This window comes from Halobacillus sp. GSS1, from assembly GCF_017307035.1.
GTDB lineage: Bacteria > Bacillota > Bacilli > Bacillales > Halobacillaceae > Halobacillus > Halobacillus litoralis.
Genome location: NZ_JAFLHE010000001.1, coordinates 516,869 through 571,779, shown reverse-complemented (window position 1 = coordinate 571,779; position 54,911 = coordinate 516,869). Strand labels below are relative to the sequence as shown.

Below are 54,911 nucleotides of genomic sequence, written 5' to 3'. Positions count from 1 at the left end.
ATAAAAAGAAACCAGCTTCCTTTTGGGGGAGCTGGTTTTTTGATATGGGCAACGTTTGGAGGCATAGTGACTTAACGGGAATCCAAAGTGCCCTAAAGCACCACGAAAGTGCCCTAACGACACCCCAAAGTGACTTAACGATCAAGAAGCGGATTTTTCCCTGTACCGAGCTGTCTTCTTTTTCGACTCATTCACTATGATGACTGATAAAAGGACGAGTACGACGCCGGCATATTGGTAGACCGTCATCACTTCCGAGTAAACGAAGTAACCGACGAGCGTCGCGACGACCGGTTCGATAGTGGCGACGATGGAAGCGCGGCTCGATTCCACATGCTGTAGCCCTTTCGTGTAAAGAAGAAAGGGCATAACCGTCGAGATGAGTCCAAGTCCGAGGATCAACAGCCAGACCCGCACATCAGTCAGGACATCTGCATCGTTCCATAGACGGCTGAAAGGAACGACAGCGATCGTTGCAAAGACGAACGTGTAAAAGGTAACCGTCAAGGAAGGGTACTTTTTCAAAATGACCTTGCCGAAGATGCTGTAAAGCGCGTAAAACAAGCCGGAACCCAGTCCGAACAGGAAGCCGGCCAGCGACAAGGAAGCCTCCAATTCCGGAAGCAACCCGATGACGAATGTACAACCGATAAACGTGGTGACAAGAGCCATCAGTTTTCTTCCTGTCCAAGCTTCTTTGAAGAACATCCTCGAGAAGGTGGTCACGAAAACAGGCGCTGTATAGAGGAGCACGAAAGCGATCGACATCGAAGTGGCTTCAATCGCGCTGAACAGACACCAGTTGAACAAAGCGATGCTGATGACCCCGGTGCCGAAGAAGTAGCAGGAATCTGCGGGCCTTATTTTCAAAAGTGCTTGATTCGAAACGAGGATATAACTGAACAGCATCACCATTGCAGAGGTCACCCGGAGAGCGACGACCTGGATGGGGGAGAGGCCATACTCGTACAATTCGTTCACAAACAGGCCAATGATCCCCCATAGGGATGCGCCGAGAAATATGAGGATAAACGCGCGGTTTCTTGTCACCTGGATCCCTCCTTCATCCTTGAATGTCCGTCTATTATACAAAAATTTAGAAAGGTTTGAATATAGCTGTTGCAAAAAAATAGAAATTCTTGTTTGATAGAGGATAAGGATGAAATCGAAACACAAGGGGATGGGACAATGAATCCAGTAATGAGAGAAGTCAACACACACATCGAAACCGAACGGCTGATTCTGAAAATGCCGGAGCCAGGAGATGGGACAGCAGTCAATGCGGCGATCCAGAGGTCTGTGAATGAACTGAAACCCTGGCTCGGATTCGTCCAGGAGACACCGACGGTCGAAGATACGGAATTAAACGCAAGAGAAGCGCATGCGAAGTTTTTGCTGCGACAGAACCTGAGGTATCTCGTTTTTCTAAAAGAGGAAAAAACCTTCGTCGGTTCGACAGGTTTTCATCGAATGGACTGGGATGTGCCGAAGTTTGAACTGGGCTACTGGATGGATACCGCTCATAGTGGAAAAGGCTACATGCGGGAAGCGGTGGAAGCTTTGACGACCTATGCGTTGCATGACCTGGGTGGAGCGCGGGTGGAAATCCGCTGTGAATCGGAAAACAAAAGAAGCCGCGCCATTCCGGAGTCTCTTGGTTTTGAACTGGAAGGAATCCTCCGCAACGACGATCTTTCTGTCGATGGAAAACGTTTAACCGATACGTGTATCTATGCCAAAGTCCGTGAAAAAGGGGAGTGATCCCATGTATGACATAACGATCATTGGTGCCGGCGTCAGCGGGGTGTTTCTTGCTCACACGTTAGCCGAGGAACATCCGGATGTGAACATCCATGTGATCGATAAAGGAAAACCTCTGGTTGAACGGACGTGTGGATTGCAGCAGGAGAGCTGTATCTGTGATGGCCCTTGCGATCGCTACATAGGATTTGCCGGGTTGGGAAAATCCGAAGGGAAATTCAATTATACGAACGACTTTGGAGGACAACTGGGAAAGAAGATCGGGGAAGAGGCAACGCTCTCGCTCATGGAAGAAGTCGATGAGCTTTTATGTTCTTATGGTGGCGACCTTGTGGAAAAATACAGTACGAAAAATGAGAAACTCTCCAAAAAAGCCGCCCAGCACTCCTTACGGGTTTTCTCAACAGAAGTCCGCCACCTGGGGACGCAGCTCGCCCGGGGGGTTTTTCAAAGCATGTATGAGGTCATGTCTGAACGGTTGACGTTTACCTTCGAAGCGGATGTGACGGCGGTTACAAAAGAAAACGGCCGATTTTCCATTGATACAAACCATGGGCGGTTTCAAAGCAGGAAAGTAGTGTTCGCGACAGGCATGAGCGGGGGAGAATGGCTGAAATCCAAGACCCGGGATTTAGGGCTGAAAGCAGGAGAGACTCGGTTGGATCTCGGGGTCCGGGTGGAGATGCGCGGCAATCAGCTTGATGCCATCCTTCAGGAAACGTTTGAAACGAAACTGCATTACATAAACGACCGCTTTTCCGCGACCACTTACTGCATGAATCCACGCGGGAGAATCATACGCAAGTATCAGCATGGCCTGGTGATGGCAGATGGTCAGAATCAGAACGAGGAGGAACCGAGTCAGAATTTGAATTTCACTCTTTTCGTTCCGCGGTATTTCAAAAATCAAGCCGAAGCTATGGCAGAAGCTCATCGTGTCATTGGAGGTATCAATCAAGGGCAGGACAGGATTGTGGCTCAGAAGTTGGGAGATCTATTGGCAGGAAAAACGTCGATTCGTCTTGATTCAGAAGTGATCCATCCTTCGCTGGAAGCAGAAGCAGGAGATCTCCAAAATGAAGTTCCGCCTCTTTATTTAGAAGCGCTTCTTGAGTTTTTCGAGGCATTGGAAGGGCTGCTTGGAGAAAAAATCGATTGTGACACCATCCTATATGGAATGGACAGCAAATTTTATGAAGCGAAGATCTTTACAGATAAGCATTTTGAAACGGAGCTACAAGGTTTGTATTTGATCGGAGACTGCTCCGGGGAGACGCACTCTTTGTCGCAGGCGGCAGCGAGTGGCATTTACTTAGCCCGCTGTATGAAAGCTTAGCCTTTTTACAAGGAGGCTAAGCTTTTTTCTACAGTAAGGATCGCTTCTTTTACTTGGGCTTGCGTTTGAATCCCCATCAGGTGAATTGATTCGCTGGGACGAGTGGCATAGTAGGAAATGGTTTCTATATCCTCCAGGGAATCTGCATCCAGCTCCTTGAGGGTGAGAGGGAGCTGCATGGATTTGTAAAAGGGAATCAGCTGCTCGATTTGATCGGTTTTACCCTCGAGAGCCAGCTGGACAAGGATGCCGTAGGCTACTTTTTCTCCATGCAAAAACTTATGTGTCCCCGGCACTTTCGTCAGGCCGTTGTGGATGGAGTGCGCGCCGGATATACGACCGTAACCATCTCCAAAACCCCCGACCATACCTCCAGCCATGATGATCGTTTCAGCGACATGTGTGAATGCGAACGTGCATTGAGTGTTTTCATTGGCCGCCACAGCGTCTTTTCCTTCCTGGAATAGAACGTCTCTGCACAATTTTGCAGCGTGGAGAGCCATTTCCAAGGGGAGAGGCTTTTCTTTTATATGGCTCGTCAAAACGTCGGCCTCATACCATTTGGCGATCGTATCTCCAATCCCTGCCCGGAGATATTCTACAGGTGAGGTAACGAGCATACCCGGATCGACGATGACCATGTATGTACTTCTTTTGTAAATGATATATTCAAGGAAATTCCCCTCTTCATCGTAAAAAACACTGAGAGGCGTCCAAGCGGCACAGTTGGAAACCAAGGTGGGAATCAGAATCACAGGCAGGTCCAGGCGAGCCCCGCATGCTTTCGCAAGGTCGAGGATTTTCCCTCCACCAACACCGATCAGGACATCTGTGGTTGTGATTCTCTCCGCGATTCTTTCCACTTCTTTATGTGTGCATTCCCCTTCATAGGGGATGGTTTCGACAGCAAATGGAAATTCAGGGATGTAAGGTTTGACCATGCTCCACGAATCGCTGCCATGGATGATGGTCCCATGCGTGAACGTTTCATCCTTCACGAGGTCAGGTACTTTTTGCAAAATGCCGGGCTCGCAACGGTAATAAGTCGGCGCCCCTTGTACTTGGATCGTTTCCATTCAAAATTCCTCCCTCTAAGATATGACCATTATTATCCATACCTGAAAATGCCATGTCAACGGAGAAAAATTATAATTGAAAAAATTGAGAAAATTATTTACAAAACCTATCACTTGCGTTAAAGTGTTAAAACATAAACGAAATTCTTATCAAGAGTGATTGAGGGAAAAGGCCCGTAGAGATCACAGCAACCTTCCAATTGGAGTGGTGCTAATTCCTGCAGAATATTTCTATTCTGGGAGATAAGAGTTTAGCAGTCTTTCATGCGAAACTCTCTCCCGTAAAGGGCGGGAGTTTTTTTATGGGACTTTATTTAACATAATCATGAGGGGGGAAGCCGATGATTTCATTGGAACAATTGAGCAAAGTCTATCAATCCAAGGAGAAAACCGTAATCGGAGTCGATGACGTCTCCTTGGACATCAAGAAAGGTGAGATTTTCGGAGTCGTCGGGTACAGCGGGGCTGGTAAAAGTACGCTGCTGCGATGTATGAACATTCTGGAACGTCCGACAAAAGGGAAGGTCATGGTGGATGGAATCGATCTCATGACATTGAATCCTAAAGACCTGAGGAAGGCAAGGCAATCCATCGGGATGATCTTTCAGGGTTTCCACCTGGCAATGGCGAAAACCGTTTTGGAAAATGTCGCCTTCGCTTTAAAGGCTTCAGGCGTCAACCGACAGGAAAGAAAAAGAAGGGCCCAGGAGCTCTTGGACCTTGTCGGTTTGTCAGATAAAGCTGATGCGTATCCTGCCCAGTTAAGTGGAGGTCAAAAACAGAGAGTGAGCATTGCGAGAGCGCTCGCCAATGATCCTAAAGTGCTTTTATGTGATGAAGCCACTTCTGCTCTGGACCCGAACACGACACAATCCATACTGAAGTTGTTAAGAAAGATCAACCGCAAACTCGGACTCACGATCGTTCTCATTACCCATGAAATGGAAGTCGTGAAAGAAATCTGCGATCGCTGTGCTGTGATGGAGGACGGGAAAATCGTAGAACAGGGGTCTACGTACGAAATCTTCGCAGCGCCTGAAAACGAACTCACCAAACGCTTCATTCAAACGGTGATCGACTTCAAAATTCCTGAAAAGATTCTCTCCGAAAGAAAAGGGACCATCGTACATATGACGTTCAAAGGGGACTCGGCGAACGAATCGATTGTGTCAGACCTCTTGCAAGGATTTAAAGTACGGGCCAATATTCTCCACGGGAAAATCGACTACATCCAGGACCAGGCGCTCGGAAACTTCGTCATGGAATTGACTGGAGAACAGAAAGTTGTCAAACAGGCGATCGATGATTTGAAAGGGAAACTTGGAGAAGTGGAGGTGCTGCAAGATGATCGAACAGCTGATCAATCTCTGGCCAGAGCTGAATAAATCATTCCTGGAAACACTGATCATGGTAGGTATCGGACTCCTCGTCGCTTTAATTGCAGGACTTCCGCTTGGATTACTTCTGTTTGTGACAGACCGTGATTTATTTTTGGAGAATCGAACCATCAAAAGCATCGTCGGCGTCGTAGTGAACCTGATCCGTTCGGTTCCGTTCATCATTTTACTCGTCTTTCTGTTTCCTTTTACCAACTTCCTGATCGGAACTACGACAGGGCCGGTTGCGGCATCCGTCGCTCTTTCTGTAGCTGCGATCCCTTTTTACGCAAGGATTGTGGAATCATCGGCGCGTGATATTGACAAAGGGGTGATCGAAGCGGCCATCGCCTGCGGGGCTTCTCCTTGGTTGATCATTAAAGATATCATTTTCCCGGAAATCAAACCCGGATTAATCAGCGGATTGACGATCACTGCCATCAGTTTGATTGGGTACTCGGCCATGGCAGGGGCCATCGGGGGCGGTGGAATTGGAGACTTGGCGATTCGGTATGGTTACTACCGCTATGATAACTTTGTCATGTTTACAACCGTCATCCTGCTAATTGTTCTTGTTCAAATCGTACAATACACAGGCGATTACATTGCCAAAACGGTGAAAAAGAATTAAAGAAAACTTAGGAGGTACCATCATGAAAAAACTCATTTTGTTAGGTGTCACTTTATTATCGATTGCATTTCTAGCTGCGTGCGGAGAGGAAGAAGAAAGTGCGGACGCTTCTGGAAAAGACACGATCCGATTCGGCGCTACGGCTGGACCGTACAGCGACATGGTCACGAAAGCGATCGCTCCCTTGTTGGAAGAAAAGGGATACGAGGTGACGAACAAAGAATTCACAGACTATGTTCAACCAAACAAAGCCCTTGCCAATGGAGATTTGGACGCAAACCTTTTTCAACATAAAATTTACTTAGAGTCGTTCGCCAAGGAAAACAACCTGGATCTATCCGAAGTGATCATCGTACCGACGGCACCAATGGGGATTTACTCCAATACATACGAGGATATCGAGAGTATTGAAGAAGGAAGCACGATGGGCGTGCCGAACGATCCGACGAATCTTGCCCGTGCATTGATTGTGCTTGAAGATGAAGGCCTTGTTGAGGTTGATGACAGTGTCGATCCTCTACGTGCATCATTGAACGACATCACGAAGAATAAGAAAGACATCAAGTTTGTCGAAGTCGAAGCAGGGCAATTGCCACGTCTTGTTGACAGCGAAGATTTGTCCATGGTTCCAGGGAACTATGCTCTGGCAGCCGGAATGGATCTTCTGAATGCTCTAGCTTTGGAAGACATGCCTGATGATTACCGGAACCGTGTAGCAGTGAAGACGGAAGATCTGGACGCTCAATTTGTGAAAGATATTAAAGAAGTGGTGGAGTCAGAGGAGTTTGAAAAAATCATCGATGAAGAATTTAAAGGCTTCGGAAAACCACAGTGGATGAAAGAATAAAAAGGAAGGCTGGCGTTTACACGTCAGCCTCTTTTTTTATATCGTTCCAGACAACCATACGCGTTGTTTGGAACAGGTCAACATTACTTAAATCATCGGAGAGTACATTCATAAAAAAAGAACCGCCTGGATCTTTATGATTCAGGCGGTTCTCACTATGCTTTTAATTTAATTTCTTTAAATTTAATCCTTCCAGGAATTGTGCCTGATTTAAAAAGGATTGGTCGCCCACTGAAGCGACTGTTTGATGAAAATTCTAGGGTGTAATTTCAATTGAGAAACCATGTACTCAGCAAGGTCCTCGGGCTGCATGTACTTCTCTTTATCCTGTCCTTCCATGTCTTCGCCTAAAGCGAGTTCTGTCGCGACAAGACTCGGGTTTAGGGTGAAGACGCGGATATTATCTCTTCTTACTTCCTGCATGAGCGCCTCCATCATGCCTTGAAGGGCGAACTTCGATCCACTGTAAGCCGTAGAACCGGCTGTGCCTTTAAGCCCACTACTAGAGGAAATATTGATGATATCCCCTTGGTTTTTCTCCTTCATCATTGGCAGGACCGCTCTCGTGACATGGTATGTACCATAAACATTCACCTCAAACGTCCGTTTCCATTCTTCCGGCTCAAGTTCAAGGAACTTCCCATACACACCGATCCCAGCATTGTTGATGAGAATGTCCGCTTCACCAATTTCTTCTTTTAACTGCTGTATGGCTTTTTCAACTTCTTCAAGGTCAGAAATGTCAGCGGATGCCACTGCTGCCTGTACACCATAGGAACGGGCTTCTTCTGCAACCTCCTCAAGACGGCTTTCGGTCCGGGCGATCAACCCCACATGAACGCCTTCTTTTGCCAGCTGCAAAGCCGTAGCCTTTCCGATTCCGCGACCTGCACCGGTAACATAAGCGATTTTTCCTTTGATTTCTTGTGCCATGATTCTCACTCCTTTACCTATTCTTTAATCAAGTCTACGAGTTTCCTTTATTGAAAGCAAAAGATAGCAACTACCTTCAGGAGGAATCCTTTGATAGACTAGGAGAGTAGGGAGGGATTTTATGGAAACTTTTGTGCTTTTGAGACCAGTCTTCTTATTATTAGTGACTGTCTCCGTTCTGCTTACTCTATTTATCATTTTTCAAAAGGAAAAGAAGGTGAATGGATGGACACTATTCTTCATTACATCGATGAGTTTGATCATCGGCAGCGTCTGCCTGAACAGCAGCGGTTTTATCGTGGATGAGTTCGGAATGAGTGGCGATCCTGTTTCGTTCTATCTATACATCGCTTTATTCCCGGTAAGTCTATTGAATGTTTTGGTGTACACTTTTAAACCAAATCATATGGTAGAAGCCTGAGATCCAGCGCTTAATAAAGTGAGCTAACCAGCAGTAATCATGAATCATGGTTTCGGAACATATGGTTAAATATTCCAACTGGTAAAAATGAGGGAATCATATTGAGGATAAATATGAAAATTTCAACGGTCCTTTCAACTATGATTATGTTGTTCCTTTTAATAGGATGTGAACCATTCTCGAAGGAAACGATGGACTTTTATGAAAGCACAGACGGTATCGACCTCTCTGGTGAAAATATCCTTTCTATATCCATACATTCATCTGAAGACGATGTAATAAACACTTTTGGAAAACCAATGGAAGTCGAGGAAATAGAAAATCCAAAGTCAAAATATTTAAGTTACGATGGTGTGGAGTTTGGGTTTGTAGATGACAAGGTTATGCGATTATTCATTCGAAGAACACACGAAAATTCCAAAATCTATGGAACTGCAAAAAAAATTAAAATCGGGGATGCCAAAGAAGAGGTGATCAAAGAATACGGTGAAAACTATTATGAAAGGGTTGAAAGTGGCTTGGATACCCTTGGATATTTTGATAAAGACAATAGGATAAATATAGAGTTTGGGTTTAATGAAAAAGAAGTGATCGCTGTTATTATTAAGAAAATTGGTTGGAAAGAAGATAATTAAGCTAACAATTAGTGAAAGTCAGTGATTAGTTCGTTAAAAGAGGTTAACGAGAAGGTATTTTGGAAGATAAATAGAAATATTATGTAAGCCACTCATAAGGAGGAGAAGTAATGGAATTAGGAGCATTTTCCGTTAGTTTAAATGTGAAAGACATCCATCGATCCAAAGAATTTTACGAAAACCTTGGGTTTGAAGCCACTGGAGGAAATATTGATCAGAATTGGCTGATCATGAAAAATGACGATAAGGTGATCGGGTTGTTTCAGGGCATGTTTGAGAAAAACATTCTGACTTTCAATCCAGGATGGAATAATAATGCTGAAGAGCTGAAAGGCTTTACAGATGTCCGTGATTTGCAAAAAGAACTGAAAGAAAAGGGAGTAGAACTGATTGAAGAAACTGATGAATCTACAGAAGGGCCTGCCCATATTACATTAGAAGACCCGGATGGCAACCCCATTTTAATCGATCAACATCGATAATAATAAAGGGTTATTGGAAGAGGAAGATTTATGATAAGAAAGAGTGGAAGCGGAAACTTGAAGGTAGCCAAAGTATATGGCGACTTTTTAGGGTTTACATACATATCACTCGAAACAGGAATTTGTTTTAGCGGCGAATTCTGCTTCCACATCTTTTTCATTTATTATTCAACGCCACTCCCTTGGATGATCTACAATAATGCAGTCCTCCATGGTGACCATATTATCGCTGGTATAGAAAAGCAGGGGAGACTTCCTGCTTTTTTTGAACCTGCGAAAGAGGTGTAGGTTGCCCATAATATCTTAACATCGAGTCTTCAATAACAAAGGATATAGTTCAATAAAGCTTTAGATCTTTAATTACATAAGTCTGAAAAATATCGAGGTATGGAGCTATTAGACTGATAGAACAAAATCTTCAACAAAAGGCGTGGAACTTAGAGGTTTGGCAGTTAACGATCTAAGGAGTGGTGTATGGTTATGAAAAAAAATCTGATATTATTTGCAGGCTTGTTTTTGATTTCTGTACTGGCAGGATGCATTGGTGAAGATTATGATGTTGGAGTTCCGACGGCTCATTTAAATATAGATGCTCACGTGCTTAGTAAATCTGTACAATTACCAGAAGCGAATATCAATTGGTATTCATCAAGCGGGAAAGTAGAAGAAACAATAGAAGATATTGAAGAATATGTACAATCACAAGATGAAATAAAGGTTTTCCCAGGGCAGGACGCTTCTTTAGATTTTAAAGAGAATAAAGAAAATGGCGGAGATATTTGGTCGGCCCCAACGATCGCAGCTGTTCTATGGAAAAATGGAGAAAAAATTAAAATCGAGATGAATGAGCAAAGAGAATTTCAGTTTCCGACGGAAGAAGGGAAATATATTTTTGAAGCTTCATTTAAAGATGGAAGTAACGCGGCCCAGTACGTAGGGAATATTGTTATTAAAGATGATACACAGACTTCCCGTTAAGCTATCAAGAATTAGAAGAAACAAAAGAGTATGTAAGAGAGCCGGCATGAATGTGGGCTCTCTTATTTGTGATAAGCCTAGCACCGGACGTTTTGCTCAAAAAATGAATTAGTTAAATGGTTAATTATGTTAAACTTACCCAGTGGTCCTGTGATTGATTAAATAATGGAGAAGTAAACATATGTAATCGCGCAGGCAGTGCCACTAAATGCAAGGACGTTTTTTTATGAAACCATCCATCTTTGAAAAAGGACGATTAGAAGGAGAGGTTATATGGTAACTGTCCTTAAAATCATTGGAATCCCGCTCTATATTTATGGGGTGAGTTTGTTGATCTATCCGCTCTTTGATGTGGATGTAGATAGATTAGGACAGATCGTATTAGTGATCCCTGTTACTTTGATCGCGTATTGGCAAGTTTTCTTTGCAAGGAACAATGAAAAATAGTGATTCCTGGTTTTGGTTCTCAGGTGTCGCTGCTACAGGATAGTGATCTAAAACTACTTAGTAAGTCTTAGTAAGTTTACATGATGTAAAGTGACCAAGGTAAGAATGAACGTGTAGAATGAAAATTCCAATAGAGCCTTTACTTTTCCAAATGGTGTAGAAAGGTGCAATGAAGCGAGGTGTTATGATTAGAAAATCAAATTTGATGGAAAGAAAGAACTCCTTTCTGCTCCTATTTGGATTGGGTATCTCTACATTAGGAGACTTTATCTACCTTGTAGCGATAAATGTATTAGTGTTAAAGCTTACTGGCTCAGCCGCTGCCGTCGCCGGTTTATGGATGATGGGACCAATCGCTTCCTTACTGACTAAATTCTGGTCTGGAAGTATGATTGACCGGCTGAACATCCGAGGGATCATGATTGGAACCGATATTCTCCGGGCGGCACTGGTAGCTATGATTCCTTTCTTCCAAACCGTCTTGCCGATATACATATGTCTGTTATTTTTATCTGTTTCTAAAGCGTTTTTTGAGCCTGCCGCCCTTACTTACATCACCCATGCTGTTCCTGAGGAAGACAGAAAACAATTCAATTCTTTTAGAAGTTTGATTACTTCCAGTGCTTTTTTAGTCGGTCCTGCCATTTCCGGAGCCTTACTCCTCGTTACTTCTGTTGATATCTCCATATGGCTGAACGCTGTTTCGTTCGTTGTTTCAGCTATCATGGTGTATTTCTTACCAGACGTAAATGCCAGCAGTAATCAAACCGTGCAAAAGATTAGTTTCCAAATGCTTAAAAATGACTGGGGTGAAGTGTTTAAATACAGTCACAAACACCATTTCATTGTAAAAGTGTACTTCCTGGCGCAGTTTACCATGATCATCGCTCTTGGTATGGATGCCCAGGAAGTAGTTTTTACCCAGCAGGTATTAGGTTTGTCTGAAACAGATTACGGTTTGCTTATAAGCCTCACAGGAGTCGGTTCTATTTTAGGGGCGGCTGTGGTTTCCTCCCTTGCTAAACGAATATCCATAAAGGCTTTAATGATCAGTGGCTATTTGATGGTTTCGATCGGCTATCTCGTTTATGCTTTTTCCTTTTCCTTTGTGACAGTGGCCCTGGGGTTCATGGTCTTAGGTTTTTTCAATTCCTTTTCAGGGACTGGATTTATGACATTTTACCAGAACAACGTACCCGTAGGGATGATGGGCAGAATTTCAAGTATATTCGGTATTTTCCAGAGCTTATTGCAGATTCTTTTTATTCTTTTGATTGGTTTCACGGGGGATATCATTCCCATTAGGTACAGCATTATTGGTGCCTCGATATTGATGCTGTTCGTAAGCATTTGGCAGATCAAGCTCATTCTTATACCAAACAAATCGAATTACTTTGAAGATCGATCCGTACTTAAAAATACGTCTTGAAATCGTTAGCTGAAGAAGGAGTATCGAGTAGAAGCATCTAATGAAATAAAGAAAACAGGAGTGGCGTATGGATAATTACAAATTCAAGGAATTTCTTGAAATCGCACAAAAACTAAATGATATAGAAATCATTCCATTGTTGATGGGATCGGTGGGGCTTGAAGTCATAACAAACATGAATTGGGAAGCCCAGGACCTGGATATTCATGTTCCAGGGGATAAAAGGGGATGGGAGGTATCTCCTGAATCGAACATACATAACTGGGATGATATTGTAACGGTGATGAATTCGATGGATTATACTTTGGTTGATCTGCATGAGCATGAGTTTGTAAAACTGGGGTTATCGGTTGAGTTTGGAATCATGGATACGCTCCCGAGTTTTGCAGGCATCCACCTGAATGAATTGGAGATGCATATATTATTTACTGAACCGAGAGCAATATCTAAGGGTTTATGAATCTTCATCCAAGGATAGTTACCGCGCGGATAACAATAATCGTAAAGACTTTAGAAAAATTGATTTCTTAAAAGGAATGATCTAACGGAACAGGTTACTCTATGTGGCCATTGTTTATTCTAATGGATGTCACCGAATAGGGTATCGAACGCCTGATTTCCCTAAAAAAATATGTCATGGATTTAAGGGTTTTGAAATTCGATGTTACATTTTTTTCATCCGATTAAATTAAGTTTAAAAATATTTGATAAATGATGAAGGACTAACAATATCCGTTAGAAAATCTTGTATAATGGGTATGAAGTATAAATCGGTATTAAGGAGTTAATGGACAGAGTATTAGAAGGGGACCTTGCTTTTTTGTGGTTTTTTCCATCGAGATGTTTCCGGTTAAGTAAAAATCCAGAGGAGGTGCCGATGATTGAATATGATGAACGATAAAGATAAAGAGACCTATGACAACCTTATACATTCCTTTAAAAATGCTGTGTCGATAGAGGAGAGCCGCTATTATTTTGGAGAAATCCAGCTTTATTTGGACAACCTTCAATCAACCGATGAACTGGCCATAACAAAGCCACAATTAGAAGAGTATCAACGGTTGAGAAAGGAGTTAATTGATGCAACGTCGAAAAAGGAAGTAAGGTATTATGAAGACCAGATCCATGAATGGTTAAATAAAATCCATTATACTAAGCTGACATAAGTTGTTATTGAATCCAAAAATTTGCAAAATAGTATTTATTTTCTGATAATAATAGTGTAAACTATAGTCAAGGTGTTCATTATAGTGGGAGACCTGTATTTAAAAAAATAACGGACTTAAACGGAGCGGCGAGCTTGGTTGAGGATTTAGTGCATAGTAGCGTATGTTTCTAAGTTTCTACCAATTGCCGCTCTTTTAGTCTAGGGGGAAAATTTCTTATGAATACACTAATCATTGCGGGGTGTATTGGAGGACTGACAGGTATTGTCGCTCATTTGATGAGAAATGGAAAAGTTCTGATCTTTCCTAAAAAACGAGCACGTCCCAAGGGGATTTATCTAGGGTTCCTGGCAGATTTCTTTATTGGGGCGGCCGCTTCCATTTTCGCCGTCACCTATCTGACCCCTGAGTCGGATGCATTAAGATCGCTTATTGGAATCTCTATATTAGCGGGGATGACAGCCGAAAATGTGTTATTAAAAAGGGAATTGAATGTAGAGAAAGCGAAAGTAGAAGGATTGGATCGTATCAATCAGAGATTAAAATAAATGCTCAACTGGTCCAATCCTTATTTTTTCTTTCGAAAGAAATCCCCACTCGTATCCTCACTTTTATCTACTCCTCAAACAAAACGCCTCTGGTCAATCCTTAAATGGAATTCTTATAAACTAAACCCAAAGTAAAAGACAGATGCAGCCACAAAGCTGACAGCGAGCGCTGCTTTGACCAGCTTTTTTATAGTCTGCTGATTCAACTTTCCAAGTAATTCATAGATCATGGCAAACGATACGACCACTATGATCATTTCATTTCCGAAAGTAAGATAAGGAAAAAATAAGATCCATACCGTAGAGCACAAGGGCAAATATAAACCCAGCTTTATGAAAAACTTTCCTACTTCCAACCGCTTCACTATTTTATTGATGACCAGGGATAACGGAAAGAGCACGACCAGCAAGAGAAGAAACAATGCTATGTAAGTGCCATGTATTTCTTCCAGCGGAAATTCGAAATAGTGCTTATCATATGGAGTTCCCGGTGATGTTGTGAACCTTGGAAGCAGCATCAGAAAGGCAAGATTCCAAACGATTAAAACGGCCAGGAAATTCCGCAATTCCTACACTCCTTCATACATATTGTGCTGATATCCATATTCGATCTGCCGATTTTGACTAACCTCCACTTTTCTTTACCTACACAAATATATCTTGAATGAAAGTCATATACAAGCCGGGATTAGTGAAATAAATAGACAAAAGAGCCAGCATCTTTGCGGGCTCTTTTGTCTATTGGAATACGTGTTTTCACTTAAGCTTTCGTTTTATAAGAGGTGATGTGATCCTGAAGCGTGTCGTCTTTGCCGAACAGGAAGTGTTTTTCCATATCCGGGGAGTACGTGGAGTTCACCGCTGGTCGGCCCACGGTTTCTGCTACTTCTCGAAGCATAGCAGGGGAAGCTCCACAGCAGAGGCCAAAGTAGTTCACGCCAATGCTTTGGGCTTCTCTGGCCCACTCGGCAAGTTCGTACCGGTTCGTGTAGAGCGGATCCAGGGACGTAGGGAACGTTGTTTCCGTTGGAAGTGTACAGGCACATCCACCGTCCGGCAGGTTGAAGAAGGTCGGGTGCTCTTCTGTTGTCCGGTAAGGGATGGGTAGGGCACCGACATATCCATCCACCGTCTGACGGATTTTCTCTACATACGGCTGCATCGTCGCTGGTCCGCGGAAGCAGTTCATCCCGACGACAAGGGCGCCTTTTTCTTCTAATAAGCGGGAGGCTTCTTCCACTTCGTAACCATCTCGGAGAATATTTTCGCCCATCAGACCGAAGGTGATCACAGCAGGAAGGTCCTGCTTTTGAATTTCCTCGAGAGCGATCAGCGCTTCTTCATAATAATAGAAGGTTTCGCCGTTCACAAAATCTACGCCTTCTTCTTTACACCAGCCGATCATCTCGGCAAACATGCTCCTCGTTTTTGCTACAGCTTCAGGATCATCCGGGTTGAACAAATTCGTATTGGAAATATTCCCGGCAACGAGTGCTTCTTCTTCAGGATGCTCCTTGGCGACTTCTTTGGCCAGGCGGATCGCTTGGCGGTTAAGCGGCTCCAGCAATTCCTCTTTGCCAATGATTCTCATCTTCTCGCGGTGGCCGTTATAAGTAAAGGCTAAGACGACGTCAGATCCTGCGAGCATATAGTCGCGGTAGGTCTGCTTTAGAGCCTGTGGGTTATCGAGAGCCACTTCAGGTACAAACGATCCGGCCTGTAAATAGCCTCTTCGCTCGAGCTCAAATAAGTATCCTTCTCCACAAATCACGGGTCCATCCTGTAATCTTTGTTCTAATGATCGTTTCATGTCCTTGCACAACCTTTCCATGTTGTAAGAGTTATTTATTTAGTAAGCGAATGTCCTTTTTAGACACGCTGACTTTCTGTCTGCGAGGGCCTCCATCATTTTGCGCCCGAGAGCTCTTCTTTCGAAAAAATAAAAGGACCTCCCTGGATAAGGGGGTCCTTTATATATAAAGAGTCTCCTTATCTTCAAGGTATAACAACTACCTTCTGGATTTAGCACCGTGCCAATGGCTGGTTGCTGAGGTATCAAAGGGCCAGTCCCTACACCTCTCTGGATAAGTTTGATGGATATGTAGTTTTTGGAAAAACAATTTCGCTTGCGATTTACAATACAGGAAATCGGAATAAGAATCAATAGAATTTTCAGAAAAAGTTTCAGGTTACTTTTATGAAAGTGCTTGCAGGGTTTGGATGACTCACTGGAGATTGTGCTTGGTCCTTATGAGTGTATAGATAGTGCTTATTCATGAACATAGCACTTGATTGGATGGAGGGGAAGAAAGCTCTCTCCAAAAAAATAGAAACTTATGGTAATCTTGGTTTTAGTAGACGAAAGGGAGTGGATTTCAAGACTGTTCCTGATAACAGTTCAAGTACGCATGAGGTTGTATCTTACTTGCAACGGTGATGATAAAGGGGACAAAGCAGATGCACACCATTTATCTTAGTCGAACTGAATGAGAGTACAGGAAAGAAATCATGAAGGTATAGATGATTGAAAGAGAAAATGATGGAAACCGATAATTGGCTCCACGGGGGAGATGACATTGTTTGAAAAAGGAAACTTAAGAGTCCGTAAGTTAAAAGAAGAAGACAAATACTTGTTAGCGAAGTGGCTTTCCAACCCATCGGTTCTTGAGTTTTATGAAGGAAGAGATCAACCTTTTGATTTAGCGAAAGTGAATCAAGTATTTTATAGTTCGGGGGATTTTAAAGGTAAATGTCTGGTAGAGTTTAATGGCAAAGGAATAGGTTACATACAATTTTATCAATTGGATGATAAAAAAAAATGTTTATGGATTGACCAACGGGAATGTGTATGGAATCGACCAATTTATTGGTGAAATAGAACACTGGAATAAAGGGATAGGAACATTACTTGTGACATCCATGGTTCAATTCCTAATCGAAAATAAAAAAGCAGATCGGGTCGTCATGGACCCGCAGACAAGCAATACGCGGGCGATTAGATGCTATGAGAAATGTGGTTTTAAAAAAGTTAAGCTTCTGCAAAATCGTGAGTTTCACGAAGGGGAGTATAAAGATTGTTGGTTTATGGAGTATTATGAAAAATCTATATAAGTGCTTCTTTCATTCTCTTAAATTTTATTACCACAAATAATAAGGGGGTCACTTATGGAGTGACCCCCTTATTATTTGTTTATTTCTGTCTTTTAGTAGATTCTCTTTTTTTCTGATTCTTTAATGTGGAATATCGTTACTCTTTCTTTTTACTAATTTGAAGGGGCTGTTCCTGAAGGGGAAGACCTTTCTCGATACTCCCGATGTCACAAAGAGGTACAAAACTAGTTGTCCCAGGTACGAGCAGATCTTCAATTTCAAGGACATAGTTTTCCAGCCCCCTGAATCTACCAGTAAATATACCTGCACCTTCTTCTACGAAAAAGGTGATCCCGATGGTATCACCACAACAAAATCGATTGGAAATGATATGAGCCAAACCAGTAACACAACAATTACAGGTTGTCGCATCATTATGATCATAAGAGTTGCAACTTCTATAATTAGGGTTATTATTCACAAAAATACACCTCCCCTGTTGCAAGATATATTATTCTATGAGGTCGCATGCTTTCTTGTATAGATTAATAACCTGCTTGTCCTCTATATCGTAGAGAAGATAGACTATAGACCCTCTTGATTACATATAAAAGATGGGAGCCAGCCATCTATTCTGACATTTTTTATAGTTAATGCCCCAGTGATCAATAGGGTGTATGGATAATTATGTTAAACTTAGCCAAGTAGGGTTAACCACTAGACTTCAAGGTCTTGGGATGAACCAAAGACCAAATCTATCATGATGAGAGGTAGGAAATATGGACATATGTATTCGAACTGCCGAGCTGAACGATTATGAATCATTATTGCCTTTATTCAGGCAGGTTCACGAATTCCACGTGCAGGCAAGGCCGGATGTGTACAAAAAGAATTCGACTCCGGTTCAACAAGCGTTTTATGAAAGCCAGGTGAAGGATAGCAAACAACATCTCTTTGTGGCGGTCACAGGCAAGGAGGTCATAGGAGTTATCGTGACGAAGGAAGAAGAAATACCTGAAAATTCGTTTGTCAAAGCGAGGAAAGTATTATCTATTAACAGTTTATGCGTAGCTGAAACGTATAGGAACAAAGGTGTCGGAAAAAAACTGGCGGCCTATGTTTTTGATTTTGTGAAGAGCCTCAACGTTGAAAGTATTGAATTGGGAGTATCTGAGAGCAATACATCAGCCATAGAATTCTACAAGTCCCTCGGGATGACAACCAGGAGCAGAAAAATGGAGATGGTGTTCAACGAAAGGGACAATTAAAAAGAATATCCTCCACCATCTCTCAGAATCGAATCGTCTAAAGGGAGCGTTCATCCAAGTACAGGCAATATTTACAGCGGGATGTTGATAGTCGTATGTTCTTGTGGTGAAAATATCGCTTTTTGATGGAAGGAAAGTGGAGACTCCAAGGATATAAGTACATGGGTGAGGGTGTTTATTCGTTTTTTGAAACATATGTTATACAAATCAATCCAGATGCGATATTTGGGAATGCGAAACAAAGGGATCCTTTTCTTTTATAGAAGTATGGTTTGGCAGCCTTTCATTCATGATGTTCATTACATCAATCATGAGGTATGTGGTATTCATTCGGTTAAAAGTTCTATGAAAAGGTGTGGATGATGTGGCCTTAATGTTTGATAAAGAACGATTCGTAGATGAACGTTTGTTGAGTGTCAGCGTAAAGAATAAAGGTCTTAATTATGGATTAGGCTGCTTAGATGGAATCCGGGCTTTTTGGAACGATGAGAAAGAGCAATTGTTTATCTTTCGATTAGAGGATCATATGAAAAGATTGCACGGATCCGGGAAGAGTTTGTTTATTAACATCCCTTATACGGTAGAGCAATTGTCCTCCATAACGAAACAGTTGCTGCTTTTAAATCAGGTCACTCAGGATGTTTACATCCGCCCCATTTGTTTCAAGGGAGCCAATACGTTACGTCCGGATTTAAATGATCCTTTCAATCATCTGGCTATCTATACACACTATACAGAGTATGAACCGAAGCCATATTTGAAGCTCTGTATTTCTTCATGGACCAGAATAGGCAGTAATATGATTCCTCCTCAAACCAAACCTACCGCAGGCTATATGAATTCTGCTTTGGCGAGTGAAGAGGCGGCGACCAATGGATTTGATGGAGCAATCCTGTTAACCGCAGAAGGCAATGTCAGTGAGGAAGCGACGGCAAATCTATTCATTATCCGGGATGGTCAAGTGTACACTCCTCCTGTATCAGATGACATTCTTCCGGGGATCACCAGAGATACAACCGCCCAAATTTTCATGAATGAGATGAACATACAAGTACGTGAGCAAAGTTTAACAAGGGTCGAATTATATGAAGCAGATGAAGTATTTTTAACAGGAACAGCGATGGGGATTAAACCTGTAACCGAGATCGATCGGAGAGTGATCGGCAGCGGGCAGGTTGGTCCCATGACATCTAAAGCTCAAGAAATCTATCAATTAATTGTGCGGGGGAATCTCCCTTCCTATATGAATTATTGTACTCCTGTGTATGAGAAAGAAAAGAACTTTAACTAATATAATTGCCTGAGGTCTATTATGAATAGGAAAAATCTACTTTTCTAAGATACAAGGAAAAGTAGATGAAAGGAGGGGGATACTAAAATGGTGATAATGGGGACACTCCTGATTGTTCTTTTTGTCCAACTCCTATATTTAGTGATCAAAGTTAAAAACAGTAACGAACAGAAATACTATCTACCTGCCCTTATTGTATTTGGAATGACTAGCTGGTTGATTTATAAAACCTTTACGATGAACGGATTTGGAGTGGTTAACACTGCGATTTTTTCTGCTTTAGGTCTGGTTGTTTCATTTGTCTTTACAAAACACCCTCCGTTCTTAAATGAAAAAAGGAACTAAGGGCTGCTGACCAATCGCCAATAGCCCGTCTTTTAATATTAAGCAATATTATTGTAGAGGAAAAGGAACATCAATAAGGTGAAAATACTACTTATGATCACTCCTATAATTCCATGCTTTTTTGATATTTTCTCCACCCATTTGAGGATAACCAGGTAGAAAGCAGCTACCACGACTGCCATGAAACTCCATTGGAAGAGCAACGGAAGAACCAGAACCATGCCAATAACGCCTACAATGATATAAAAGCCAAATTCAATGAAGGCCTTTCCTATTTCTATATCCAGCTTATTTACAATCTTTTCTATCAGGAATGAAAAAGGAAAAACTAATAAAAATAGACCTAAAAAAACTAAATAAGTGATTCCGTATAAATGACTTATGAACAGATCTGTATCTTTTGTAAAATAAATCGCGAAAATTATTGACGTAACGTTACCACAAATCAATGTACTCAGTAATTTACTCATACACCACCCACCTTCAATATCTCAACTTAATGGTACCATAATCATATTTTTAAGAGTTGTACGGGCAGTGATTAAGCCGACAAACCAACGCTGTGAGAGGACCTTATAAATGGCTTTTTCACCGACGTACTTAGAAAGTAAACGGGAGGATACATATGATTGATGTATATATTTACACGCTGGACACATTAGCAGATTGGGAACTTGGGTATGTGACCTCAGAGTTAAATTCAGGTCAATATTTTAAGAGAAGTAGTGATCCTGTGTGCGTTAAGACTGTAGGGGCTGATCTGGATTCTGTTGTAACGAAGGGAGGAATGAGAGTAATACCAGAGATCACCACTGACGACGTCCCTGTTTCTCCATCATCCGTATTGCTGCTTCCTGGAGCAGATACGTGGAATGATCCAAAGCACAAACCGATTATTGATAAAGCAATAGAATTGTTGGATTGTGGAGGGACTATAGCTGCCATTTGCGGGGCTACTACTGTCCTGGCTGAAGCAGGTGTATTTGACAATCGTGTCCATACTAGCAACAGTCTTGAATATCTCAAAATGGTGAGCCCGAGCTATAAAGGAGAATCTCATTATAGAGATGTCAAAGCAGTTTCAGATCAAAACCTGATAACAGCTAGCTCAGCAGGAGCGTTGCTTTTTGCACAACTTATCCTAGCGAAGTTGGATGTTTTTTCTGAAGAAACCCTGGAGGCATGGTATAACTACTTCCAAACTGGTGATCCGAAATATTTTTATAACTTAATGCAAACATTGCCTTCTTCAAAGAAATAAACATAAGGTGATTGGAAATATCCCTAAATTAAGCCTTAGAAAAGATCGTGTTATTCTACAAGTATTGAATAAATAGTAGGTGGAACTGTTAATTAAGAGGAACCATTTTAAGAAATGAGGGTTTGTATGAAGGATTTATCGTTCCAGGAATTACAGAACTACCTGGCATTAAAGTATGACGATTCAGGCACCTCTTCTGCTTTGTTTATGAAATTAGTAGAGGAGGTTGGGGAAGTAGCAGAGGTCCTTAACCAGACAGAAGGCAGGAAGGAAAAGCAAGGGGATTCTTCTTTAGAGAAAGAGTTAGTGGATGTGATCCATTATGCAGTGGCGATTGCAAGTGTAAATCATATCAACCTGACAAAGGCCATTTTAAAAAAGGATAAGCAAGCAGCAGTAAAATATCATCAATATCCTAATTTAGAAGAGTTTTTAGTAGTTCAAAATAATGAGAATTGAGTGTTGGAAACATTACATAGGGCGTTTATCCAAAAAGTGATTAATTCCCCATCTTAGGAGGGGTAAAGATGATTCGTGAATTGGGTCAATCTGAATTCCACAAATGTGAAAAATTAGTGAACGATGAGGGACACCTGGAAGTTAAAGCGGTAATACAGGGGAATAATCCCGGTAGAATTTTTGTAGATAATCAAGAATCTCCTAAAACAGGAATGATCTGGTTGGGGAATCATGATGGTTTTTTCTTTATTGGAGACGAAGAAAATGGAGCATTCAACGATCATATCAACGATTTTTTAGCTCAGGTGATTTTTCCTGAAGCAAAGAAGATGAAGGTACATAATTTTATTGCCATTGGTCATCATTCAAGATGGGAAGAGACCCTAGAGAGGGTTTTTAAATACGAGCGCATGCAGAAATCAAATCAGAATGTTTATAAGATGGCAGAAATAGATGATATAAATCAAAATGAACCTTTAATTTACCAAGATTATAAGGTAGTAAAAATCAACAAAGAACTTTTAGACAATACGGATAATAAAATTGAAAACGTAGGTTTTTTACGTTCAAAAATAAAAGAATTTTGGTCTTCTCCCTTGGAATTTTTTCAAAAGGGGGAGGGTTATGGAATTATCTATCATAATAAGGTTGTGAGTTTGTGTTTTTCTGGCTTTGTAGCAGGAAAAGTTCACTCGATCGATGTTGAAACCCTTGAGGAACACCAGGAGAATAAATTAGGCCAGAAGGCAGCTCACAATATGGTGAAAGAATGTTTAAGGAAAGGGCTGATTCCTTACTGGGACTGTGAAGTGAAGAATGCACCTTCCAATACCATTGCAAAAAAATTAGGATTGGATATGTATTTAAACTATAACGTCTACATCTTTCCAATTGAGGATTAATTTGGTGTTATGTAAAGAACACCCGTGTCTTTTAGATTACAATTATACATAGTGATCGTTTCAAGGAGGGTGAATGATGAAAAGAACCTTAATTGGTGGATTCGTCATGTTAGGTGGGTTATTCATAACAATGTCGATGATCATAGCAGGAGCGATCTATGCCCCTCATATGACTTCATGGTCTGGTAAATCAAAGTTATGGTATGCCGTTTTCGGGGGCAGACAATATGGGGATGAGACCGTAGATTCATTATTTTTAGGGTTTCCATTCATACTTGGTGTAATCCTTACAATTGGTGGGCTCGTCATCTTATGTTTCGAGTATTATGAAACGATTGAGAAGAAAGGTTAACTCACTTGGACAAGGAAAGAATCCTTCCTCTAAATCGTTGTTTTCTTCAGAATATTTTGAGATGATGGTTACCGGTAAAATGATCACCTGTCGACGGAGGTGAACGATATGGAAAACTTTTATACCCCGGTGGGGAAGACGAGAGCAACTCATGCAAAGCCTGTGAATAGATGGCGATTCTTTGCATGGGGATCAATGGGTTAATATCGTCATAAGATCGCTTATTCATTTGGCTTTGCCCCTTATATTTATTGAACATAAAAATAAGGAGCTGGCGATAAATGAAATATGTGAATGCCAAAGAAGCTTTACCGGCCGAGTTGTTAAAAGAAGTCCAGAAATATATCCAAGGGGAGACCCTTTATGTGCCCAAATCTGCGAGTAACCGCGGAAAGTGGGGAGCGCGGACAGGCATTAGAGCAGAATTGAAGGAACGAAACAGGAAGATCAAAGAAGAATATTCAGATGGAAGGTCATTGGAAGAGATTTCATGGAATTACCATCTGTCCGTAGAAACCATTAAAAAAATCATCTATTCCCGAAAAGAGGTTACCTGACCAGGTAATCATTTTTTTGATGGTTTCTATTCTAAATAAAACTCGTCCTATTATTGGTCTCCTGTTTACCGTTATGATAAGACCAGGATCGATAAAGGAGGAAGGGTTATGGGGAAAGACAGTATAAAACTGTTAGAGGACGAACGGGTTTATTTAAGGCCTTTGGAACAGGAGGATCTCGGTTTATTTTATACAAAAGCTCTCTGGGATAGAGAAGGAAGAAGGCTTACGGGCACACAAGCGGTGTTCAGTCGACAGGGGGTCCAAAACTGGTTCGATCGAATCGCATTGGATGATTCAAGGATCGATCTGGTCATCTGTTTACAGGAGACGGACCAAATAATTGGAGATATCGCTATGCTGGACATCGATTATCAAAACAGAAAATCTGTCGTGAGAATTTCAATTTTTGATAAAAATTATTGGGGGCACGGGTATGGTACCGCCTCCCTGTCATTATTGATACGGTATGGATTTGAGATGTTGAATATGAACAGGATTGGACTGGATGTGTTTTCATTTAATGAAAGAGCATGGAAATGTTATCAAAAGTTAGGCTTTCGAGAAGAAGGCAGGCTGAGAGAAGACTTATTTTACGATGGGAAGTATCATGACTCCATAGTAATGAGTATCCTGAAACGGGAATTTTACGAGTCTCCTTGACCTATAGCCTGATAAGGAATTGACTTAGAATATACATGAAAAGTAAGATGCCGATGCCTGCTAAACTGTAGCCTAAACGTTTCCGTTCAGATAAGTGCTCTCCTTTAATCGCTTTCCAATCAGGATAGAAAAAGCTGATGACCCGGACAGCTATGATTCCGATAGCGATTAAAACAACAGCCAGTACTTCCATAAGAAAGACTCCTTTTTACCATACTCGTTTCCTTACAGGGGCGAAGTAAAACCAAAAGGAGAAGACAGGTCGGTCGTATGATCATCAGATTCTATAGAAAAAGGAGATGGAAAGAGTGGATGCCAAGGTTCGTGAAATCGCAGAAAGAGAAGGTTTTTCAGGCTCTATTGTTGTTAAACAGGGAGAGGAAGTCGTCTATTCAGAAGGGTTTGGTTACAGAAATCTTGCTGAAAGCCTTCCTAATCAAAAGGATACAAAATTCGGTATAGCTTCAGGCAGCAAATTGTTCACAGCTGTAGCTATTGCTCAGCTCGTGGAACAGAATCAGTTCGCTTACGATACGCCCGTTCATCAGTTGTTGGAGCAAAGCCTCCATTGTATCGATGAACGAGTGACCATTCACCACTTATTGACACATACGTCAGGAATCCCTGATTATTTTGATGAAGCAGTCATGGACGACTTTTCAGAACTGTGGGAAGAGAAGCCGATGTATAAGATGGAAAATCTCGAGGATTTCCTGCCGATGTTTGTAGATAAGGAGAAAATGTTCGATCCAGGAGAGAAATTCCACTACAATAATGCAGGTTTCATCATTTTAGGGTTGGTGGTGGAAGCTGTAGCGAACCAGTCTTATATCACATATGTAACGGAAAACATCTTCAAAGCGGCCGGCATGCAGGATTCTGGTCATTACCGTTTGGATCAGCTGCCTGGCAACACTGCCCTTGGATACATAGAAAAAGATGGGGTTATCAAAACCAATGTGTATGACGTTCCTGTCGTCGGTGGATCGGATGGGGGAGCATTTGTTACAGGTCTGGACATGATTGGTTTTTGGGAAGCCTTGCTGGGTGAAAAACTTATGGGTGCCGTCCATGTCGAGCGGCTTTTAACGAAACACATAAAAGTCAAAAGTGGCACTTCATACGGATATGGAATTTGGCTCGATGATGTACATGATCAGACCGTTTACCATGTGATGGGCTATGATCCTGGTGTTCAATTCCATTCTTGCGTTTATCCAGAACGTCAAGCGATTGTGACAGTTCTTTCCAATAAAGGGGGAGGGGCATTTAAAATCGTCCAAGCGGTGGAAGAACTTTTGCAGAAATAAACTAAGGGGAGGGGAAACCTCCCTTTATTCTGTGTTGAAGTTCTGGGTGCCGAAGTCTGTAATTTCTGTTGTTATTTCAACTTTGAAATCCATGTCAGGAAAGATTTCGTTCCATTCTTTTTTATGTTCTCTCCAATACTTCGGTTCGTGGATATTTACCCATTTGGATATATTGAGAAAATCGATTTGGTATTCCTGCTGGGCGAGTTTCAGCACACGCTCCACTTTTCTCTGGATGACTGTATTCGCAGCTTCTTCAATCCCTTTTTTCCATCCCTTATTGTATACATTTCTACCTGTTCCCCAGTCTTCTGCCAGAACTGTCGACGTGCTGATCTGAATCGTCATCTCCGGTTTATCTCCGCTCACTTTGGTCTTGAACTTCGTTTTCGACCCCTTGATTTCAAGTACAATCGGTCCGTCATCCACGTTTTCTTCGTCTAAATAGAGGAAGCCGCCTTGCACCGTGTTCTGGATATAGCGGACTCCTTCCATATCCTCACTATCAATCCAACCGATATACTTAGAACTTCCCGCTTCGATGATTCCTGCTCCGGATGCTTTGATTTTTCCACCATTCAATGCAATGCCCGGGATTAAAAAGCTTTTCTTTTCGGAAATCATTTGTGACATGTCTCCAATTGTGAAGTTTTTTGAGTTTTTATTATTTTTATTCGAGTTTTCACTGAGAGATTTGATTTGAATGGAAGGAAAAAATTCCTTTACTGGATTGGTACTCAGGATATCAGGGACTGGGTCCCGGGTCAGATAGACAGGCGTTGTTCTTCTGAACTCATGGTCACGGATGAACAGGTCGATCACTTTGTCGGCGCGTTCTTTTTCAAATAATGCCGTAGAGGACAGGATTGATTTCAAGTGTGTGTAATTGGGAGGTCGGTTGCTTTCCAATGAGTTGTTACGAATAATCTCAAAAAAGGTTTTCCCGGACTGGGAAATGTTTTGATACGGGACCGTGTGCTGAGAAATGGTTTGCTGTGTCGGAATCTTACCCGGAACGACATATTGGTTGATCATCGTCAGTTCATCCTTTTCTTCGTTGACATCCAGGCCCATGCCCGTGATGATTCCGACATCCTCAATCTCTCGAATATCCCAGCAGCCAGACAACACAAAGAGCATCAGCAAACAAGGGAAAATGATTTTACGCAGCATACGTATTCCCCCTGATCAAAGAGACAATCAACAGAAGTCCTGGTAAGACGATGATTGCTGCGACCGAAATCAATTGGATCTGCGGCGAGTAGTGGAAAACTTCCGTAAGACCTCCAGGAATTAAGGTCAAAGTAAAAATCAGTACACCAGCGACCGGCAGAAACCAACCAGTGGGTGTGAACATATGTTTCAGCCCTAAAGTCAACGCGTACATATAAGCCGTGAAGGAAGTAAAGGCCGTCGTCAACCATCCGAATATGAAAATCAGCTCAAAACGCTCGAAAAAGAAACCTTGAAATTCGATGCTTTTGGCCATTTCAATCGTTGGGAACGTGATTTCTTTCAGCTCTTCCACACCAAGGACTCCAATCGATATGATATGGAAGACCACATAAATGAGCGCGGTCAAACCGATACTTGTCCACATCGTGATCAGAAGATGTTTGGCTTTCTTCTTTTTGATCAGTTTGGCGAAGATCAATAAAAGCTCCATGCCTAAAAAAGAAAAGAACGTGATCTTCACGCCACTGATGGTGCTCCATATATTGTTTTGCAGTACGGGCCGTACATGGTTGATGTCGAAGTTTTTGATACTTAATAAACAAAGGACCAGGAACATCACCATCATGATTGGAAAATAGAGTTGGAAGAACCGGACGATATCTCCCGCTCCGTTATAGATCAAATACATGCTGACGAGAATAAAGGTTCCAATGACCACAGACAGAGGCGTTGTATCCAGCAGGTAATTCTTTATGATTCCTCCAGTCACTCTTAAGATATAGGCAGCAACGATGAGCGTGTAGACAGTGAAGAGAAAGTTGAAAGTGAAGCCTATGAACTTCCCCAGGATTCTTGTGCTCATTTCATAAAAAGTGAGACCAGGATAGCGGGCAGCCAGGGCTACATATAAACAGGAAACAACAGACACCGCGACCGCGCCAAAAATAATACTCAGCCACAGGTCCTGAGAATTTACAGTTTTGGCAAGGTCCCGAGGCATGAGGATGATCCCGATGCCGATCATGGAAGATATGAATACGACGACCATCTGAAGCATGGTCAGTTGTTTCAAATCACTCAATGCGTCCGCCTCCTTTTTTCAACTTGAATCGGATTAAGGAATCTTTCCAACGTTTCACATAGAAAGGTGTGAATGGTTCCATATAGGGCACGGAGAAGCTTTGCAGATGTATAAGGTGAATGCTGACGATGAAGACGGCTAAAATCAAGCCATATATTCCTAGAAATGCGGCAGCAAACAACATGACGAAACTGATGGTTCTAAGCGCCAGACTTAATGCATAATCAGGGATAGTGAATGAACAGATGGCAGCGAAAGATACGACAATGACCATCAAAGGGCTCACTATTCCTGCGGTTACAGCTGCTTCTCCTAATACAATCGCACCGACAATGCTGACGGCAGGTCCGATCGGTTTTGGCAGTCGGATACCGGCTTCTCTCAACGTTTCGATGGTGAGTTGCATGATCAACGCTTCCATGAACGACGGGATCGGCACACCTTCACGGGTTTTGGCGATGGATATGGCAAGATCCGTAGGGATTAAACCATGATGATAGGAGATCAAGGATATATAAATTGAAGGAAGCATGACAGAAAAAAAAGCCGCCATAAACCGCATCAACCTGATGAGCGAAGCTGGAATCCATTTAAAATTGTAATCATCAGCCTGTTGAAATAGACTGTTCAATGTTGTTGGAGCTAGCAGCACAGAAGGAGAACCTTCTACAAAAATCGCTACTCTCCCTTCTACAAGGGCGCTAGCCACTTTCGTAGGTCTTTCGGTTTCCTGAATTTCAGGAAACAGCGAATAGTTGTTCTTTTCAAGTAATTGTTCCATCACTCCACCATCAGGGATGTAATCCTCCTCGATGGCATGAATCCTTGCTCGGACGTCCTTCAACAGTTCTTCATTGACCGTACGATCCACATATGCGATGGATACATTGGTAAAGGACCGGGTACCAATGGTGAATTCTTCAAATTTCAAATCTGTCGAGCGTAGGTGTACACGCAAAAGAGCGACGTTTCGTTCGAGTGATTCGATAAATCCATCACGTGAACCACGCAGTGTCATCTCAGATACTGGTTCCTGGATGGAACGGTAAGCAAATTGTGCCGTGTCGATCGCATACACGGTTTGTTGTTCGATCAGCAGGGTGAAACCATCAAGCAGATATTGATCGACATCGTTTTTTTTCTCTAGCAGCAGCAAAGGTTCTGCGGAAAAAGCATGGGGGAGGGGGCTCTCTTTGTGATTCCACTCTTGAATTGGTAGGAGGATCGCATCCTGGATTTGTTTAACATCCGTGATGGCAGGTATGTAAATGACGTGGACGGAGTGCTCATCCAACTCAAGTTTCTTGATGGTCACGTGGTGGTTCTTCTGCTTTTCACGAAGGATTTGTTCGATGTTCAATGATTGATCCATATACTCACCTCGAATCCCTGTCGTTTTTCTTTAGTATGTACATTTGTTTTTCATTTAAACGAGCGCAATATTTTTCATTTAGTGTATAATTACACTAAGTGATGTGTTAAGCTAATCTATATAAAAAGGAAGGGAGCATCTGTATGAAGCGCAGAAAAATGGCGGCTTGGATTTTTACGATATTGTTTGGAATGATTGGATGGTTTGTTTTTGGCCTTGCGCGAATTCTTTCTTCGGGAAATGAATACATGTATGTCGGTTTCCTGTGCATGGCTGTCTTTTTTGCAGGCAACTATTTCATTCTGAACATACATAAGAGGGTCAAGCAGAAGTGGACATGGGCCATGATGATCCTGATATTCATTGTTCCTTCTGTTCTGTATGGGAGTTATGAATGGTATATACGAAGCATCGAAATTGCGAACGCCGAAGTCGATCTTTCCACTTATCAACCGTACAAGGAAGGATCTGACCTTGCTCGTCTGGATGAGCCTGCTTCTCTGCAACTGGATGAAAGGCTTCCTGAATTAGATGGAGCGACAGCCTTATATCCTGTCTATGCTGCGTTCGCAGAAGCCGTTTATCCGGAAGGGACCTATTCTTATGAGGATCGTAGTGAGAGTCCGGTCACTGTATCAAAAACGAACGGAGCTTTTCAACGGTTATCAAGGTTTCAAGTGGACATCATTTTCACAGCTGGACCTTCCGAGGAGCAGCAAGAGACCTTGAAGCAAATGGAGAAGACAGCGATAGGGAAAGAAGCCTTCGTGTTTTTTGTACATAAAGACAATCCAGTCGACTCTTTAACATTGAAACAATTGAGAGGAATCTATTCTGGTGAAATCACCAATTGGGAAGATGTTGGCGGAAGAAACCAAAAAATCATCGCTTTTCAACGGCCGGAAGGAAGCGGCAGTCAAACAGGATTGGAGAACATGATGGGAAAGACTCCGATTATGGACCCACCTAGAGACCAGCGAGTCAACGGGATGGGCGGGGTGATTGAAAAAGCGTCTGATTACCGGAACCACCGTAACAGTATTGGCTTCAGCTATCGATTTTTCGCGACAAAGATGGTCGACGGGCATCACATCAAGCTGGTGAACATCAATGGCATCGCTCCAAGTGTCCCTCATATCAAAAGCGGTGACTATCCTCTAACCGGAAACTTTTATGCGATTACGAATGGATCAAAAAATCCACACGTCGAGTCTTTCATCGAGTGGATCCTGTCGAGTGAGGGTCAAAGGCTGATTGAAGATACGGGTTATATCCCTGTGAAACAAACCGATCACCCTTAGGCGCTGGTCTACTTGATTGCCCCTTTTATCATATGTGGTTGTTATTTCATTACATGGATTTTCGCAGAACATCACAAAATAGAGGAGAAGGGAGGTCTTTGCACATGGGTAAAAAAGCGAAAAACAAGAGCAAAAAAGACCTGAATGCACTTCGCCGTGAAAAAGGGGAAAAGAACGGTACGGGCAAACAGGATCCTTATCGTTAAGGTCTATAAAAAACGCCTGCTTCCAAATGGGAAGCAGGCGTTCCTTGTTATACCGTTTGTGGTCTATGTTCGATGGTATCATTCAGCTTTCTGAACTTATTCTTGATGACGGACGTGTCAGCAAAAAGATCATGGATCCCCTGATGGCGTTTCGTGAAAGCGACGACCAAATAAGGGAGGCCCAGGATCGCCATGCTGATGTAACGGCCGATGCACTCGCGGAAAATGATTTGACCATTCGATAAAGATTCTCCTTTTAAAGAAACGACAGATAATCCCAGTATCATTTTTCCTAACGTCGCACGGAAGTACTTCGTCATCAGTATGAAATAAGCAAAAAAGATGAGCGATGTCGTAATATTCGCTGCGCTGAACATAGGTACCCAAAGCTCGGCGTCTTCGAGGTTCAAGAGCCGCAGCAAAGGCCGGGTCACAATGCTGTTGACGCTCCAAATGACAATCAAGTCGATGATGTAGGCAAGGAATCTGGAACCGAATCCTGCGTACAACAGTTTTTGGAGGTCGTTTTTCTGATGATGGACCAACAATGATAGCTGCCCATCGTTTTCGTTATGATTGGTGTAATCCATATCGTTCCCTCCTTAATCTGTGTACATATACATCATACGTGGTCCCTGGCGCTTGCTCATCAAGTCTTCGATGTAGCGGATTTCACTATTCGGCATCAAGCTTTCAGCAAGCGGCAGGTTGAAGAAAGATCCCATCGTATTTTTGTACTGGAACACCTGCGGGTCGCCGCCGATTTCTTTTTTCAATGCCTTCAACGTGTCTTCACGGAATCCGATGTCGTCCACCAGTCCGTTCTCAACGGCCTGTTTCCCTGAGTAGATCCGCCCGTCTGCCAATTCTTTCACACGGCTTTCAGACATCTCGCGTCCTTCAACGATGACGTCGACAAACTGCTGATAGGATTCATCGACAAGCGTTTGGAGAATCTCTCTGTCCGCTTCAGTCATTTCCTTCGTCGGGCTCATGATATCCTTAAATTCACCGCTCTTGATGGTATTGAATTTCACACCATATTCATTAGCGAGTTCCTGATAGTTGATGCTTTCCATGATGACTCCTAGAGAACCTGTGAACGTGTCATTACTTGCAAAAATACGATCCGCTGGAGCTGAAACATAATACCCGCCGGAAGCGGCCATGTTCCCCATGGACACGTAAATCGTCTTGCCTGCTTCTTTGATTTCAAGCAGTTTGTCATGAATTTCAGCACTTTCATAAACGCCGCCACCTGGTGAGTTGACATACAGGTGAATCCCTTTGATGGAGTTGTCTTCTTTGATCGCTTCTAATTTTTTCATAAAGCGATCATGCTGGTATCCACCGCCACCGAAAGGATTCGGGTTCGTACTCGGGTTGTCGATGATGGCGCCTTCCAGGTTCAACTCCACAATCCGTTTGCTTCCGGATCCTCGTTCAACGACTTTTTCTTCTAAATTCTCACTGCTTGCAAAAAGGCCCATCGTCTCATTCTCTGCTTCTTCCCCGGTGAAGACGGTTCCGATCAGCTGGACGACAAGAGCGAGAATCAGGATCGTAGCGGCAATAATACTTGCTGTTATTCTTTTGCTCATATGTAAACTCCTTTCTGTCTGATGTTCAGAATTCAACCATACCATAAGGATATGTCCAAATGATACAAAATGAACCTCCCAGTGGTTCTGAACACCTTTTCTACGATTTAGGATTTGTAAGGTTTCATATTTGATTGATTTTTTACGCTCATTTTTTAAAAAAGAGAAAACGCTCTTTACCCCTAATAGGTGAGAGAGAAAGTCTAAGCATAGATGTTTGAAGGAACGGGTAGAGAAGGGGAGGAGGGATTGGACATTGAGTCAAAATAAATTAAGAGTGATCATCATTACGATCATTATTGTCTTTTTAATCGGACTTGTTGGATTATCCATACGAATGGCTCTTCAGCCACAGACCATCAATGGAAAAAGGACGGAAGTGGTTTCCGTCCTTCAATCCGGGTTCACGTGAACAAGTTGGAATCTCTCGCAAACGAGATCCATATCTTCGCTGTATTCATATCCGAGCTCTTCCGCTTCCTTCTTGAAGAACTTCTTATGAACCTCTAACCAGTGTCTATGAGAGAGGTCTCCTTCTCCTTCCGCTCTCGCAAACGCTTCGGTCACTTCATTAAAGGGGACCACTTCCACTTCTGTCGTTCTGATGATGGCGGCTGGTTCATCTTCTCCATTAAGGATGATGTTATATTCACCGACTTCAGGAAGCGCTTCTTTTTCAATCTCATACGCTTGACGTGCCGAGCATGTGGCAGTCTTGACACCATCCATCACCAGTCTTGCCATACGGTCAGGGGCAGTTCCGAATGACCAAGCCTTGACGTTTTCAGGTTTTTCCTGCCCTTTCCAATATCGATCCCAGTACTCTTTTGTCTGTTCGTTCATGTGCGAACACTCCTTTTCCACATAGGGATAGACTTATCGTTTACTTTCATTATGGGATGTTATAATGAATTCCATGCACTTTTTCCATTTTCAGGAGGGAGGAGTTCGATGTATCATGCCAGACCACCACGGTGGGTGATCCCCGCATGTGTCCCCATTTTCATAACAGACCTTCGTGAACAGGACACCACTATACTCACACTTATATTTTTTGCAATGATGCTTCTTATCTATGGGTTCTCTTATCAATTAAAGGTGGACCAAACGATTGAATACCACGTCTGTTTTTTTCACCTTAGGGTTATTGGAAGTACACTGCACCCCGAGGATATACATAAGATTATTTTCAAGGATGCCGGCTGGGGAACGCCCGCCGCAACTATCAAAAAGAAGAGAGGATTTCCATTTCGTGTGATGAATTTTAACTCGGTAGAAGTTTTGGCGGAGCTCGAATGGTTTGCCGAGCATTATCACATCAAAGTGGAGGAAAGAAGCTATTACAGAACGGTTTTTGATAAGAAAATGAGTAAAGAAAAGCAAGGGGCTTAAAAGAATAGGTAAACTATGAAGAAGTGGCTCATGGCAGCGGCCAGGTTTATAAAGGTGGGAACTTTCTGTGGAGATGATTCTTTCGGTCTCATGAAAAGTTGATTTCCATATTATTGACGGGAATATTAAGATTCATTTACATCTCGTCGATAATCCGCCTGTAGCGGTGTATTTTCCATTAAAATAGGGCATGCAACACGTAACACACATCAAAGGAGATACCGACGATGAACGTTGAACAGATCATGCAATTACTCAATCAAAATCCAAAAAAGAAAATAGATGCTCATTCGCTCATTACCGGTGTCACAGATGACTCGCGGAACGTCAGAGAAGGGTATGTCTTTGTAGCCGTCCGAGGTTATCAAGTCGACGGCCATGACTTTATTGACGAAGCGGTCGATAAAGGTGCCTCTGTCGTAGTCAGTGAAGAAAAAGTGGAGCACGACGGAGTGGTTTGTCTAGAGACCGATAACTGCAGGAAAGCGCTGGGACAGATTGCCTCTGCTTTTTATGGAAATCCTTCTGAGGATAAAATTGTGATCGGTGTTACAGGTACGAACGGAAAAACGACAACCTCTCATATGATTAAGCACCTTTGCGAAAAGAATGGCTATTCATGCGGGATGTTCGGAACCATCGATTATGTGGTCAATGACAAAGTCGTTCCCGGAATTCAGACGACACCGAGCGCTCCATTGCTTCAAAAGCTTCTCGCTGAAAGCAAGGATGATGTCGTCGTGATGGAAGTTTCGTCCCATGGACTTGCTCAGTACCGACTGGAAGGAGTAATGTTCGATTACGCCGTATTCACTAACTTATACAAAGATCATTTGGATTACCATGACTCGATGGATTCATATTTTGAGGCCAAATCAAAGCTTTTCCATATGTTGAAACCTGGAGGCAAATCGATCATCAATACGGATGATGCCTGGGGGGAAAAGCTCGCGAGCCTTTTGGAGCAAGAAGGCAGATCCTTGTGTAAGGTGGGTCACCATCTGGAAAATGAGATTATTGTGCAGGAGATTAATACCGATGATTTCAGCGCCTGCATTCAATATAATGGAGAAGAACGAAATGTAAGGTCCCCGCTCCAGGGTACCCACAATGTCTATAATACCTTGGAGGCCTATGGAGTCGGTCTTCAGCTCGGTTTCTCATTTTCTGACATGGAGAGCGCGCTGCAATCCTTACCTGGTATCCGCGGTCGATTTGAACTTTATGAATTTGAAAACGGCCCGACCGTCGTCATTGACTATGCCCATACTGCAGACAGCATTGAACATGTCCTGGATACAGCAAGGCAGCAGGGAGCTGCTTCCCTGACGCATGTGTTCGGTTTTCGTGGGGACAGGGATGTATCAAAAAGGGGAGAAATGATTGGTGCTTCCGCCATACGATCAGACCATTACATCCTTACACTTGATGATCTGAATACAGCGGGCTACGAAGAAATGGTAGCCACGCTTGAAGACCTGCAAAAAGAGTATGGCGATTCGAAAGGCAGGATTATCCCGGATCGGACGCTCGCGATTGAAGAAGCCATTGTCAACAGCGGAGCGAGGGATTGGGTGATCATCACTGGGAAAGGCCATGAGAGCTACCAGCAGAATTACCATTATCCTATGAATTCGGACAAGGAAATGGTAGAGGATATGAAACGGAAACTGAAATCAGTGAAGAAAGACATGATGGCGTGAACCTGCTTTTGAAGGCAGGTTCTTTTTTTATTCCATTGAAAATCTCAGCTGGAATAAATGTAACTATTTACCAACCCTTTCATCTTATGAAGGAACTTTGGACGCTTTTAGAGAAAGTTACAAGTGAATACAAAAAAGGATGTGAATGAATGGGGAAAGAGGTATTAATCGTCATTGATGTGCAAAACTCAGTCATGGAAAACAGCTATCAGTGTGAAGAGAAAATCAACAATATGAATCGCGCCATCCATCGGGCGAGAGAAAAGCAGGTTCCAGTGATTTACGTGCAGCATGAATATCCGGAAGGTCCGATGAAACGTGGCGCAGAGGGCTGGCAGCTGCATCCGGACCTGGAGAAGCCTCTGGAGCAGGATGGAGTGATTTTCAAAACGGTTCCGAACGCCTTTGTGAATACATCCCTAAAGAAGGCGCTTGATAAGGCTGAAGCGGACCATCTCTTTATTTGCGGGGCACAGACGGACTATTGTGTCGACTCTACTTCACGGGGAGCTTTTGATCATGGCTATCGCGTTACTTTAATTTCAGACGCTCATACCACTTGTTCGAACGATTTTTTGACAGCTGCTCAGATTATCGACCACACTCAACATACGCTGACAAATTTCTGGAGTGAAACAGCAGCTATTGATTTGAAATCTTCCCATGAGCTCGGATGGGAGAGAGTGAAGTAATTAAAGAGGTCACCATCCGCAGTTACTTTCATTTTGAAAGGAGTTGAACCCATGTGGAAGGGAAGCTCAGTGATTGAATCGTTGAGGATCGATTATCCAATCATCCAAGCGGGTATGGCGGGTGGAGTGACGACGCCCGAACTCGTCGCAGCGGTTTCAAATGCAGGTGGATTAGGGAATTTGGGAGCCGGTTATCTGGCTCCTGAAGCGATGGTACATAGGATTAGGGAAATCAAGCAGTTGACAAGTCGAACGTTCGGTGTGAATGTCTTTGTACCGGAATACCCACAAGCGACAAAGCAAGAAATAGAGGAGGCGAATCGATGGCTTGCTCCTTATCGCACAGAGTTGAATATTCAACAAGAACCGAGGGTGGAGCAGGACGCTTCTCTTTTTGAAAAACAAATCGAAGGACTGATGGCTGAACAAATTCCTGTTGTCATTTTCACATTCGGGGTGCCGCCGCGTGAAGTGATCACGGATTTGAAAAAAGAGGGAATCGTCATCATTGGAACAGCGACCACAGTGGAAGAAGCAATCATCAATGAAGAGCATGGGGTCGATATGGTCGTCGCCCAGGGAAGTGAAGCGGGCGGTCACAGAGGAACGTTCAACGGAGATTTTGACCGAGCCATGATTGGGACGATGTCGCTTGTACCTCAGGTGGCTGATCATGTGAAGATTCCTGTTATTGCGGCCGGGGGAATTATGGATGGACGCGGAGTTAAAGCCGCTCTTGCTTTAGGAGCTCAAGGAGCACAGCTTGGAACGGCCTTTGTCACTTGCCGGGAAAGTGGAGCAAAAACGCAACATAAAGATGCGATTTTGAAATCGAAGGAGACGGAGACGGTTCTCACTTCAGCCTTCAGCGGTAAACCAGCAAGAAGCATTCGGAATTCTTTTATCGAGGAAATGGAAAAAGGACAAAGTCACAAACTGTTAGCTTACCCGCTTCAAAATATGCTGACGAAAGAGATTCGCAAGGAAGCAGCCAGCCAAAATCGACCGGAATATCTATCGCTTTGGTCCGGGCAGAGCCCCCGTTTAAGCCGGGCCCAATCCGCATCATCGCTTGTGAAGGCGATCGTTTCCTATGTAGAAGACGAATCACTTTAAGAAGCCTCTATCTTTTAGAAAAAGCTCATGGTCAGGACGTGCAGATTAGGGCTCTTACATTGTTTTTCAGAGAGCAGGAGTCTTAGGGTGAACAAACACTTATTGAAGGAATGATTCAGCTGGAGGAGACGATATGATTGAATTCCTGAACCTCTATATGACGCCCTTCTGTGAAACGAGAAGAATAAGCGTTTACCTGCCGCACACATATCACCCTAAAGGCAAAAAGCGTTATCCTGTCATCTATATGCATGATGGTCAGAACGTCTTTCGTGATTCGGATGCGTTAGGTGGCACTTCATTATCGCTTGAAGACTACTTAGATCAGTATCACATCGATGTTATAGTTGTGGGCATTGATCAGAACCCCGATGAGAGAATAAATGAATATTGTCCATGGGTGAATGGGGATTTCAGTGAACATATGCTTGGGTATAAATGTCATCTAGGGGGTAAAGGGGAACAGTACATTGATTTCGTAACGAAAGAGCTTAAGCCGTTCATCGATCGTAGATACCTTACCCTGAAAGAAAATACATCAATGGTTGGCATCTCCTTAGGGGGACTGATTTCTGTCTATGCAGCCTGTAAATATCCTCGTACCTATAAACAGGTCGCCGTTCTCTCTTCGGCTTTTTGGCGTAACCAGGAGAAAATGGAGGAGCTTATCAGTAAATCTGACCTCTCATCCATCCATCGACTTTATATGGACTGGGGAGACTGTGAAAGTGAAGATGAAGAGATCAATCGAAAATTTCACGTTTCAAACGAAAGGGTGGCCCATTTGTTGAAAGATAAGGTCCCCAACTTTACATCTTCTGTCATCGTTGGCGGGACTCATCATTATACAGCTTTTAAGAGCAGGGTACCTCAGATATTCGCTTGGGACAAACACATAGGATACTAAAGGGAAGACGATTCCTTGAAGACCGTGCAGAACGAGAGAATTATTTCTCTCGTTTTTTCCACTTCCATCCATTCGTAATCACTCCAACTAAGCCGGATAAGGTAAGTATGTAAGCGACAAAAAGTGGGACATCTTGAAGTTCTGCGGTAAATAGTCGGAACAAACCGACCATAAGTATTAAGAAACTGCCGATCAGTGCAATCCCTATTTTCATCTCTTGATTCATAGGATTTCTCCCCTTTCTTTCCATTACTAGATTAACATACCTGATTGCTTTCTTTCATGCTACCGTCTCCCGCGGAATGTGAGTAGCTTCTCCGAACCGAAGGGGCAGTCGAACCTTGCACACCCTGCCCTATTCTTATAAATCCATAAGGAAAGTTTCCCTGTTACTTAAACGAATGAATAAAATGTAATGCACTCTAGTACCCTCTAATAGAAGGTTTAAGGGGGTACGTTATGCAGAAATGGAAGAGTCGTTCACCACTCGGGCAATTGCCGGCATTCAAAAAGGATCCACTCGCCTTTCTCATGGAAATGGAAGAGACACAGAAGCCGGTAACAAGGTTCAGGTTTGCTCACAGGCCGGTTTTCATGTTGATGCATCCGGCTTTGATTCAGGAAGTACTTGTTAGAAAAGCGGACTTTTTTTACAAATCCAAACCTTTTCAGGAGTTGGAACCACTTCTAGGTAAAGGACTTTTATTGAGTGAGGGGAATCTTCATCGACAGCAGCGCAGAAAAATCCAGCCTTTCTTTACCCCGAAGCATATTCAGCGCTACTGTGAAACGATGGGGCGAATCGTTACGGAGCATACGTCTCTTTGGAAAGACGAAGAACGGTTGATTTCTGAAGATATTAGAAGTCTCACCCTTCAAGTGATCACCGAGACCATGTTCGGTACGGAGGTAAAAGCACACCATGATCAAGTAGGGCAGCAGCTGGATACCGCTATGGAAATCGCCTCCCAGAGAATCCGCAGTGTCTTCAAATCGCCCCGATCATGGAAAACGGTCCGCAATCGATTGTTCGATGACGCGGTGGAAAAGTTGGACGAGGTCGTCTATTCCATCATCCATGATGAGCAGGGAAGTGAAGAACACCTTCTCCATGTCATGAAGGAAGCAGAAGATAAAGAGGGTCATAGAATGAGTCCTCAACAACTCCGTGATGAAGTCATGACTGTTTTTCTTGCCGGTCATGAGACGACGGCGTCGGCGTTGATATGGACGTTCCAATTACTCATGGAGCATCCCGATTGTTATCAAAAAGTGGAAAGTGAAATCGAACAAGTCCTTTCCAGTGATACGCCGTCCGTGGAGGAAACAGGGAACCTTTTGTACACAAAAAAAGTGATTCTCGAAAGCATGCGCCTGTATCCTCCTGCCTGGGTATTTGGCCGGCGGGCCAGGGAAGATGTGAACATTGGGTCCACGTTCATCAAAAAAGGAGCGACCGTTATGGTGAGTCCTTATCTGATGCATCGGCACAGCAAGTATGTCGATTATCCAGAGGAATTCCTTCCTGAACGCTTTGAGGACGGACGTCTTCTTGGAGGACCTGATTATTTATATTTGCCATTTGGTGGTGGGCCCCGCGTATGTATCGGGCAGCACTTCGCTATGCTCGAAATGCTTGTCATTCTCTCGTCTCTCATTCGATCATTCAAGTTTGCCCCTTCTTCAGAAGCTTTTCCTGTCATGGTCGAGCCATTAGTGACGCTGCGCATGAAGCATGGTCTTAAACTCCGTCTCTCAAAAAAAGAAACTGGAAGCCGGTAAGTCGTTGTTTTCTGTACCCTGTCATTTTGTTCATGTACAATATTAACAGGTGAAATGACAGGGATTGAAGGTGTAACTATGAAAACAATCATTATTGGAGCAGGAATATTAGGAGCGTCGACAGCGTACCATCTCGCTGAACAAGGCGAAGAAGTGGTAGTCATTGACCGGAACGATCCGGAACAGGCGACGCGTAATGCAGCGGGAATCGTCTGCCCGTGGCTGACGAATCGAAGCAATCAAGTGTGGTATCCTCTCGTTAAAGGCGGGGCGAAGTATTACCCTACCTTGATGGAAAAACTTGCGGAGGCAGGTGAAACACAAACCGGCTACAAGCAGGTAGGAGCGATCAATATCTTCGATACAGAAGAAAAGCTGGAAAAGAAACGGAAGGTTGCTCTCGAAAGGAAAGAGCAGGCACCGGAAATGGGGGAGATCTCCTGCCTTTCCCTAAAAGAAACGAAAGAGATATTTCCGCCCGTAGCTGAACACTATCGAGCGCTTCACATTTCAGGGGGTGCCCGCGTGAACGGAGGGGAAGTGACCTCCTCCTTATTAAGGGCGGCCAGAAAAAAAGGAGCGGCATTTATAAGTGGAGAGGCTACCTTCCTTTATGAAAACAAGCGAGTCGAAGGCGTATATGTGAATGGGGAAAAAATCTTTTCTGATCGGGTTGTGGTCGCGAACGGGGCGTGGACGAAGCCGTTGTTTGAGCCGTTGGGAATGAGACCAAACGTCACTTTTGAAAAAGCGCAGATAGTCCACGTGGATATGAAGGACTTCGATACAGGGAGTTGGCCTGTGATGCTGCCGCCTTTCAACCACTATATCCTCTCGTTCGGTAAAGGACGGGTGGTCATTGGTGCAACGAAAGAAAAGGCGTCTGACTCCAGAGTCACGGCAGGTTCTGTTCATCAGTTGATGGATAAGGCCCTTCGAGTAGCTCCTGGACTAGCAGATGCTACTTATGTCCAAACAAAGGTCGGATTCCGGCCGTTCACCCCAGGCTCAACACCGGTCATTGGGAAAGTTCCTGGTCTTGAGAACGTCGTGGTGGCGAATGGTTTAGGAGCCTCTGGTCTGACAAGTGGTCCTTACATTGGATCTGAGCTTGCGAAATATTTATTAGATGCAGACACGGAACTCGATTTTTCCAATTATACAGCGGATCATTTATTCATATAACAAAAAAAGTTCCCTCATTAAATGATGAAGGGAACTTTTTCATGGCTTTTTTTAATAAGATTTGTACCTATCAAAAGTGATGGTGTTCAAAAGTCTAAGGAATTATTGGCTTTCGGCCTTTTGATATTGCTTTTCTTCGGTTTCATCGACTTGCTCTTCATCTGGTGGGTAGGTCCGCTTTACGAAGAAAGCCAGAACCAATCCGGCAAGGGATAAAGCTGTGACGATGAAGAAGGCGATATTCACGCCGTATATCGATGGATGATCGATCGACGGATTGCTCTCGGCGGTTTGAGCGGTTGTCGTCATCACCGTGACAAGAATCGCTGTACCGACGGAAGCTGCGACCATACGCATCGTGTTGCTCATGGCCGCGCCGTGCGGAATGAGTTTTTTAGGCAATTGATTCAATCCAGCCGTCGTTACAGGCATCATGACCATCGATAACCCGAACATCCGGATCGCGTATAAGACAGTGATCGTTGTAAAGGTCGTTTCGATATTTAAGAAAGAGAAAGCAAGAGAAGCCCCTGTGATGATCGTGAGCCCGACAACAGCAAGCAGACGTGCACCTATTTTATCAAAAATACGGCCCGTAATTGGCGACATGAGTGCGGTAATGACCGCTCCCGGCAGCAGGGCGAGTCCCGATTCGAAGGCAGAGAATTCACGCATGTCCTGCATAAATAAAGGAATCAAGGTTTCTGCACCGATTAAACCCAGGAATGTAATCATTGCGATGACGGTCGTTATGGCAAAGACAGGGTACTTGAAGACACGGAATTCAAGCATGGGATGATGCATCCGCAGCTGTCTCAGGATGAACAAGGTCAAAGTTACAGCGCCGATGGTCAAAACGGTAACCGTGTCGATGCTCGTCCACCCCTGGTTCCCAGCGAGTGTGAAACCGTATAAGAGCCCCCCGAAACCTACGGAAGAAAGGATGATGGAAACCGGATCGACCTTAGGATAAGAGAGTTCGGTTACATTTTTCAGAATGAAGTAAGCGAGAACAATGATTAAAATAGCCAGAGGCAAGATCATCCAGAACAAATATCTCCACGTATAAGCGGAGGTAATGTAGCCGCTGAGCGCAGGTCCGATGGCTGGTGCGAATGAAATGACAAGTCCAATGTATCCCATAGCCGTCCCGCGTTTATGAACGGGAAAAATCATGAGAAAGACGGTCTGCATCAAAGGAAGCATCACACCTGCGCCTGCAGACTGAACGACTCTGCCCAAAAGAAGGAGAGGGAAATTTAAGGCGAGTCCGCCAAGGATGGTTCCGAAGGCAAATACACTCATGGCCGAAATGAAAAGCTGTCTCGTGGTGAACCGTTCGATAAGGAAAGCACTGACGGGAATCATCACACCGTTCACAAGCATGAATACAGTGATCAGCCACTGGGCTGAGTTCGCTGTCACATTCATTTCATCCATAATGGGAGGAATGGCTGTGATCATAAGCGTCTGGTTTAATATCGTAATAAAGGAACCAGCGAGTAAAAGTGCAGCCATCAGCACTTTGTTGGTACCTTTGGATGTCATAATGTCGTCCTCCTATGAATCAACTAATATACCATTATACTCCTCGGCGGGATGGGAGGACAACTCATCCAACTCAGTTTACTAGTTATATATTATGTAAACTTCATGGTTGTTTTTTTATTCTTATTAGTAAGGATAGAATGTTTTAGTCTTTACCATCATCCTGTCAATCGGAAAAAGTAGAACCTCGATGCATGGATGATGCTTCGAGGTTCTACTTTTTTATAAACAGGCAAGGAGACAGAGGAGTCAAGAGAGGGGACACACCAAAGCTTAGAGCCTGGAGGACGGCTTGTTTGACCGGGTTCCTTTATATGAAGGACGTCCTACGGAATGGTACTCAATGTTTCTCCCTTCTAGGTCTTCCCGTGTATAGCAATTACGCCCATCAAATACGACGGCTTCCTTCATTGTGTTTTCGTACACTTCCAAAGATAAGTCACTAATAGAAGGCCACTCTGTACAGATCATCGCAAAATCAGCCCCTGTTAAAACCTCATGGATGGTATCAACGACGGTACAGAAGGGGATGCTCCTGACCACAGGATCATAAGCGATGGGGACGGCCCCCAGTTCCTGAAGGCGTTGAATGATCGAAAGAGCTGGAGATTCACGGATATCATCGGTATTCGGTTTAAAAGAAAGGCCAAGGACCGCTACAGCCTTCCCTTTCAAGCTGCCATAACGTTTTAACGCTTTTTCAATCAGGAGATTCTTTTGCCTTTCGTTCACATCCATGACTGTAGACAGAAGCTTGAACGAATGACCGGTTTCTTTGGCTACCTGGACGAGAGCTTTCGTGTCTTTAGGAAAACAGGACCCGCCGAATCCGATTCCTGCCCGGAGGAATGGTTCCCCTATGCGCCGGTCCATCCCCATCCCCTGGGCTACCTGCTCGATGTCTGCTCCTAACTCTTCGCAGATTGAAGATATTTCATTGATGAAGCTGATTTTTGCAGCTAAAAAAGCATTGGACGCATATTTGATCATTTCCGCACTTAAGGGATCCGTATGCAGTCGGGGTGTTTTCATACTGCTGTAAAAGTCTTCAAGGAATTGTGCAGCTTCTGTTTCTTTAGATCCGATGACGATACGGTCGCTATAAAAGAAATCATGGATAGCCGATCCTTCTCTCAAAAATTCTGGATTCGATACGACCTGGAACGCCCGCCCAGCATGTAAGTGCATCCAGGAACGGACTTTGTCATTGGTTCCAGGGGGGACCGTACTTTTAATGATGACAACCGTTTCGTCGTTGATATAAAGAGAGAGGTCTTTGACAGCGGTCTTCACATAAGAAAGATCAGCCGACCCGTCTTTATTTTCCGGGGTGCCGACGGCGATGAAAATGGCTTCTGCATGCTGGACAGCTTTTTTTAGATCAGAAGTGAATTGCAGCCGCTTTTCGTTAAGATTGGATTGCATCAAAGAAGAGAGACCGGGCTCATGGAGAGGGCACTTTCCATCTTGTAGAGTGGATATTCTTTTTTTATCAATATCCACACAGGTGACTTCATGACCTAGACTCGCAAGACAGGTTCCTGTGACCAGACCGACGTATCCTGTGCCGATAACCGCGATTTTTCTCATATTCATCTTCTCCTGTCTCTAAGCGAAAGAGGCGAGCTTCATTTCGCCAATCACATCTTTGTAATCGTTGAGTAGTTGTTCAAAGATTTCTTCCCATGACCTGTCTAAGGCTTCCTGGCGCGCCTGTTTCCTCATAGCATCCAGTCGATCCGGGTCTGACAGTAGATCCATGATTCCTTGAGTGAACGACTGGACATCATTTGGGTTGCATAACACCCCTGTATTTCCATGGCTTACGATTTCTTTTACACCACCGGCATTTGCTGCCACCACAGGTGTTCCGGAGGATAGGGATTCGAGGACGACATTACCGAACGTCTCAGTAGCTGAAGGGAAAACGAATAGCGTAGAAGTTGCATAGATGCGAGCGAGCATATCTCCATCCTGAAAACCTGTGAACGTCATGTTTTCAGGAGCGATGGAGTGAAGATGATTTCTTAAGGGGCCGTCGCCAACAATAAGCCAGTGAATGTTTTCATTCATTCTATGAGGGAGGTTTTTGGCCACCTTCATGAGGACGTCCAGCCCCTTCTCGGGTGCGAGTCGTCCGACATAGGTTAATAGAATAGGGGCGTCGATTGAAAAATGTTTTCTCACATCGTCATCCTTATGATCGGGAGAATAGAGCTGATGGTCTACACCTCTCTGCCACAGTCCAAGATTATGGAGCCCTTGCTGCTCCAATTCTCTTTTCGTATGTAGGGAAGGAACAAAGGTTTTTTTGAAGGACTGATGAAACCAATGCATATATTTCCAGACAAAAGGGGAGAGGAAAGACAATTTGTAATAGTCTAAATATTGATCGAAGTGCGTATGATAAGAACCCACGAGTGGAATGTCCATCTTCTTGCCAAGATGCAGCCCGGCGAGGCCCAGGTTGAAGGGAGTGGCGATATGGATCAGGTGCGGTTGGAATACTTCAAGGTCTCTTTTGATTTTCATCAAATTAGGGAGAGCCAGACGGCATTCCGGGTAAAGCCAGAAAGGGACGCTGTTAAATCTATGAATGTGATCGGCGTACTCTTCTTTACTTTTTAAGTCAGGCGCATAAACCCTGTAGGGGATGCGTTTCTGTTCGAGGTATCCCGTCCACCGTTTTAATGTACGAGCGACTCCATTGACTTGTGGTACATACGTATCTGTAAAAATGGCCACTTTCATCTTCCGTTCCCCCTTTAAGCAACAAACGCTGCGACCTTGTCCTTCGGTACTTATCTATTCGCAGAAAAAAGGGTTTATGCAGGAGAAGGAAGAAAGGAAAACAACTTTACGTGAAATTGACAAAAGAAGAGAACGACAAAAAAACCTGCTTAGGCAGGTTTTGTCAGAAGAATATAGAGGCTGCTTCCGGGATGTGTTGGAAAGTATGGCGATGGTATGAAGAGAGTATCGTGGAAGGCTGTGTATATTTACGCTGATTTTTTTGTAAGAGAGTGCTGGCTTACGGCTTTTAATAGGATCATCTTGTCTTGGTTTGTCAACTTGTTCCAAATGCCCACTTTGATGTTCATCTTTAGTTTCCTCCTCAAAATTTAATGGGGCCAGCATATTTTTGACGAACAGACATCACCGCTTTGTTCATACTTAGCATATACCGTCATTTCATCAAGATTAAACAACAAAAATATCTACAATATTCGAGGGCGTCAACGTTTTGAAGAAGGTTCAGGCATAAACATGTCGAATATGTATAATGAGCCTGTAAAAATATAAGGAATTCGGGCTCAATACCTGAAAATATGTAAAAAAGAAGAGGAGGAAGTTTTTATGATTTCTTATCAAGTTCAATCAGAAAAAGGTTTTTCTGAAAAAATCGGGGAGCTCGTATGTATGCTTGAACACGCACGTGCGGTGACGATCCAGGAAGTAGCGGACCTCACGCAGGAAGAACTTGATGAGTGCGAAACCGGTGGAAACTCCATTGGTATGCTTCTCTCCCATATGGCAGCGGTTGAGTTTGTCCATCAGGTCATCAGTTTTGAAGAGCGGGATTTAACTTCAAATGAAGAGGAAGAATGGGGAGCGGCACTTGAATTGGGGGACAAGGCCCGCGCAAAATTCCATTCTATACCGGTGGATGATTATTTGGATCTCCTCGAGACGACGAGAGATATGACGCTTGAATACTTGAAAGAAAAAGACGATGACTGGCTGTTTGAGGAACGCTCCTGGCCGAACGGAGTAAAGTACAACCCCTATTACTTATGGTTCCATGTCATGGAAGATGAAATCAGCCACCGCGGACAAATCCGTGCTATGATTCGTTCGAAGAAACAAAAAATAAAACTATAAGAATAATAACCTGTTTCATGATGATAATCCTATAGAATTAAAGAAGCGGCCGGTGGCGTTTGCACCTGGACCGCTTCTTTATTTATGTTTTCTTTAGAATATTGAACTGCCTCTGTCATTTTGTGCACTCTTATCAGTAGGTTTCGCCTTTCTATCGGTGACTTTTCAATTCTATCAGTAGGCACCTTATATGATAGTGGAACACCCTTTTACGATAGATAGCTTTCTGTTCTCCTGATGTATTCTTCTATGGCCTCCTGCAATGGCCGGAAAGACGCGTTCCAGAATTTCTGCTTTGTCAGATCTTGATCAAGAAAGCCTGAACAAAGTTCATCCATAGGCAGATCTCCCGAGTGACTTAAGAGCTCATCGTACTTCTCAGGAAATGACGCAGGCGTTTCTTTGTACTGGGCGTATATGCCGTTACTGAACAGGTAGCCGATCGTGTAGGGAAGGTTATAAAACGCTTTTTCAGTATCATAAAAGTGAGGGATGCTCATCCAGTTATAAGCATTCACATGTTCCAGATGATCTCCGAACCATTCCTGTTCTTTTGTTTCCATCAAATCAGTGATCTCCGATGTGGAAAGCTTTCCTTGTTTCCTCTTCTCATAAAAATCCTTTTCAAATTCAAATTTTGCCGGAATGAACGTGGTGTATTTCAGTCCGTTGATAATTTTCATTTCCAGCAGGGAAAGGGCATCTTCTTCTGTTTCAGCAAGATCAATCGCAGCGTCCAACACGAGGTTCTCTGCGAACGTGGAGGCTGTTTCTGCAAGCCCTGTTCCTGCACTCTGGGCAAATCCAGGTTGTTCATGCAGCAATGTATTGTGATAAGCATGTCCAAGTTCATGCGCCATGGTCACGACATCCTGATAGGTTCCATGGAAGGAAAGGAGCACCCGGCTTTCTTTTGCATGAGGAAACGAGGCACAAAAGGCACCGTGACGTTTGTGTGGGTGTGGCTCAGCATCTACCCAGCCATCATGGAAAGCTCGTTTGGCGAAGTCTCCGAGTTTGTGGCTGTATTGAGAGAATTGCTTGACCACAATGTCCGTTGCCTCTTCATATGTAAGTGTTGTCTTAGCGGTGAAAGAAGGTGCATATAAATCATACCAGTCCGGTTTTGTGATGTTCTCGATCTTGGCTTTTCTTTTTAAGAATCGATAGAGAAGATCCTTATGCTCATGCAGAGCTTTCATCATGGTACTGACAGCGGCTTCCGGAATTCTGTTCTGCTCATACATCTCTTTCAGGGGGTTCCGCCAGCCTCTAAGCTCATATAAGTCATTCCGGAAACCGGCGAAGTGGTTAAAAATAAGAGCGAAACGGTCCTGATTCTCTTGGCAAACCTCAATGAGGGAGGCTGCTATTGAAGACCTTATAGAGCGATCATTGGATAACATCGCCTTCATGAAAGCCATATCAAAAGAAAGTTCCGTTCTTTCACCATCTTCTTCCGCAGGTACACGGAGATTCGCGAATTCGTGCTCGAATAGGTCTTCCCATCCTTCGAATCCGTTCATGGATAACGTATGGATGGCCTGTTCCAATTCAGGCGCTAATCGGTCTTCCGCTTGTTTTCTACGTTCCTTTAAAGAAGTGCGGACTTCAGCCAGTTCCTCAGTTTGTAGCCACTCATTCCAAGTAGGTTCGCTGATTGCTGCGATATACTGGTTGAATGCGAGGATCAGAGTTTCCATCTTTGCTTTTAATCGTTGACTTCAATCCATAAGTTCGTGTCCATTGCGATCCTGCCTATTTTGAGAGGATAGGCAGATGGCGTATTCATCGATGGAAAAAACGTCGGAGTAAAGCTTTTGCATTTCCTCGACTATCACCAGGAAATCTTTAAAGTTATCAGGAACTTGTGATTTCTCTAACTGCTCACGAAGAGCTTCCATTTGTTCATTATTTCTGAGCAGCACATCTTCCAGCCCGACAGGAAAGAGACGCTCCAAATCCCAATGTTTCATAACCGTGTTCTTCATATGATTCCTCCTATGGTTTTGATAGTATTAGTGTAATAGACTTTGGAAAAATCTTCATCATCCTCAAGACGGACGACAACTCCTATTCCCGACGCATGGTGCATTGTCAAAATTCGATATTCAAATTATAGCAGGATTGTGGAAGGCTCATTTTCGAAATGGTCAAGGAGTGTGTGGGGCGGAGGGGAATGAGTCGCTTTCCGCGGGAGTCTCCCCATTCCCCTCCGCCCCTTAAAAAAAGTATTCTCGAAACAACTTTTGAAATCATATGCTTTTGCTTACAGCGAAACTTGAAAAATATAGACTTCTGTCGATCTTTTGGATTTGAAGGCTATATATAAAGCGTTTTATCTCTTTTTCCAAGTGGGATGGAAGACAGGCAAATCCTCTTTCTTGGTATAAGGTTCGTTTCTATTTATATGGAATGGTTGGGAAGCTGGGAGACTCCCACGGGAATGGATGGGCTGGAGAGACCCCACAGAGCGGAGCTCGAGGAGGCTCTCCGTCATCCCTGCAGGAAAGCGAGCGGCTTCCCAACCACCCCTGTTTCTCAATTAGGTAAACGAAACCTTATTATCTCGAAATTACGTCTTCCGAAATTGGGAGGAGCAAAATGATGATTTTAAAGGAGGAGAAGTAGATGAAGGTGCCATTCATAGATGGACATAATGATACGATGATGAACTTTGAAGATGGAGTGAAACCCTTTTTTACAGGTACGAAAGAAGGACATATCGACTGGCCTAGAGGGAATCGTTCTGGAATGGCCGCAGGCTTCTACGCCGTATTTTGTCCGAACCCTGACACGGATCCACTTCCTGTCGCCTACAAAACCGAGAAGGGTTACGAAAAACCATTTCCGAGACCTTTATCTTATTCCTATGCTTGCATGTACACCCATAAAATGATGGCCCGCTTCTTAAAAATGGAAGCAGAATCTGGTGGGAAATTTAAAGCAGCACGTACCGTCGGGGATTTAGAAAGGGCGATCGCAGGAGAATACATGGCCGGCATTTTACATATCGAGGGGGCGGAGGGAATCGATGAAAACTTGCATGCGCTCTCTGTCTTCTATGAAGCAGGGCTGCGTTCCGTCGGTCCTGTATGGAGCAGAGCGAATGCATTTGGAGAGGGTGTTCCGTATCGTTTCCCTTCTTCTCCAGATACAGGGGCAGGTCTTACGGATGCCGGGAAAAACCTGATTCGCGAGTGTAACCGATTAGGAATCATGGTTGATCTCTCCCACTTGAACGAAAAAGGATTTTGGGACGTCGCCTCTATCAGTGATGCTCCGCTTGTAGCGACTCATTCAAATGCCCATCAAATCTGCCCGGTCACCAGGAACCTGACAGACAAACAAATCGATGAGATCGGTGGTTCGAACGGTTTGATCGGAGTCACCTATAGTATCAATCCTAATATGGTGACAGAAGATGGGGGCAATAATGAGGGAGCTTCTTTGTCTGACATTACAAAACATATCCATTATATAATCGATCGTATAGGAATCGACCACGTCGCTTTAGGTTCAGATTTTGATGGTACTCGGGTACCTTCCGCTCTTAAAGATGTGACGGGTGTGCCGAAAATCCTTGAGCTATTGAAAAAAGAAGGGTTGAGTAGGGAAGACATTGAGAAGATTGCCTATAAAAATTGGCTTCGTGTTCTTAAAGAGACATGGAAAGACCCTACATGACTTGAGCTTCCACTGGAAAAAAGACGAGGATGCCCTTTCGAAGAGCATCCTCGTCTTTTCGTTTGTCATCTTTATTAGGCTCTATGTTTCTGATAGGTGATGGCCTTTGACAGAGCTTGCATTTCCTTATAAGTGTGCTCCGTCAAAGGTGGAGCGTCAAGGTAACGCAGGTTATCCCTCAGTTGTTCCACGGAACTTGCTCCAAAGACAGCGGTCGCCACGGTAGGATTTTGCAGGACATATTGAAGCGCAAGTGTTTCAGCCGTTTTCTCATCAGTGGTGAACGACTGCCATTGCTTCGCAATTTCCAATACTTCTTTCTGGCTGTATTCTAAAAATCCATCGGCTGCTTTTTCTTCAGCTTTCTCCAGTCCTTTTGAAGATAACATCCCTTTTGCCAGCGGTCCTCTTGCCAGGACACTAATTTCATTGTCTGCAAGGAGCTGGAGAATTTCTTCTTCCGGACGTCGATCAAGAGCATTGTACTGCATCATTACACTGACGATGTTGGATTTTTCTACGTATTTTTTAATCACATTCGGGCGGATGGAAGATATCCCGTATTCTCTAATCAAACCTTCTTGTTTGAGGTCTTCAAATGCTTCAATGCTTTCTTCTATGGGATCATCGATGGTTCCCCCATGCAGCTGGTAAAGATCGATATAATCAATTCCGAGTCGTTTGAGACTGTCTTTCACCCCTTCTTTGATGTGCTTCTTGGATGGGTCCCAGTGCCAGTCTTCCTTATCAGCATTGAAGTTGTTGCCGACCTTTGTGCCGATCAACAGGTCGTCTCTTTTTCCTTTGACCGCTTCTCCTACGATTTTTTCATTTTCCCCAAAATCGTATAAATCGGCCGTGTCTAAATAATTGATACCCGCATCGACGGCCCGGTCGATGATGTCTTTGGCTTTGTTATGATCGGTCCCGAGCGACATGCACCCTAAACTGATTTCTGATACATATAAATCGGAGGATCCTAATTGACGTTTGTTCATGTAATCATCCTTTCCATTTTAAGTGTAGCGGATTGTTCCGGTTCCATGCCACTCCTGTGATAAAATAACGATAGGAACAAGAGAGGATGAATGTTTTGAAGAAATTCGAAGAGAAAACTTATGAAACCGAAACGATTTATAAAGGGAAAATTGTTCAATTGGATGTCGATAGTGTTACTTTACCCGATGGGAATACATCTAAACGAGAACTGATCCGTCACCCAGGTGCTGTCGCTGTCATTGCCGTGACAGATGAAGGGAAGCTTGTTTGTGTCGAACAGTACCGGAAACCGATGGAAAAAAGCATTATTGAAATACCTGCAGGTAAGCTTGAACCGGGGGAAGAACCGAAAACATGCGCCCTCAGGGAATTGGAAGAGGAAACAGGGTACACATCCGATGACCTTGAGTTCATTACCTCTTTCTACACATCCCCGGGATTTGCTGATGAAATTGTCCACCTTTATTTCACAGACCAGATCAAACCGATGGAGCAGCAGCCGGACGGAGATGAGGACGAGTTCGTCGAACAAATGGAACTGACGGTGGAGGAAGCGGAAGTTTTGGAAAAAGAAGAGCGGATCCATGATGCGAAGACGGCCTATGCCATCCTTTATATGAAATTGAGAAATGCGAGATGATGCCTACGTTTTTCGTCGATCTACATATTCATATCGGCAGGGACTGGAACGGAAAGCCTGTGAAAATTACGGGCTCAAAATCGCTGACCCTCTCGAACATCTTTGAAGAAGCGACGAATCGAAAAGGGCTGGATATGGTTGGGGTCATTGATGCGCAAGCACCTGCTGTTCAGGAAGAAATGCAGGATCTGATCGATCGTGGGCAGGCCGTGGAATTAAAGGAAGGAGGAGTTCGTTATCAGGATACGGTCCTCCTTTTGGGCTCTGAAATTGAAGTCTATGATGCGGCCTGTTCCGGCCCCATCCACGTGCTTTGTTATTTTCCGACACTGGATCGGATGAAGGCATTCACAGCATGGCTTTCGAAGAAAATGAAGAACGTGAACTTAAGCTCCCAACGTTTTTACGGCACGGCCCGCGAACTCCAGCAATATGTGAAAGAACAGGAGGGCATCTTTATTCCCGCCCATGTTTTCACTCCATTTAAAAGCCTTTATGGAAAAGGAGTGAAACAAACCTTAAGAGAAGTTTTGGATCCAGACAAAATCGATGCCATTGAGCTTGGATTGAGCGCTGACACAGAGATGGCTGATGGGATCGGTGAACTTGAACCGTACACCTATGTGACCAACTCGGATGCTCATTCCTTAGGAAAGCTTGCCCGGGAGTATCAGCGGATGACATTAAAGGGACTGAACTTTGAAGAATTGCGGATGGCTCTACACAAGAGAGAGGGAAGAAAAGTCCTCACGAATTACGGGATGAGTCCAGCCATGGGGAAATATCATCAGACGGTTTGTGCTGAATGTCTTTTCCCTGCAGAAGTTTCTGCATCCCGGTGTGAACAGTGTGGATCCAAAAAGATCGTCAAAGGCGTCAAAGATCGTGTGGAGGAGTTGAAATCTAGCACCCAGATGAAAGAAAGACCTCCGTATATCTATCAAGTGCCTCTATCATCTCTCCCTGGAGTAGGAACGCGTACCTATGAAAAGTTAATCGATGCTTTTGGTACCGAGATGGCTGTCATCCATGAAGTATCAAGGGAAGACTTGAAGACCGTCATTCCTGAACAAGTGGTTGAGCGGATCATGGCCATGAGGAACGGTACACTTACCATCCTGGCTGGCGGGGGAGGACGATATGGAAGAATTCAATAGAAACTGAGCTGGATCTGGTCTACTTTTTCCGTCTCTCTCATAGATTGGTCATAGACCGGTGAAGAGAAAGGTGGAGAAAAGATGCAGCAGGGTATGCGAATGGTTAAAAACGACGTTCAAACACATATGAACATTTTCGTGTTTATTTTCGTTCTATTTATTATGGGGATGATTTTCGGGGCAGTGATCGTAAACAGTATGAACTTTGTCCAAAAGCAGGATCTCTTCTTTTATCTGAAGCAGTTTTTTGAGCAGCAGACGATGATGGGGGGAACCGGAAAAGCTACCCTTTGGAAAGACAGCGTTCTTTACCATCTCAAGTATATGCTTCTCTTATTTTTGCTGGGGATCTCTGTCATCGGGATGCCGATTATTACGGTGTTACTATTTCTGAAAGGATTGGTCATCGGGTTTTCCGTGGGTTTCCTGGTCAATCAGATGGGCTGGTACGGTTTGTTGATTTCCTCCGTTTCCATCGCCCCTCAAAATGTCATTATTATTCCTGTATATCTGATTGCCGGTTCCCTTGCTTTGATCTTTTCGCTGACTCTATGTAAGCAGCTTTTCATCCGCCGGGTTCACCAGCCGATCATGAAGGGCTTTGTAAGGTATAGTGCCCTGTTCGGAGCGTTGATTGCGATTCTTATGGTTTCTTCAGTCGTAGAAGTCTTTTTAAGCAACACATTTTTGGAATATGTGTTGAAATGGATTTACAAGTAAATCATATTAAATAATAATGATTATCGTTAACAGATTAAAATAATTATAATTTGACACTCGTTCTGTCTCTGAATTATAATGAAATTGGTATTACGAGGGAGGGACGAACGATATGGAACATCGTATAGATAAAATAAAAAAACAGCTGCATTCCCAGAGTTATAAGCTGACTCCGCAGCGTGAAGCCACAGTACGGGTACTTTTGGAAAATGAAGAAGACCACTTAAGTGCGGAAGATGTTTACCTCCTCGTAAAAGAGAAAGCACCAGAAATTGGTCTAGCAACCGTCTATCGAACATTGGAATTACTATCAGAACTAAAAGTTGTCGATAAAATTAATTTTGGAGATGGCGTCTCCCGATATGACTTGAGAAAAGAAGGTGCCGAACACTTTCACCATCATCTCGTATGTATCGAGTGTGGATCAGTGGAAGAAATCGATGAAGATCTCTTAGGGGATGTAGAAAAAATCGTTGAAAGTCAGTGGGGTTTTGAAGTGAAAGATCACCGCTTGACGTTCCATGGCATTTGCCGTGTGTGCCAGAAACAGGCTGTTACGACCTCATCTGCAAAATCAAACGAAGAATGAAAAGACCGCCGCTATGAAGGACATAGTGGCTTTTTATTTTGCGCTCGTTGAAACATCCAGGCGGGAAGCGTGGAGGAAGGACAGTCCAGGCGGGTTCTTTGTATACGTTTTCTAAAATCTCTGACTCTTGTATTTTTATTTACAAATGAGCGAAAATCGTGTACGTTAAACCTAGATGGGGCTTGTGCTGTTTTTTAAAGCGCTTCGTCATCCGATTCTCTCATCATTCTACGTATATTTGTAAGGAATTTAGGCATATCCTTTACAAAAAGGTACGGAAGTGAGGGGAGTGCCATGACTCGTTTAAAGCACAGTTTAAGAGATTTAATTAAAGTCCTGATTGTATTCACCGTTTGTACATGTGTTTTTTATATGGCCTTACGAATGGTGCATGAAGAATACGAGCGCCAGCATCGATACGATCCGCCAGGTGGTACGGCTATTAAAGTCTATCAACCACTGGAACAACCATGGACGGATCGGCTGTCGATATTTTTTCGGTTAGGGGAGTAGATGGAAGATGCAGCATGCGCTGGAAGATTTTTTTCATTATTTGACCGTGGAGCGCGGGTTATCACCTAACACGATTCAGTCTTACAAGCGGGACCTTT

The 54,911-nt window shown here is 43.5% G+C and carries 66 protein-coding genes and 2 riboswitches (2 of these 68 running past the window's edge); of the genes, 45 read left to right on the top strand and 21 right to left on the bottom strand.

Annotation, left to right across the window (positions count from 1 at the left end; translation table 11 throughout):
* Positions 1-4: the final stretch of a pullulanase gene (locus J0K78_RS02965; RefSeq protein WP_206945892.1), read on the top strand. The gene continues 2,720 nt to the left of window position 1, outside the view; the window shows 4 of its 2,724 coding nt (coding positions 2,721-2,724); its start codon lies off the left edge, out of view; its stop codon occupies positions 2-4.
* A 137-nt stretch (positions 5-141) separates the two neighbouring features.
* Here J0K78_RS02965 and J0K78_RS02960 read toward each other — a convergent pair whose 3' ends face one another.
* A complete protein-coding gene (locus tag J0K78_RS02960; RefSeq protein WP_206945312.1) occupies positions 142-1,050 on the bottom strand; it encodes a DMT family transporter in 909 nt (302 codons plus the stop codon).
* A 138-nt stretch (positions 1,051-1,188) separates the two neighbouring features.
* Between J0K78_RS02960 and J0K78_RS02955 the strand changes: the two genes are divergently transcribed.
* Both J0K78_RS02955 and J0K78_RS02950 read left to right on the top strand, forming a co-directional pair.
* Positions 1,189-1,761 (top strand): GNAT family N-acetyltransferase, encoded by a 573-nt coding sequence (locus J0K78_RS02955; RefSeq protein ID WP_206945311.1) that lies wholly within the window; start codon positions 1,189-1,191, stop codon positions 1,759-1,761.
* A 4-nt stretch (positions 1,762-1,765) separates the two neighbouring features.
* Positions 1,766-3,097 (top strand): FAD-binding oxidoreductase/lyase, encoded by a 1,332-nt coding sequence (locus tag J0K78_RS02950; RefSeq protein WP_206945310.1) that lies wholly within the window; start codon positions 1,766-1,768, stop codon positions 3,095-3,097.
* Between the two features lie 5 nt (positions 3,098-3,102).
* Here J0K78_RS02950 and J0K78_RS02945 read toward each other — a convergent pair whose 3' ends face one another.
* Positions 3,103-4,173 (bottom strand): iron-containing alcohol dehydrogenase family protein, encoded by a 1,071-nt coding sequence (locus tag J0K78_RS02945; protein WP_206945309.1) that lies wholly within the window; start codon positions 4,171-4,173, stop codon positions 3,103-3,105.
* Positions 4,174-4,317: 144 nt separating this feature from the next.
* Positions 4,318-4,423: riboswitch (SAM riboswitch) on the top strand.
* Between the two features lie 91 nt (positions 4,424-4,514).
* Here J0K78_RS02945 and J0K78_RS02940 point away from each other — a divergent pair.
* Genes J0K78_RS02940 through J0K78_RS02930 form a run of 3 tightly spaced genes read left to right on the top strand, consistent with a single transcriptional unit; the run spans position 4,515 to position 7,027 of the window.
* A complete protein-coding gene (locus J0K78_RS02940; protein ID WP_206945308.1) occupies positions 4,515-5,558 on the top strand; it encodes a methionine ABC transporter ATP-binding protein in 1,044 nt (347 codons plus the stop codon).
* Entirely contained in the window at positions 5,518-6,180 is a 663-nt protein-coding gene (locus tag J0K78_RS02935) for a methionine ABC transporter permease (RefSeq protein WP_160914734.1), read from the top strand. The genes J0K78_RS02940 and J0K78_RS02935 overlap by 41 nt, the downstream gene beginning before the upstream one ends.
* Positions 6,181-6,202: 22 nt before the next feature.
* The gene (locus J0K78_RS02930) at positions 6,203-7,027 is read left to right on the top strand and encodes a MetQ/NlpA family ABC transporter substrate-binding protein (protein ID WP_206945307.1); all 825 of its coding nucleotides are present in this window, start codon (positions 6,203-6,205) and stop codon (positions 7,025-7,027) included.
* A 210-nt stretch (positions 7,028-7,237) separates the two neighbouring features.
* On the opposite strand, the gene J0K78_RS02925 is transcribed toward J0K78_RS02930, so the two are convergent.
* Positions 7,238-7,960, bottom strand: coding sequence for a 3-ketoacyl-ACP reductase (locus tag J0K78_RS02925; protein WP_206945306.1), 723 nt, complete (start codon positions 7,958-7,960; stop codon positions 7,238-7,240).
* A 121-nt stretch (positions 7,961-8,081) separates the two neighbouring features.
* Between J0K78_RS02925 and J0K78_RS02920 the strand changes: the two genes are divergently transcribed.
* From J0K78_RS02920 to J0K78_RS02875, 10 genes are all read left to right on the top strand, one after another.
* Positions 8,082-8,381: a hypothetical protein gene (locus J0K78_RS02920; RefSeq protein WP_206945305.1), complete on the top strand. Its 300-nt coding sequence runs from the start codon at positions 8,082-8,084 to the stop codon at positions 8,379-8,381.
* Positions 8,382-8,494: 113 nt separating this feature from the next.
* Positions 8,495-9,016 (top strand): hypothetical protein, encoded by a 522-nt coding sequence (locus tag J0K78_RS02915; protein ID WP_206945304.1) that lies wholly within the window; start codon positions 8,495-8,497, stop codon positions 9,014-9,016.
* A gap of 110 nt (positions 9,017-9,126) precedes the next feature.
* Positions 9,127-9,498 (top strand): VOC family protein, encoded by a 372-nt coding sequence (locus J0K78_RS02910; protein WP_206945303.1) that lies wholly within the window; start codon positions 9,127-9,129, stop codon positions 9,496-9,498.
* Between the two features lie 30 nt (positions 9,499-9,528).
* On the top strand, positions 9,529-9,786 hold the full coding sequence (locus J0K78_RS02905; RefSeq protein WP_206945302.1) for a hypothetical protein: 258 nt from the start codon (positions 9,529-9,531) through the stop codon (positions 9,784-9,786).
* A gap of 186 nt (positions 9,787-9,972) precedes the next feature.
* A complete protein-coding gene (locus tag J0K78_RS02900) occupies positions 9,973-10,476 on the top strand; it encodes a hypothetical protein (protein ID WP_242517679.1) in 504 nt (167 codons plus the stop codon).
* Between the two features lie 273 nt (positions 10,477-10,749).
* The gene (locus J0K78_RS02895) at positions 10,750-10,923 is read left to right on the top strand and encodes a hypothetical protein (RefSeq protein ID WP_206945301.1); all 174 of its coding nucleotides are present in this window, start codon (positions 10,750-10,752) and stop codon (positions 10,921-10,923) included.
* Positions 10,924-11,107: 184 nt separating this feature from the next.
* Positions 11,108-12,352, top strand: a complete 1,245-nt coding sequence (locus J0K78_RS02890; RefSeq protein ID WP_242517678.1) for an MFS transporter — start codon at positions 11,108-11,110, stop codon at positions 12,350-12,352.
* Positions 12,353-12,419: 67 nt separating this feature from the next.
* Positions 12,420-12,812 (top strand): phosphoribosylanthranilate isomerase, encoded by a 393-nt coding sequence (locus J0K78_RS02885; RefSeq protein ID WP_370550939.1) that lies wholly within the window; start codon positions 12,420-12,422, stop codon positions 12,810-12,812.
* A gap of 421 nt (positions 12,813-13,233) precedes the next feature.
* Positions 13,234-13,518, top strand: coding sequence for a hypothetical protein (locus tag J0K78_RS02880; protein WP_206945299.1), 285 nt, complete (start codon positions 13,234-13,236; stop codon positions 13,516-13,518).
* Between the two features lie 218 nt (positions 13,519-13,736).
* Positions 13,737-14,066 (top strand): DUF4257 domain-containing protein, encoded by a 330-nt coding sequence (locus J0K78_RS02875; protein WP_160914758.1) that lies wholly within the window; start codon positions 13,737-13,739, stop codon positions 14,064-14,066.
* A gap of 113 nt (positions 14,067-14,179) precedes the next feature.
* Here the strand turns inward: J0K78_RS02875 and J0K78_RS02870 are convergent, their stop codons facing one another.
* Together J0K78_RS02870 and J0K78_RS02865 are read right to left on the bottom strand one after the other, a co-directional pair.
* Positions 14,180-14,632, bottom strand: coding sequence for a hypothetical protein (locus tag J0K78_RS02870; protein WP_206945298.1), 453 nt, complete (start codon positions 14,630-14,632; stop codon positions 14,180-14,182).
* A 194-nt stretch (positions 14,633-14,826) separates the two neighbouring features.
* Positions 14,827-15,876: a homocysteine S-methyltransferase family protein gene (locus J0K78_RS02865; RefSeq protein ID WP_206945297.1), complete on the bottom strand. Its 1,050-nt coding sequence runs from the start codon at positions 15,874-15,876 to the stop codon at positions 14,827-14,829.
* A 176-nt stretch (positions 15,877-16,052) separates the two neighbouring features.
* A riboswitch (SAM riboswitch) is annotated at positions 16,053-16,157 on the bottom strand.
* 485 nt (positions 16,158-16,642) lie between these two features.
* Here J0K78_RS02865 and J0K78_RS20230 point away from each other — a divergent pair.
* Both J0K78_RS20230 and J0K78_RS20225 read left to right on the top strand, forming a co-directional pair.
* Entirely contained in the window at positions 16,643-16,939 is a 297-nt protein-coding gene (locus J0K78_RS20230; protein WP_370550935.1) for a GNAT family N-acetyltransferase, read from the top strand.
* A complete protein-coding gene (locus J0K78_RS20225; protein WP_370550933.1) occupies positions 16,872-17,177 on the top strand; it encodes a GNAT family N-acetyltransferase in 306 nt (101 codons plus the stop codon). The genes J0K78_RS20230 and J0K78_RS20225 overlap by 68 nt, the downstream gene beginning before the upstream one ends.
* Before the next feature lie 136 nt (positions 17,178-17,313).
* On the opposite strand, the gene J0K78_RS02855 is transcribed toward J0K78_RS20225, so the two are convergent.
* Positions 17,314-17,637, bottom strand: coding sequence for a hypothetical protein (locus J0K78_RS02855; protein WP_206945296.1), 324 nt, complete (start codon positions 17,635-17,637; stop codon positions 17,314-17,316).
* Between the two features lie 298 nt (positions 17,638-17,935).
* On the opposite strand from J0K78_RS02855, the gene J0K78_RS02850 reads away from it, so the two are divergent.
* The 3 genes from J0K78_RS02850 to J0K78_RS02840 all read left to right on the top strand — a co-directional run bounded on the left by J0K78_RS02850 (position 17,936) and on the right by J0K78_RS02840 (position 20,060).
* Positions 17,936-18,424 carry a GNAT family N-acetyltransferase gene (locus J0K78_RS02850; protein WP_206945295.1) on the top strand — a complete coding sequence of 163 codons (489 nt, stop codon included), beginning with the start codon at positions 17,936-17,938 and terminating at the stop codon, positions 18,422-18,424.
* A 373-nt stretch (positions 18,425-18,797) separates the two neighbouring features.
* Positions 18,798-19,715, top strand: coding sequence for a branched-chain amino acid transaminase (locus J0K78_RS02845; protein WP_242517722.1), 918 nt, complete (start codon positions 18,798-18,800; stop codon positions 19,713-19,715).
* 87 nt (positions 19,716-19,802) lie between these two features.
* Positions 19,803-20,060, top strand: coding sequence for a hypothetical protein (locus J0K78_RS02840; protein ID WP_206945293.1), 258 nt, complete (start codon positions 19,803-19,805; stop codon positions 20,058-20,060).
* A 38-nt stretch (positions 20,061-20,098) separates the two neighbouring features.
* On the opposite strand, the gene J0K78_RS02835 is transcribed toward J0K78_RS02840, so the two are convergent.
* Positions 20,099-20,530 carry a hypothetical protein gene (locus J0K78_RS02835; RefSeq protein WP_206945292.1) on the bottom strand — a complete coding sequence of 144 codons (432 nt, stop codon included), beginning with the start codon at positions 20,528-20,530 and terminating at the stop codon, positions 20,099-20,101.
* Between the two features lie 155 nt (positions 20,531-20,685).
* On the opposite strand from J0K78_RS02835, the gene J0K78_RS02830 reads away from it, so the two are divergent.
* The 6 genes from J0K78_RS02830 (at position 20,686) to J0K78_RS02805 (ending at position 24,254) form a co-directional block, all read left to right on the top strand.
* Positions 20,686-21,321: a DJ-1/PfpI family protein gene (locus tag J0K78_RS02830; RefSeq protein ID WP_206945291.1), complete on the top strand. Its 636-nt coding sequence runs from the start codon at positions 20,686-20,688 to the stop codon at positions 21,319-21,321.
* 126 nt (positions 21,322-21,447) lie between these two features.
* Entirely contained in the window at positions 21,448-21,780 is a 333-nt protein-coding gene (locus tag J0K78_RS02825) for a MazG nucleotide pyrophosphohydrolase domain-containing protein (protein WP_206945290.1), read from the top strand.
* Positions 21,781-21,848: 68 nt separating this feature from the next.
* Positions 21,849-22,682 (top strand): GNAT family N-acetyltransferase, encoded by an 834-nt coding sequence (locus tag J0K78_RS02820; protein WP_206945289.1) that lies wholly within the window; start codon positions 21,849-21,851, stop codon positions 22,680-22,682.
* A gap of 76 nt (positions 22,683-22,758) precedes the next feature.
* Entirely contained in the window at positions 22,759-23,034 is a 276-nt protein-coding gene (locus tag J0K78_RS02815) for a hypothetical protein (RefSeq protein ID WP_206945288.1), read from the top strand.
* A 281-nt stretch (positions 23,035-23,315) separates the two neighbouring features.
* Positions 23,316-23,591, top strand: coding sequence for a CD3324 family protein (locus J0K78_RS02810; protein WP_206945287.1), 276 nt, complete (start codon positions 23,316-23,318; stop codon positions 23,589-23,591).
* A gap of 108 nt (positions 23,592-23,699) precedes the next feature.
* Positions 23,700-24,254 (top strand): GNAT family N-acetyltransferase, encoded by a 555-nt coding sequence (locus tag J0K78_RS02805; RefSeq protein WP_206945286.1) that lies wholly within the window; start codon positions 23,700-23,702, stop codon positions 24,252-24,254.
* 1 nt (position 24,255) lies between these two features.
* On the opposite strand, the gene J0K78_RS02800 is transcribed toward J0K78_RS02805, so the two are convergent.
* Positions 24,256-24,447 (bottom strand): hypothetical protein, encoded by a 192-nt coding sequence (locus tag J0K78_RS02800; RefSeq protein ID WP_160914787.1) that lies wholly within the window; start codon positions 24,445-24,447, stop codon positions 24,256-24,258.
* Positions 24,448-24,553: 106 nt separating this feature from the next.
* On the opposite strand from J0K78_RS02800, the gene J0K78_RS02795 reads away from it, so the two are divergent.
* Positions 24,554-25,564, top strand: coding sequence for a serine hydrolase domain-containing protein (locus J0K78_RS02795; protein WP_206945285.1), 1,011 nt, complete (start codon positions 24,554-24,556; stop codon positions 25,562-25,564).
* 24 nt (positions 25,565-25,588) lie between these two features.
* Here J0K78_RS02795 and J0K78_RS02790 read toward each other — a convergent pair whose 3' ends face one another.
* From J0K78_RS02790 to J0K78_RS02780, 3 genes are read right to left on the bottom strand one after another with little or no spacing between them, the layout of a single operon-like run.
* Positions 25,589-26,737, bottom strand: coding sequence for a Ger(x)C family spore germination protein (locus J0K78_RS02790; RefSeq protein WP_206945284.1), 1,149 nt, complete (start codon positions 26,735-26,737; stop codon positions 25,589-25,591).
* Positions 26,727-27,821 carry a GerAB/ArcD/ProY family transporter gene (locus tag J0K78_RS02785; RefSeq protein ID WP_206945283.1) on the bottom strand — a complete coding sequence of 365 codons (1,095 nt, stop codon included), beginning with the start codon at positions 27,819-27,821 and terminating at the stop codon, positions 26,727-26,729. The genes J0K78_RS02790 and J0K78_RS02785 overlap by 11 nt, the downstream gene beginning before the upstream one ends.
* Entirely contained in the window at positions 27,814-29,193 is a 1,380-nt protein-coding gene (locus J0K78_RS02780; protein ID WP_206945282.1) for a spore germination protein, read from the bottom strand. Before J0K78_RS02780 ends, J0K78_RS02785 begins: the two co-directional genes overlap by 8 nt.
* A gap of 143 nt (positions 29,194-29,336) precedes the next feature.
* On the opposite strand from J0K78_RS02780, the gene J0K78_RS02775 reads away from it, so the two are divergent.
* Positions 29,337-30,494 carry a PstS family phosphate ABC transporter substrate-binding protein gene (locus J0K78_RS02775; protein ID WP_206945281.1) on the top strand — a complete coding sequence of 386 codons (1,158 nt, stop codon included), beginning with the start codon at positions 29,337-29,339 and terminating at the stop codon, positions 30,492-30,494.
* A gap of 253 nt (positions 30,495-30,747) precedes the next feature.
* On the opposite strand, the gene J0K78_RS02770 is transcribed toward J0K78_RS02775, so the two are convergent.
* The gene (locus J0K78_RS02770; RefSeq protein WP_206945280.1) at positions 30,748-31,290 is read right to left on the bottom strand and encodes an RDD family protein; all 543 of its coding nucleotides are present in this window, start codon (positions 31,288-31,290) and stop codon (positions 30,748-30,750) included.
* A gap of 12 nt (positions 31,291-31,302) precedes the next feature.
* Positions 31,303-32,301, bottom strand: coding sequence for a signal peptide peptidase SppA (gene sppA, locus J0K78_RS02765; RefSeq protein ID WP_206945279.1), 999 nt, complete (start codon positions 32,299-32,301; stop codon positions 31,303-31,305).
* 256 nt (positions 32,302-32,557) lie between these two features.
* Between sppA and J0K78_RS02760 the strand changes: the two genes are divergently transcribed.
* The gene (locus tag J0K78_RS02760) at positions 32,558-32,713 is read left to right on the top strand and encodes a hypothetical protein (RefSeq protein WP_206945278.1); all 156 of its coding nucleotides are present in this window, start codon (positions 32,558-32,560) and stop codon (positions 32,711-32,713) included.
* On the opposite strand, the gene J0K78_RS02755 is transcribed toward J0K78_RS02760, so the two are convergent.
* Positions 32,695-33,144 (bottom strand): ASCH domain-containing protein, encoded by a 450-nt coding sequence (locus J0K78_RS02755; protein WP_206945277.1) that lies wholly within the window; start codon positions 33,142-33,144, stop codon positions 32,695-32,697. The two genes, J0K78_RS02760 and J0K78_RS02755, sit on opposite strands and share 19 nt — an antisense overlap.
* Positions 33,145-33,252: 108 nt before the next feature.
* Here J0K78_RS02755 and J0K78_RS02750 point away from each other — a divergent pair, with 108 nt between their 5' ends.
* The 5 genes from J0K78_RS02750 (at position 33,253) to J0K78_RS02730 (ending at position 38,111) form a co-directional block, all read left to right on the top strand.
* Positions 33,253-33,693: a hypothetical protein gene (locus J0K78_RS02750; protein WP_206945276.1), complete on the top strand. Its 441-nt coding sequence runs from the start codon at positions 33,253-33,255 to the stop codon at positions 33,691-33,693.
* 227 nt (positions 33,694-33,920) lie between these two features.
* Positions 33,921-35,396 carry a UDP-N-acetylmuramoyl-L-alanyl-D-glutamate--2,6-diaminopimelate ligase gene (locus tag J0K78_RS02745; protein WP_206945275.1) on the top strand — a complete coding sequence of 492 codons (1,476 nt, stop codon included), beginning with the start codon at positions 33,921-33,923 and terminating at the stop codon, positions 35,394-35,396.
* Between the two features lie 149 nt (positions 35,397-35,545).
* Positions 35,546-36,088 (top strand): cysteine hydrolase family protein, encoded by a 543-nt coding sequence (locus tag J0K78_RS02740; RefSeq protein ID WP_206945274.1) that lies wholly within the window; start codon positions 35,546-35,548, stop codon positions 36,086-36,088.
* 51 nt (positions 36,089-36,139) lie between these two features.
* Positions 36,140-37,204 carry an NAD(P)H-dependent flavin oxidoreductase gene (locus tag J0K78_RS02735; protein WP_206945273.1) on the top strand — a complete coding sequence of 355 codons (1,065 nt, stop codon included), beginning with the start codon at positions 36,140-36,142 and terminating at the stop codon, positions 37,202-37,204.
* Positions 37,205-37,337: 133 nt separating this feature from the next.
* The gene (locus tag J0K78_RS02730; protein WP_206945272.1) at positions 37,338-38,111 is read left to right on the top strand and encodes an alpha/beta hydrolase; all 774 of its coding nucleotides are present in this window, start codon (positions 37,338-37,340) and stop codon (positions 38,109-38,111) included.
* Between the two features lie 40 nt (positions 38,112-38,151).
* Here the strand turns inward: J0K78_RS02730 and J0K78_RS02725 are convergent, their stop codons facing one another.
* The gene (locus J0K78_RS02725; protein ID WP_206945271.1) at positions 38,152-38,337 is read right to left on the bottom strand and encodes a hypothetical protein; all 186 of its coding nucleotides are present in this window, start codon (positions 38,335-38,337) and stop codon (positions 38,152-38,154) included.
* Between the two features lie 233 nt (positions 38,338-38,570).
* On the opposite strand from J0K78_RS02725, the gene J0K78_RS02720 reads away from it, so the two are divergent.
* Both J0K78_RS02720 and J0K78_RS02715 read left to right on the top strand, forming a co-directional pair.
* Positions 38,571-39,893 (top strand): cytochrome P450, encoded by a 1,323-nt coding sequence (locus J0K78_RS02720; RefSeq protein ID WP_206945270.1) that lies wholly within the window; start codon positions 38,571-38,573, stop codon positions 39,891-39,893.
* Positions 39,894-39,971: 78 nt separating this feature from the next.
* A complete protein-coding gene (locus J0K78_RS02715; protein WP_206945269.1) occupies positions 39,972-41,078 on the top strand; it encodes an NAD(P)/FAD-dependent oxidoreductase in 1,107 nt (368 codons plus the stop codon).
* Between the two features lie 102 nt (positions 41,079-41,180).
* Here J0K78_RS02715 and J0K78_RS02710 read toward each other — a convergent pair whose 3' ends face one another.
* The 3 genes from J0K78_RS02710 to J0K78_RS02700 form a co-directional block, all read right to left on the bottom strand.
* Complete coding sequence (locus J0K78_RS02710) at positions 41,181-42,626, bottom strand: DHA2 family efflux MFS transporter permease subunit (RefSeq protein WP_206945268.1); 1,446 nt, start codon at positions 42,624-42,626, stop codon at positions 41,181-41,183.
* A gap of 273 nt (positions 42,627-42,899) precedes the next feature.
* The gene (locus J0K78_RS02705) at positions 42,900-44,216 is read right to left on the bottom strand and encodes a UDP-glucose dehydrogenase family protein (RefSeq protein WP_206945267.1); all 1,317 of its coding nucleotides are present in this window, start codon (positions 44,214-44,216) and stop codon (positions 42,900-42,902) included.
* Positions 44,217-44,234: 18 nt separating this feature from the next.
* Positions 44,235-45,377 (bottom strand): glycosyltransferase family 4 protein, encoded by a 1,143-nt coding sequence (locus J0K78_RS02700; protein WP_206945266.1) that lies wholly within the window; start codon positions 45,375-45,377, stop codon positions 44,235-44,237.
* A 606-nt stretch (positions 45,378-45,983) separates the two neighbouring features.
* Between J0K78_RS02700 and J0K78_RS02695 the strand changes: the two genes are divergently transcribed.
* Positions 45,984-46,508, top strand: coding sequence for a DinB family protein (locus tag J0K78_RS02695; protein ID WP_206945265.1), 525 nt, complete (start codon positions 45,984-45,986; stop codon positions 46,506-46,508).
* A gap of 209 nt (positions 46,509-46,717) precedes the next feature.
* Here J0K78_RS02695 and J0K78_RS02690 read toward each other — a convergent pair whose 3' ends face one another.
* Both J0K78_RS02690 and J0K78_RS02685 read right to left on the bottom strand, forming a co-directional pair.
* Positions 46,718-48,211 (bottom strand): M3 family metallopeptidase, encoded by a 1,494-nt coding sequence (locus tag J0K78_RS02690; protein ID WP_206945264.1) that lies wholly within the window; start codon positions 48,209-48,211, stop codon positions 46,718-46,720.
* A gap of 21 nt (positions 48,212-48,232) precedes the next feature.
* Positions 48,233-48,499 (bottom strand): hypothetical protein, encoded by a 267-nt coding sequence (locus J0K78_RS02685; protein ID WP_206945263.1) that lies wholly within the window; start codon positions 48,497-48,499, stop codon positions 48,233-48,235.
* Between the two features lie 640 nt (positions 48,500-49,139).
* Here J0K78_RS02685 and J0K78_RS02680 point away from each other — a divergent pair.
* Positions 49,140-50,195 carry a dipeptidase gene (locus J0K78_RS02680; RefSeq protein ID WP_206945262.1) on the top strand — a complete coding sequence of 352 codons (1,056 nt, stop codon included), beginning with the start codon at positions 49,140-49,142 and terminating at the stop codon, positions 50,193-50,195.
* Positions 50,196-50,269: 74 nt separating this feature from the next.
* On the opposite strand, the gene J0K78_RS02675 is transcribed toward J0K78_RS02680, so the two are convergent.
* A complete protein-coding gene (locus J0K78_RS02675) occupies positions 50,270-51,193 on the bottom strand; it encodes an aldo/keto reductase (RefSeq protein WP_206945261.1) in 924 nt (307 codons plus the stop codon).
* A gap of 95 nt (positions 51,194-51,288) precedes the next feature.
* On the opposite strand from J0K78_RS02675, the gene J0K78_RS02670 reads away from it, so the two are divergent.
* The 6 genes from J0K78_RS02670 to xerD form a co-directional block, all read left to right on the top strand.
* A complete protein-coding gene (locus J0K78_RS02670; protein WP_206945260.1) occupies positions 51,289-51,834 on the top strand; it encodes an NUDIX hydrolase in 546 nt (181 codons plus the stop codon).
* A complete protein-coding gene (locus J0K78_RS02665; protein WP_370550918.1) occupies positions 51,831-52,991 on the top strand; it encodes an endonuclease Q family protein in 1,161 nt (386 codons plus the stop codon). Before J0K78_RS02670 ends, J0K78_RS02665 begins: the two co-directional genes overlap by 4 nt.
* Positions 52,992-53,072: 81 nt before the next feature.
* Complete coding sequence (spoIIM, locus tag J0K78_RS02660; protein ID WP_206945259.1) at positions 53,073-53,711, top strand: stage II sporulation protein M; 639 nt, start codon at positions 53,073-53,075, stop codon at positions 53,709-53,711.
* A 112-nt stretch (positions 53,712-53,823) separates the two neighbouring features.
* The gene (gene fur / locus J0K78_RS02655; protein WP_160913690.1) at positions 53,824-54,300 is read left to right on the top strand and encodes a ferric iron uptake transcriptional regulator; all 477 of its coding nucleotides are present in this window, start codon (positions 53,824-53,826) and stop codon (positions 54,298-54,300) included.
* A gap of 294 nt (positions 54,301-54,594) precedes the next feature.
* Positions 54,595-54,813 carry a DUF4227 family protein gene (locus tag J0K78_RS02650; RefSeq protein WP_160913688.1) on the top strand — a complete coding sequence of 73 codons (219 nt, stop codon included), beginning with the start codon at positions 54,595-54,597 and terminating at the stop codon, positions 54,811-54,813.
* 7 nt (positions 54,814-54,820) lie between these two features.
* Positions 54,821-54,911 carry the 5' end (the start) of a site-specific tyrosine recombinase XerD gene (xerD, locus tag J0K78_RS02645; protein ID WP_206945258.1) on the top strand. It continues 797 nt past the right edge of the window, so the window shows 91 of its 888 coding nt (coding positions 1-91); the start codon lies at positions 54,821-54,823; its stop codon lies beyond the right edge, outside the window.

What these genes read in the sequence shown, in the direction of transcription:
- J0K78_RS02955 (WP_206945311.1), top strand. Translation starts at nt 1,189, where the DNA reads ATGAATCCAGTAATGAGAGAAGTCAACACACACATCGAAACCGAACGG.
- J0K78_RS02950 (WP_206945310.1), top strand. Translation starts at nt 1,766, where the DNA reads ATGTATGACATAACGATCATTGGTGCCGGCGTCAGCGGGGTGTTTCTT.
- J0K78_RS02945 (WP_206945309.1), bottom strand. Translation starts at nt 4,173, where the DNA reads ATGGAAACGATCCAAGTACAAGGGGCGCCGACTTATTACCGTTGCGAG.
- J0K78_RS02940 (WP_206945308.1), top strand. Translation starts at nt 4,515, where the DNA reads ATGATTTCATTGGAACAATTGAGCAAAGTCTATCAATCCAAGGAGAAA.
- J0K78_RS02935 (WP_160914734.1), top strand. Translation starts at nt 5,518, where the DNA reads ATGATCGAACAGCTGATCAATCTCTGGCCAGAGCTGAATAAATCATTC.
- J0K78_RS02930 (WP_206945307.1), top strand. Translation starts at nt 6,203, where the DNA reads ATGAAAAAACTCATTTTGTTAGGTGTCACTTTATTATCGATTGCATTT.
- J0K78_RS02925 (WP_206945306.1), bottom strand. Translation starts at nt 7,960, where the DNA reads ATGGCACAAGAAATCAAAGGAAAAATCGCTTATGTTACCGGTGCAGGT.
- J0K78_RS02920 (WP_206945305.1), top strand. Translation starts at nt 8,082, where the DNA reads ATGGAAACTTTTGTGCTTTTGAGACCAGTCTTCTTATTATTAGTGACT.
- J0K78_RS02915 (WP_206945304.1), top strand. Translation starts at nt 8,495, where the DNA reads ATGAAAATTTCAACGGTCCTTTCAACTATGATTATGTTGTTCCTTTTA.
- J0K78_RS02910 (WP_206945303.1), top strand. Translation starts at nt 9,127, where the DNA reads ATGGAATTAGGAGCATTTTCCGTTAGTTTAAATGTGAAAGACATCCAT.
- J0K78_RS02905 (WP_206945302.1), top strand. Translation starts at nt 9,529, where the DNA reads ATGATAAGAAAGAGTGGAAGCGGAAACTTGAAGGTAGCCAAAGTATAT.
- J0K78_RS02900 (WP_242517679.1), top strand. Translation starts at nt 9,973, where the DNA reads ATGGTTATGAAAAAAAATCTGATATTATTTGCAGGCTTGTTTTTGATT.
- J0K78_RS02895 (WP_206945301.1), top strand. Translation starts at nt 10,750, where the DNA reads ATGGTAACTGTCCTTAAAATCATTGGAATCCCGCTCTATATTTATGGG.
- J0K78_RS02890 (WP_242517678.1), top strand. Translation starts at nt 11,108, where the DNA reads ATGATTAGAAAATCAAATTTGATGGAAAGAAAGAACTCCTTTCTGCTC.
- J0K78_RS02885 (WP_370550939.1), top strand. Translation starts at nt 12,420, where the DNA reads ATGGATAATTACAAATTCAAGGAATTTCTTGAAATCGCACAAAAACTA.
- J0K78_RS02875 (WP_160914758.1), top strand. Translation starts at nt 13,737, where the DNA reads ATGAATACACTAATCATTGCGGGGTGTATTGGAGGACTGACAGGTATT.
- J0K78_RS02865 (WP_206945297.1), bottom strand. Translation starts at nt 15,876, where the DNA reads ATGAAACGATCATTAGAACAAAGATTACAGGATGGACCCGTGATTTGT.
- J0K78_RS20225 (WP_370550933.1), top strand. Translation starts at nt 16,872, where the DNA reads ATGATAAAAAAAAATGTTTATGGATTGACCAACGGGAATGTGTATGGA.
- J0K78_RS02850 (WP_206945295.1), top strand. Translation starts at nt 17,936, where the DNA reads ATGGACATATGTATTCGAACTGCCGAGCTGAACGATTATGAATCATTA.
- J0K78_RS02845 (WP_242517722.1), top strand. Translation starts at nt 18,798, where the DNA reads ATGTTTGATAAAGAACGATTCGTAGATGAACGTTTGTTGAGTGTCAGC.
- J0K78_RS02840 (WP_206945293.1), top strand. Translation starts at nt 19,803, where the DNA reads ATGGTGATAATGGGGACACTCCTGATTGTTCTTTTTGTCCAACTCCTA.
- J0K78_RS02835 (WP_206945292.1), bottom strand. Translation starts at nt 20,530, where the DNA reads ATGAGTAAATTACTGAGTACATTGATTTGTGGTAACGTTACGTCAATA.
- J0K78_RS02830 (WP_206945291.1), top strand. Translation starts at nt 20,686, where the DNA reads ATGATTGATGTATATATTTACACGCTGGACACATTAGCAGATTGGGAA.
- J0K78_RS02825 (WP_206945290.1), top strand. Translation starts at nt 21,448, where the DNA reads ATGAAGGATTTATCGTTCCAGGAATTACAGAACTACCTGGCATTAAAG.
- J0K78_RS02820 (WP_206945289.1), top strand. Translation starts at nt 21,849, where the DNA reads ATGATTCGTGAATTGGGTCAATCTGAATTCCACAAATGTGAAAAATTA.
- J0K78_RS02815 (WP_206945288.1), top strand. Translation starts at nt 22,759, where the DNA reads ATGAAAAGAACCTTAATTGGTGGATTCGTCATGTTAGGTGGGTTATTC.
- J0K78_RS02810 (WP_206945287.1), top strand. Translation starts at nt 23,316, where the DNA reads ATGAAATATGTGAATGCCAAAGAAGCTTTACCGGCCGAGTTGTTAAAA.
- J0K78_RS02805 (WP_206945286.1), top strand. Translation starts at nt 23,700, where the DNA reads ATGGGGAAAGACAGTATAAAACTGTTAGAGGACGAACGGGTTTATTTA.
- J0K78_RS02800 (WP_160914787.1), bottom strand. Translation starts at nt 24,447, where the DNA reads ATGGAAGTACTGGCTGTTGTTTTAATCGCTATCGGAATCATAGCTGTC.
- J0K78_RS02795 (WP_206945285.1), top strand. Translation starts at nt 24,554, where the DNA reads ATGGAAAGAGTGGATGCCAAGGTTCGTGAAATCGCAGAAAGAGAAGGT.
- J0K78_RS02790 (WP_206945284.1), bottom strand. Translation starts at nt 26,737, where the DNA reads ATGCTGCGTAAAATCATTTTCCCTTGTTTGCTGATGCTCTTTGTGTTG.
- J0K78_RS02780 (WP_206945282.1), bottom strand. Translation starts at nt 29,193, where the DNA reads ATGGATCAATCATTGAACATCGAACAAATCCTTCGTGAAAAGCAGAAG.
- J0K78_RS02775 (WP_206945281.1), top strand. Translation starts at nt 29,337, where the DNA reads ATGAAGCGCAGAAAAATGGCGGCTTGGATTTTTACGATATTGTTTGGA.
- J0K78_RS02770 (WP_206945280.1), bottom strand. Translation starts at nt 31,290, where the DNA reads ATGGATTACACCAATCATAACGAAAACGATGGGCAGCTATCATTGTTG.
- sppA (WP_206945279.1), bottom strand. Translation starts at nt 32,301, where the DNA reads ATGAGCAAAAGAATAACAGCAAGTATTATTGCCGCTACGATCCTGATT.
- J0K78_RS02755 (WP_206945277.1), bottom strand. Translation starts at nt 33,144, where the DNA reads ATGAACGAACAGACAAAAGAGTACTGGGATCGATATTGGAAAGGGCAG.
- J0K78_RS02750 (WP_206945276.1), top strand. Translation starts at nt 33,253, where the DNA reads ATGTATCATGCCAGACCACCACGGTGGGTGATCCCCGCATGTGTCCCC.
- J0K78_RS02745 (WP_206945275.1), top strand. Translation starts at nt 33,921, where the DNA reads ATGAACGTTGAACAGATCATGCAATTACTCAATCAAAATCCAAAAAAG.
- J0K78_RS02740 (WP_206945274.1), top strand. Translation starts at nt 35,546, where the DNA reads ATGGGGAAAGAGGTATTAATCGTCATTGATGTGCAAAACTCAGTCATG.
- J0K78_RS02735 (WP_206945273.1), top strand. Translation starts at nt 36,140, where the DNA reads ATGTGGAAGGGAAGCTCAGTGATTGAATCGTTGAGGATCGATTATCCA.
- J0K78_RS02730 (WP_206945272.1), top strand. Translation starts at nt 37,338, where the DNA reads ATGATTGAATTCCTGAACCTCTATATGACGCCCTTCTGTGAAACGAGA.
- J0K78_RS02725 (WP_206945271.1), bottom strand. Translation starts at nt 38,337, where the DNA reads ATGAATCAAGAGATGAAAATAGGGATTGCACTGATCGGCAGTTTCTTA.
- J0K78_RS02720 (WP_206945270.1), top strand. Translation starts at nt 38,571, where the DNA reads ATGCAGAAATGGAAGAGTCGTTCACCACTCGGGCAATTGCCGGCATTC.
- J0K78_RS02715 (WP_206945269.1), top strand. Translation starts at nt 39,972, where the DNA reads ATGAAAACAATCATTATTGGAGCAGGAATATTAGGAGCGTCGACAGCG.
- J0K78_RS02710 (WP_206945268.1), bottom strand. Translation starts at nt 42,626, where the DNA reads ATGACATCCAAAGGTACCAACAAAGTGCTGATGGCTGCACTTTTACTC.
- J0K78_RS02705 (WP_206945267.1), bottom strand. Translation starts at nt 44,216, where the DNA reads ATGAGAAAAATCGCGGTTATCGGCACAGGATACGTCGGTCTGGTCACA.
- J0K78_RS02700 (WP_206945266.1), bottom strand. Translation starts at nt 45,377, where the DNA reads ATGAAAGTGGCCATTTTTACAGATACGTATGTACCACAAGTCAATGGA.
- J0K78_RS02695 (WP_206945265.1), top strand. Translation starts at nt 45,984, where the DNA reads ATGATTTCTTATCAAGTTCAATCAGAAAAAGGTTTTTCTGAAAAAATC.
- J0K78_RS02690 (WP_206945264.1), bottom strand. Translation starts at nt 48,211, where the DNA reads ATGGAAACTCTGATCCTCGCATTCAACCAGTATATCGCAGCAATCAGC.
- J0K78_RS02685 (WP_206945263.1), bottom strand. Translation starts at nt 48,499, where the DNA reads ATGAAGAACACGGTTATGAAACATTGGGATTTGGAGCGTCTCTTTCCT.
- J0K78_RS02680 (WP_206945262.1), top strand. Translation starts at nt 49,140, where the DNA reads ATGAAGGTGCCATTCATAGATGGACATAATGATACGATGATGAACTTT.
- J0K78_RS02675 (WP_206945261.1), bottom strand. Translation starts at nt 51,193, where the DNA reads ATGAACAAACGTCAATTAGGATCCTCCGATTTATATGTATCAGAAATC.
- J0K78_RS02665 (WP_370550918.1), top strand. Translation starts at nt 51,831, where the DNA reads ATGATGCCTACGTTTTTCGTCGATCTACATATTCATATCGGCAGGGAC.
- spoIIM (WP_206945259.1), top strand. Translation starts at nt 53,073, where the DNA reads ATGCAGCAGGGTATGCGAATGGTTAAAAACGACGTTCAAACACATATG.
- fur (WP_160913690.1), top strand. Translation starts at nt 53,824, where the DNA reads ATGGAACATCGTATAGATAAAATAAAAAAACAGCTGCATTCCCAGAGT.
- J0K78_RS02650 (WP_160913688.1), top strand. Translation starts at nt 54,595, where the DNA reads ATGACTCGTTTAAAGCACAGTTTAAGAGATTTAATTAAAGTCCTGATT.